General features: G+C 75.2%; 36 protein-coding genes (1 of these 36 only partly in view). 17 read left to right on the forward strand and 19 right to left on the reverse strand.

What is annotated here, in order from left to right; translation table 11 throughout:
* From K353_RS14855 to K353_RS34360, 6 genes are all read left to right on the forward strand, one after another.
* On the forward strand, window positions 1-398 hold the 3' end of the coding sequence (locus K353_RS14855; protein ID WP_158585412.1) for a CU044_5270 family protein. The gene continues 640 nt to the left of window position 1, outside the view; only the last 398 of its 1,038 coding nucleotides appear in the window; its start codon lies off the left edge, out of view; the stop codon is at window positions 396-398.
* Between the two features lie 369 nt (window positions 399-767).
* Entirely contained in the window at window positions 768-1,559 is a 792-nt protein-coding gene (locus K353_RS14865) for a PIG-L deacetylase family protein (RefSeq protein ID WP_111554069.1), read from the forward strand.
* Between the two features lie 199 nt (window positions 1,560-1,758).
* A complete protein-coding gene (locus K353_RS14870) occupies window positions 1,759-2,886 on the forward strand; it encodes a hypothetical protein (RefSeq protein ID WP_111554070.1) in 1,128 nt (375 codons plus the stop codon).
* Window positions 2,887-3,176: 290 nt separating this feature from the next.
* Entirely contained in the window at window positions 3,177-3,470 is a 294-nt protein-coding gene (locus K353_RS14875) for a hypothetical protein (RefSeq protein WP_111554071.1), read from the forward strand.
* Window positions 3,467-3,940, forward strand: a complete 474-nt coding sequence (locus tag K353_RS14880) for an SsgA family sporulation/cell division regulator (protein ID WP_233533588.1) — start codon at window positions 3,467-3,469, stop codon at window positions 3,938-3,940. Before K353_RS14875 ends, K353_RS14880 begins: the two co-directional genes overlap by 4 nt.
* Window positions 3,941-4,166: 226 nt before the next feature.
* Complete coding sequence (locus K353_RS34360) at window positions 4,167-5,498, forward strand: hypothetical protein (protein ID WP_111554072.1); 1,332 nt, start codon at window positions 4,167-4,169, stop codon at window positions 5,496-5,498.
* Window positions 5,499-5,919: 421 nt separating this feature from the next.
* Here K353_RS34360 and K353_RS14890 read toward each other — a convergent pair whose 3' ends face one another.
* The 3 genes from K353_RS14890 to K353_RS14900 all read right to left on the reverse strand — a co-directional run bounded on the left by K353_RS14890 (window position 5,920) and on the right by K353_RS14900 (window position 9,361).
* On the reverse strand, window positions 5,920-6,411 hold the full coding sequence (locus K353_RS14890; RefSeq protein WP_100839806.1) for a thioesterase family protein: 492 nt from the start codon (window positions 6,409-6,411) through the stop codon (window positions 5,920-5,922).
* A 3-nt stretch (window positions 6,412-6,414) separates the two neighbouring features.
* Window positions 6,415-6,672 carry a hypothetical protein gene (locus K353_RS14895; RefSeq protein WP_146616469.1) on the reverse strand — a complete coding sequence of 86 codons (258 nt, stop codon included), beginning with the start codon at window positions 6,670-6,672 and terminating at the stop codon, window positions 6,415-6,417.
* 313 nt (window positions 6,673-6,985) lie between these two features.
* Window positions 6,986-9,361, reverse strand: a complete 2,376-nt coding sequence (locus tag K353_RS14900; RefSeq protein ID WP_111554074.1) for a hypothetical protein — start codon at window positions 9,359-9,361, stop codon at window positions 6,986-6,988.
* Between the two features lie 251 nt (window positions 9,362-9,612).
* Between K353_RS14900 and K353_RS14905 the strand changes: the two genes are divergently transcribed.
* The gene (locus K353_RS14905) at window positions 9,613-10,674 is read left to right on the forward strand and encodes a sigma-70 family RNA polymerase sigma factor (protein WP_111554075.1); all 1,062 of its coding nucleotides are present in this window, start codon (window positions 9,613-9,615) and stop codon (window positions 10,672-10,674) included.
* Window positions 10,675-10,706: 32 nt separating this feature from the next.
* Here K353_RS14905 and K353_RS14910 read toward each other — a convergent pair whose 3' ends face one another.
* Entirely contained in the window at window positions 10,707-11,729 is a 1,023-nt protein-coding gene (locus K353_RS14910) for an LLM class F420-dependent oxidoreductase (RefSeq protein ID WP_111554076.1), read from the reverse strand.
* 340 nt (window positions 11,730-12,069) lie between these two features.
* Here K353_RS14910 and K353_RS14915 point away from each other — a divergent pair, with 340 nt between their 5' ends.
* Entirely contained in the window at window positions 12,070-12,921 is an 852-nt protein-coding gene (locus tag K353_RS14915; protein WP_111554077.1) for a helix-turn-helix domain-containing protein, read from the forward strand.
* A 95-nt stretch (window positions 12,922-13,016) separates the two neighbouring features.
* Window positions 13,017-14,273, forward strand: coding sequence for an aromatic acid exporter family protein (locus K353_RS14920; protein WP_111554078.1), 1,257 nt, complete (start codon window positions 13,017-13,019; stop codon window positions 14,271-14,273).
* A gap of 63 nt (window positions 14,274-14,336) precedes the next feature.
* On the opposite strand, the gene htpG is transcribed toward K353_RS14920, so the two are convergent.
* From htpG to K353_RS14950, 5 genes are all read right to left on the reverse strand, one after another.
* Window positions 14,337-16,178 (reverse strand): molecular chaperone HtpG, encoded by a 1,842-nt coding sequence (gene htpG / locus K353_RS14925; protein WP_111554079.1) that lies wholly within the window; start codon window positions 16,176-16,178, stop codon window positions 14,337-14,339.
* Between the two features lie 176 nt (window positions 16,179-16,354).
* The gene (locus K353_RS14930; protein WP_111554080.1) at window positions 16,355-17,101 is read right to left on the reverse strand and encodes a ribonuclease H; all 747 of its coding nucleotides are present in this window, start codon (window positions 17,099-17,101) and stop codon (window positions 16,355-16,357) included.
* 78 nt (window positions 17,102-17,179) lie between these two features.
* Entirely contained in the window at window positions 17,180-17,887 is a 708-nt protein-coding gene (locus K353_RS14940) for a siderophore-interacting protein (RefSeq protein ID WP_111554081.1), read from the reverse strand.
* Between the two features lie 167 nt (window positions 17,888-18,054).
* The gene (locus K353_RS14945; protein ID WP_111554082.1) at window positions 18,055-19,665 is read right to left on the reverse strand and encodes an MFS transporter; all 1,611 of its coding nucleotides are present in this window, start codon (window positions 19,663-19,665) and stop codon (window positions 18,055-18,057) included.
* A gap of 29 nt (window positions 19,666-19,694) precedes the next feature.
* Window positions 19,695-20,591, reverse strand: a complete 897-nt coding sequence (locus tag K353_RS14950) for an SDR family oxidoreductase (RefSeq protein WP_111554083.1) — start codon at window positions 20,589-20,591, stop codon at window positions 19,695-19,697.
* A gap of 228 nt (window positions 20,592-20,819) precedes the next feature.
* On the opposite strand from K353_RS14950, the gene K353_RS14955 reads away from it, so the two are divergent.
* On the forward strand, window positions 20,820-21,398 hold the full coding sequence (locus K353_RS14955; RefSeq protein WP_111554084.1) for a TetR/AcrR family transcriptional regulator: 579 nt from the start codon (window positions 20,820-20,822) through the stop codon (window positions 21,396-21,398).
* A 149-nt stretch (window positions 21,399-21,547) separates the two neighbouring features.
* Here the strand turns inward: K353_RS14955 and K353_RS14960 are convergent, their stop codons facing one another.
* A complete protein-coding gene (locus K353_RS14960; protein WP_111554085.1) occupies window positions 21,548-22,981 on the reverse strand; it encodes an MFS transporter in 1,434 nt (477 codons plus the stop codon).
* A 146-nt stretch (window positions 22,982-23,127) separates the two neighbouring features.
* Here K353_RS14960 and K353_RS14965 point away from each other — a divergent pair, with 146 nt between their 5' ends.
* Window positions 23,128-24,063 (forward strand): helix-turn-helix domain-containing protein, encoded by a 936-nt coding sequence (locus K353_RS14965; RefSeq protein WP_111554086.1) that lies wholly within the window; start codon window positions 23,128-23,130, stop codon window positions 24,061-24,063.
* Here K353_RS14965 and K353_RS14970 read toward each other — a convergent pair.
* Both K353_RS14970 and K353_RS14975 read right to left on the reverse strand, forming a co-directional pair.
* Window positions 23,957-24,367 carry a cold-shock protein gene (locus K353_RS14970; protein WP_111554087.1) on the reverse strand — a complete coding sequence of 137 codons (411 nt, stop codon included), beginning with the start codon at window positions 24,365-24,367 and terminating at the stop codon, window positions 23,957-23,959. The two genes, K353_RS14965 and K353_RS14970, sit on opposite strands and share 107 nt — an antisense overlap.
* Window positions 24,368-24,495: 128 nt before the next feature.
* Complete coding sequence (locus tag K353_RS14975; RefSeq protein WP_111554088.1) at window positions 24,496-25,116, reverse strand: dihydrofolate reductase family protein; 621 nt, start codon at window positions 25,114-25,116, stop codon at window positions 24,496-24,498.
* Between the two features lie 256 nt (window positions 25,117-25,372).
* Here K353_RS14975 and K353_RS14980 point away from each other — a divergent pair, with 256 nt between their 5' ends.
* The 3 genes from K353_RS14980 to pntB all read left to right on the forward strand — a co-directional run bounded on the left by K353_RS14980 (window position 25,373) and on the right by pntB (window position 29,400).
* Complete coding sequence (locus K353_RS14980) at window positions 25,373-26,212, forward strand: siderophore-interacting protein (RefSeq protein ID WP_111554089.1); 840 nt, start codon at window positions 25,373-25,375, stop codon at window positions 26,210-26,212.
* Between the two features lie 185 nt (window positions 26,213-26,397).
* On the forward strand, window positions 26,398-27,954 hold the full coding sequence (locus tag K353_RS14985) for a Re/Si-specific NAD(P)(+) transhydrogenase subunit alpha (protein WP_111554090.1): 1,557 nt from the start codon (window positions 26,398-26,400) through the stop codon (window positions 27,952-27,954).
* A 6-nt stretch (window positions 27,955-27,960) separates the two neighbouring features.
* Complete coding sequence (gene pntB, locus K353_RS14990) at window positions 27,961-29,400, forward strand: Re/Si-specific NAD(P)(+) transhydrogenase subunit beta (protein WP_111554091.1); 1,440 nt, start codon at window positions 27,961-27,963, stop codon at window positions 29,398-29,400.
* A gap of 84 nt (window positions 29,401-29,484) precedes the next feature.
* Here pntB and K353_RS14995 read toward each other — a convergent pair whose 3' ends face one another.
* The 7 genes from K353_RS14995 to K353_RS15025 all read right to left on the reverse strand — a co-directional run bounded on the left by K353_RS14995 (window position 29,485) and on the right by K353_RS15025 (window position 39,655).
* The gene (locus K353_RS14995; protein ID WP_100839827.1) at window positions 29,485-30,156 is read right to left on the reverse strand and encodes a response regulator transcription factor; all 672 of its coding nucleotides are present in this window, start codon (window positions 30,154-30,156) and stop codon (window positions 29,485-29,487) included.
* Window positions 30,157-30,218: 62 nt separating this feature from the next.
* Entirely contained in the window at window positions 30,219-31,478 is a 1,260-nt protein-coding gene (locus K353_RS15000) for a sensor histidine kinase (RefSeq protein WP_111554092.1), read from the reverse strand.
* A 67-nt stretch (window positions 31,479-31,545) separates the two neighbouring features.
* Window positions 31,546-33,747 carry an MMPL family transporter gene (locus K353_RS15005; RefSeq protein WP_111554093.1) on the reverse strand — a complete coding sequence of 734 codons (2,202 nt, stop codon included), beginning with the start codon at window positions 33,745-33,747 and terminating at the stop codon, window positions 31,546-31,548.
* 376 nt (window positions 33,748-34,123) lie between these two features.
* Window positions 34,124-36,604, reverse strand: a complete 2,481-nt coding sequence (locus tag K353_RS15010) for a glycoside hydrolase family 3 N-terminal domain-containing protein (RefSeq protein WP_233533590.1) — start codon at window positions 36,602-36,604, stop codon at window positions 34,124-34,126.
* A complete protein-coding gene (locus K353_RS15015; RefSeq protein ID WP_111554094.1) occupies window positions 36,601-37,419 on the reverse strand; it encodes a carbohydrate ABC transporter permease in 819 nt (272 codons plus the stop codon). The genes K353_RS15010 and K353_RS15015 overlap by 4 nt, the downstream gene beginning before the upstream one ends.
* Window positions 37,419-38,354, reverse strand: coding sequence for a carbohydrate ABC transporter permease (locus tag K353_RS15020; protein WP_111554095.1), 936 nt, complete (start codon window positions 38,352-38,354; stop codon window positions 37,419-37,421). Before K353_RS15020 ends, K353_RS15015 begins: the two co-directional genes overlap by 1 nt.
* A gap of 11 nt (window positions 38,355-38,365) precedes the next feature.
* On the reverse strand, window positions 38,366-39,655 hold the full coding sequence (locus K353_RS15025) for an ABC transporter substrate-binding protein (RefSeq protein ID WP_111554096.1): 1,290 nt from the start codon (window positions 39,653-39,655) through the stop codon (window positions 38,366-38,368).
* Between the two features lie 154 nt (window positions 39,656-39,809).
* On the opposite strand from K353_RS15025, the gene K353_RS15030 reads away from it, so the two are divergent.
* The 3 genes from K353_RS15030 to K353_RS15040 form a co-directional block, all read left to right on the forward strand.
* Window positions 39,810-40,841 (forward strand): LacI family DNA-binding transcriptional regulator, encoded by a 1,032-nt coding sequence (locus K353_RS15030; RefSeq protein WP_111554097.1) that lies wholly within the window; start codon window positions 39,810-39,812, stop codon window positions 40,839-40,841.
* Between the two features lie 215 nt (window positions 40,842-41,056).
* A complete protein-coding gene (locus K353_RS15035) occupies window positions 41,057-42,358 on the forward strand; it encodes an FAD-binding protein (RefSeq protein WP_111554098.1) in 1,302 nt (433 codons plus the stop codon).
* A 611-nt stretch (window positions 42,359-42,969) separates the two neighbouring features.
* Window positions 42,970-43,870 (forward strand): polysaccharide deacetylase family protein (locus K353_RS15040; protein WP_111554099.1); only part of this gene is annotated, 901 nt, incomplete at its 3' end.

The raw sequence follows: 43,870 nt of genomic DNA on the forward strand, positions 1-43,870 counted from the left end.
CGCAGGCACTCCTGGAGCAGATCCGCGCCCAGAACCCCAAGGGCGGCGGCGGCGACCCGGACGGCGCCGCGTTCCGGGTCATCTCCAACCTCGTCTCCACCCAACTGCTCACCCCCCGGGTCGCCGCCACCTTCTGCCGAGCCGCCGCCGCCGTCCCGGGCGCCACCTTCGACCTCGACGCCGTCGACCTGACCGGGCGGCACGGCATCGGCGTGATCCGCGCGGACGCGACCGACCGGATGGAGCTGATCTTCGACCCGAACAGCTGCGAGTACCTCGGCAGCCGCACCGTCCTCCTCGTCACCCTGGAAGGCGGCGACCCCGCCGGCACCACCTTCGACACCGCCGTACTGCGCCGCGCGGTCACCGACAAGGCGGGCGAGGTGCCCGCTCCCTGACCACCCGCCAGCCCCCTGCCTCAGCCCTGCTGGCCGGCGCCCTGGCCGGCCTCCACCGCGCGACCCTGCGCGAACTGCGCCGCCGCGTCCTGGCCGGCGACCCGCCCGCCGACGTCGCCGCCGACCTCGCCACGGCCGCCACCCGCGCCTTCGCCCCGCTCTGCCCCTGCCCCGCCGCCCCGACCCCCTGAACACCTCCCGCACCGCACTCGGCGGGCCCCGATCGGATCGGGCGTTCGCCCCCGCTCACCCGTCGGTGCGTCTCCGCGCCCTTTCCCCCGCCTCCGCCGGCCCGCCCCGGTTAGCGTGACGGCGGGTGCGCACGGCGGGTGCGCGCGGTGGCGCGGAGCGGGAGAGGTGGGTGGCGGGATGGAACTGCCGGACGTCCTGGGGGTGTTCGCGCACCCGGACGACGAGTCGCTGTCGGCGGGCGGGCTGCTGGCCCGGCACGCGGCGGCGGGGGCGCGGACCGGGGTGGTGACCGCGACCTGGGCGGAGGGCACCCACCGGGTGCCGGAACTGGCCGGGGCGCTGGCCGAGTTGGGCGCGGGTGCGCCGCGGCTGCTGGGGTACGCGGACGCGAAGGTGCCGGAGTCGGCCCCGGGCGCGGACCGGCTGGTGGACGTGCCGGTGGAACCGGCGGTACGGCAACTGGTCGCGCAGCTGCGCGGGTTCCGGCCGGGCTGGGTGGTGACGCACGACGCGTACGGGGGGATGACCGGGCACCCGGACCACCGGCAGACCCACCGGCTGACACTGCTCGCCGTCCAGGCCGCCGCGCTGCCCGCCCTGTACCCGGAGCTCGGCGACCCCTGGCGGGTGCGGCGCCTGCTGCTCGCCACCCATCCGGACGGCGCGTCGCGCGAGTTGGCCCCGCTGCTGCTGCGCCCCGGCCGGACGGCGTACACCGTGCCGGACGCGGAGGTGACGGCGCTGGACGTCTCCCCCTGGCTGGACCGCAAGCTCGCGGCGGTGTTCGCGCACCGCTCGGAGGTGGAGCGCGGCGCCCTGCCGGGACGGCTGGCCGCCGCGACCTCGGCGGATCGGACCCGGATGGCGGGCACCGAGTGGTACCAGCACCACCCACTGCCGGGCACACCCCCGGCGCCCGGGGGCTTGACGCGGCAGTCCCGGGAGACGGGAGCGGGCAAAACCGACTGACGCGTCGCACGTGACACCGCGCGCGCCCTGACGACCGGTGCTCCCGCCCTGCTGGGCCACCGCGCCCTCGGCGGCTCCGTCCCGCCGGTCACCGCCGTCGTCGGCGCGGACGGGGGCCTCGACTGGTCGGTGGCGGGGTGAGCCCGCCGACGGGCAGCCGGGGCGGGGGGCCGGGCGGGGGTGGGCGATCATTCTCGGTATGACCCCCGTCCTGGTGTTCGGCCTCGCCGCGATGATCATGCTGTGGACGCGGTGGCGGACCGGCGGACCCCGGCCGGGCCGGGCGGCGGAGCGGGCGGGGGCCGTCCCGGCGGGGTTCGATCCGGCCGCGTACGGGCTGGTGCCCTCGGCGGAGTTGGACCCGGGGCGGGCCGGGCCCCCGATGCGGCTGCTGCGCCGCAAGGAGCTGGGTGCGCTGGCGGACTCCTGCCTGGCGGGCGGCTGGCGGGCCGCCGAGGCGTACGTGGCGGCGGCGGGGGCGGACTGGGACGAGCGCTGGTCCCGGCTGGACTTCCTGACCCGGGTGGCAGCCGAGCGCGACGCCTGGCTGACCGCCTGGGAGGAGGCGGGGACGGCGCCGTGCGCCGCCGCGACGGTCCGGGCCCGGCTGCTGGTGCAGCGGGCCTGGGAGGTGCGCGGCAGCGGCTTCCAGGCGCAGGTCGCGCCGGAGCGGCTGGCCGCGTTCCGGACGCAGCTGCCCGCCGCGTACGCACTCGCGCGGCGGGCGGCCGAGTCGGACGGGCGCGACCCGGGCCCGTGGGTGGTGATGATCACGGCGGCGCGCGGGTTGCGGCTGCCGCGGCGGGAGTTCCGGGCGCTGTGGGGGGAGGTGGTCGCGCGGGCCCCGCACCACGTCGGCGGGCACTGGCAGGCGATGCAGTACTGGTGCGCCAAGTGGCACGGCAGCGACGCGCTGATGCTGCGGTTCGCGGTGCGCGCGGTGCGCTCCGCCCCGGCCGGGTCGCCGCTGCCCGGGCTGTACCTCCAGGCGCTCACCGAGCTGGAGTCGCGGCACGGCCCGCGCGGGCTGCCCGGCGGTCGCCGGCACCGGGAGCTGCTGCCCCGGGTGGCGGCGGCGCTGGACGGCACCCCCGCGTCGAACGACCAGGTGCCGCTGCTGCGGCACCTGCTGGCGCACTTCGCCCTGACGTCCCGGCAGCCCGCGCTGGCGCTGGAGCAGTTCCGGCGGATCGGCCCGTGGTGCGGCGCCCACCCGTGGTCGGCCGGGCCCGACCCGGTCCGGGCCTTCGACCGGGCCCGCGCGCTGGCCGCGTCCCTGGCCGCCGCGGACGGGACGGGCGGCGACCGGACGGCCGCGCACGCCTGACCCGGCCCCGGGTCCCCTTCCCTCCCCCTTCCGCCGCCCCGCCCACCGCCGGGACGAGTCGCCCGTCGTCGGGACGAGTCGGACGGGCGTCCGGGGCGGCCGGTTCACCACGACGGGGGCACCGTGGCGGGGCCGTGGCGGTGGGACGGCACCCGTCCGGTGCGAGGGGTGACGAGTGCCGTGACCGCCCCCGGGTTCGGTCGTTATCCCCGAACGTGAGTGCCGACCCATGGGCCCCTATGGGTGTCCGAGACGAAACGATTCAGCAATCTCCCATCTACGCACGGTTGGTGACCCTCTGGCACCAGTCCGGCCGCACCGTGCCCGGCCGCCGGGACCACGAGTGGTCCCGGCTGGTCGCCCTGCCCCGGTTCTCCGCCCACCCGGCCCCCGAACGGGAACGCCTCTCGCCGCACCCCCCGCCCGATCCGGCCCCCGCCGCCCCGCCACCCGCCCCGCCCGTCGCGTCCCCCACCGCCCCGCGCACCGCCCCGCCCGCCGCATCCCCCACCGCTCCGTCCGTCGCCCCGCCCGTCGCGTCCCCCACCACCCCGTCCGTCGTCCGTCCGAGGGAGGCCCGGTGACCCACCAGAACACCCCGCGCGCGTGGCTCCGGCGCAACGGCGGGCCGGACTGCGTGCTGCTGCTGGACGTGACGGTGTCGCCGTGCCCGGGGCTGCGGGTCTCGGTGCCCGCCCGGCTGCGCTACCACCGGGCCGACCCGTACGCCGTGCACCTGGACTGCCACGTGGACCTGGAGGAGCCGATCACCTGGCTGTTCGCCCGCGAGCTGCTGGTGGAGGGCCTGGAGGGGTGGGCCGGGATCGGCGACGTGACGATCCGGCGGTCGAGCGCGGACGGGGACCTGCTGGCGATCGCGCTGAGCACGCCGGGGCAGACCGCGGTGCTGCACACCCCGGCCGGGCCGGTCCGCGAGTTCCTGGAGCGGACCCACCGGGTGGTGCCGGCCGGCACCGAGCACCTGCTGCTGGACGCCGGGGGGCTGCTGCGCCGGATTCTGGCCGAGGCCGTGGGACCGGAGAAATACGAATAGCACCGGGCCGATCATATTTCTGTCGGGTCATCACATTCCCGGCCGTCGATAATCCGTTCACCGCAGCGCCGATCACTCCTTCGTCACCGAACGGGTATGGCCGCCGCGGTACCGGTTTCCGCCCCGGCCGCAGAACGGCCGGTATTCGCCGGAAATCGGTATTCGCGGTCGGCGCCGCCCGTTATTCTGAGGCCAGCCCCGAGGTGGTCCGCACGAGGAGTCGTCGATGTCACACACCCGCGGTCCGAACGTCGCGCTGCGCGGCTGCATGGCGGAGGCCGGGTGGAACGGCCCCGCGCTGGCGGCCGCGTTGCAGAAGGTGGCCCGGGAGAGCGGCTTCAGCGTGGGCTACGACCGGACGACGGTGGCGCACTGGCTGTCCGGCACCCAGCCCCGCCCGCCCGGGCCGCAGTTGCTGGAGGAGGCGTTCGCCCGGCGGCTGGGCCGCCCGGTCTCCCGGAGCGAGCTCGGCCTCCAGCCGACCGAGCAGAGCGCCGCCGAGGAGCCGGAGACCGATCCGACGGACGCCCTGACGGGGCTGCGCCTGCTGCATTCCTGGCCGAATTCCGGCGAACCGCAGGACGAGGCGTTCCAGCCCCCGCTGTTCCAGGTCCGGATGCTGCCCTCCCCCCGCTCCCCGGTGAGACCCGCCCCGGCCGCGGAATCCGCACCCCGGCCGCCGCTGGTCCCGGCCGGACGGCGGCCCGGCCCGGAGCGGGTCGGGGCCCGGCAGGTGGAGGCGGTGCGGGAGATGACGGCGTTCGGCGCCCGGCACTACGACGGGTACGGCGGGGCGATCGCCCGGAGCCTGCTGCTGGGCTACCTGCGGGACCACGTGCTGCCCTGGGCGAAGTCCCCCGCCGGGGGCGCGCGGCACCGCGAACTGCTGGTCGCCGCCTCCCAGCTGGTCCGCCTGGTCGGGCGGACGTACACCGACGACAACCGGCACGGCGAGGCCCAGCGGCACTACCGGCTGGCGTACCAGCTGGCCGCCGAGGCGCAGGACGGGCAGGCCCGGGCGATGGCGCTGCGCGACCAGAGCACCCAGGCCGGGGCGCTCGGGCACCAGGCGTACGCGGCCCGGCTGGCGGACGCGGCGGCCGAGCACCTGCCGCCGGACGCGGCACCGGGCGTGCGGGCCTTCGTGCTGGCCCAGCAGGCGGTGGCGGCGGCCCGGCTGCGCCAGGCGGCGGAGGCGCTCAGGCACCTGGAGGGGGCGCAGCAGTGGGCCGGGCGGGCGACCGCGGAGGGCGGGCCGCACCGGTACCCGGAGCCCGCCCTGCTCTACCAGGCCGCGCAGGTGCACCGCTCGCTGCGGGCCACCGACCTGTCGCTGTCGTACCTGCGGGCCTCGCTGCGGGCCCGGCCGGCCGGCGAGCACCGGACGATCGGGGTGTCGCTGCTGCAGCTGGCGCACCTGGAGCTGGACGCGGGGAACATCCACCAGGCCCGGCGGGCGTACACGAGCTTCCGGGAGCGGCAGGACGCGCTGCGCTCCCCGGCGACGACGCTGCAACTGTCGCGCCTGGAGAGCCGGTTCGCCCGGCTGGGCGGGTAGCCGGGTCCCCCGGACCTCCGCCCGCCCCGGGGATAGGCGGAGGTCCGGGGGCGGGCGGAGGTCCGGGGCGGGCGAGCCCGGGGCAGGCGGAGGTCCGGCCCGGCCGGGGGGTGAGCCGGGCGGGCCGGTTGCTTGGCGGGCCGGGGTGACGGGTGGTCAATGGGGTTATGAACGATCCCTCGTACTACCCGCTGGTCTCACCCGTCCCCCCGTGGCCGCCCTCCCCGGAGGCGCCGTCGGCACCGTCCCCGGAGCCCGCACCGGCCCCCGGAGTCCCCGGAGTCCCCGGGGCGCCCGGGACTCCGGCGGTGGACGGCGGCGTACCGGCGGAGCGGGGCCGGCCCCGGGGCCGGGGCGGGGTGCCCGGGCCGGGGCCGGCGGTGCTCCTGCCGGGGGCGGGGAGGGTGTTCCCGTGCCGCGCTCAGGAGGCCCGTTCACCGAGGACGGGGACCCTGATCCGGCCGGGGGATCGCACGGGGACGCGGCCGACGGGGGCGACGGGGGCGACCGGTCCGGCCGGGCGGACCCGGTAGCGGTTGAGGTGGTGGCGTTCGGCCTCGCGCAGCGGTCGGCTGCGCCGGGTCGCGGCGTCGGTCGGCACGGTGACCGTCCGGGCCTGGAACACCAGCTGTCCGCGTCGGCGGGCCTCGCAGGTGGTGCTGATCGAGGACCGGCCGAGGCGCTCCACCCAGATCTGCACGGGCAGCGGGGTGGGGCAGTGGTAGAGCGGGGAGCGGTAGTCGATCTCGTGACGGGCGATCATGAACCCGTCCTCGAACAGGTCCTGTCCCTCGGTGTCGTCGTACAGCAGGCAGTAGACGGCCTCCTGGACGTACTGGAGCACCTTGAGGTTGTTGACGTGGCCGAAGGCGTCCATGTCGCCCCAGCGGGTGCGGCACATGTAGGTGTACAACGGTCAGCCGTCCGTTCGGTGTTCGCTGCGGAAGCCCAGGCTGCGGCGCAGGTAGCCGTAGGCGTACGGGGAGCGGTGCAGGGCGGTGTCGTGGCCCTGCTCGTAGACCTCGGCCGCGGTGTCCAGGACGGCCCGGCCGAGGGCCCGCTCGGTGCGGCGGCAGAGCTTCTCCAGTTCGGCCAGCCGCTGGGCGGCGGGCAGCCCGGCGAGGGCGGCGCACTCCTTCTCCACGTGGTCGGCCCCGTCTCGGTGGTCAGACATCGATTCCTCGTTTCCGGTCGGGCTTGGTCCGCGACGCGCGGTGCGTGTTCTCTGGGGGTCCAGCAGGGGATTCATCCGTTGAGGGGGAGGGAGCAGCGGCCTCGTTGACGCTGAATGCCCTTCCTGTGATCAAACTCGATCAGGAACCAACCGGAAACGGCGAATTACGCGGTCTTCGGTTGAAGATCGCGTCGATTTCGACAGCTTTCAACATCGGCCGCCGATCACCGCCCGGACGGCGGTCACGGCCCGTACAGCGGTCACGGCCCGGACGGCGGTCACGGCCCGTACAGCAGCACCCGGACGGCGGCGCTCAGCCGACCAGGGTGAGCGCGAGCACCGAGCCGGGCAGCGCGGCGACCACCAGCCCGTCGCGGGTGACCGCGAGGGTGCGGACGGCCGCGCCGAGCCGGAGGTCGGCGCCGCGGTGGCGCTCGCCCCAGCGGCGCAGCCGCAGCAGGCCGTCGGACCAGGCGGCGGCCAGCAGCAGCCCGGCGGGAGTGGCGGCGAGGCCGACGGCGGTGACCGGCCACGGGCGCCGGTCGACCGGGGCGGGCAGCAGCGGGCGGCCGGGCATCCAGGTCCGGACCCGGCCGTCCTCGCCGCCGCTGGCGACCAGGGTGCCGCCGTCGACCGCGGCCGCGGCCAGGGCGGTGACCGGGCCCTCGTGCAGCGGGTGTTCGGGCCGGTGGGCGGCACCGGTGGCGGTCTCGGTGCAGGTGGCCAGCCCGTCCGGACCGCCGAACACCAGCACGCCCTCGTGTCCGGCGACGGCGGTGCACGCCGCCGGAACGACCACCGGGACGGCCGGTGCGCCAGCCGGTGCGCCGACCGGGAGGGCCGGTGCGCCGCGGACGGTGAGCGGGCGCAGCGTGCCGGAGGCGTTCAGCAGCAGGGCGCCGCCGAACGGGGTGGCGGCCAGGGCGCGCGGGTGGGGTTCGACCAGCGGTTCGGGCGGGCCCAGCGGCCGGCCGGTGGCGGGATCGGCCAGGTGCAGTCCGGCGCCGTCGGCGAGCAGCAGTCCGGCGAGCGGGCCGGTGCCGAGGGCGGCGGCGCACGGGCCGGCGGCGGGGGCGTGCTGCCAGACGGCGCGCCAGCGGGTGTCGGCCTGCCGGGCGAGGTCGGCGCAGTGCGCGGCGGCGGCGTCGTGGCGGCCGGTGAGGTGGGCGTGCAGGACGGCGGCGCGGTCGGCGGGGCGGGCGGTGGCGGCCCGGTCGGGGGCGGCCCGGCGCCAGGCTTCGGCGAGCGGGGTGGGTGGCAGTCCGGCGTCCTCGGCGCGTTGGAACGCGGCGGTGACGGTGGCGGGTTCGGCGTGCAGCAGCAGGTCGACCTCGGCGAGCACCGGGCTGCCGGGGTCGCCCGCGGAGGCGTGCCGGACCAGCAGGGCGAGGCGTTCGGGGTCGCTGGCGGCGAGGTCGGGGCCGCCGTCGGCGCGGACCGGGATGCCGCCGGCCACCGCCCACATCATCGCGGCGTGGTCGACCGGCGGGCCGTCGGCGGTGACCAGGTCGGCGAGGGCGGTGGGGCGCAGCCGCCAGCGGTCGGCGATCGGGGGCGGCGGCAGCAGGTCCGCGGCGGCGGCGACGGTGGCCGGGTCGGCGCCGGGGAGGGTGGCCCACAGGGCGGTGCCGAGCGGGCCGTCGGCGGCGGCCAGGGCGGTGAGGGCGGCGCGTTCGGGGGCGGGGACGGCCCGCCACCAGGCGGCGGCGAGCGCGGCGGCCCGGTCGGCGGGCGGCAGCGCGGGGTCGGGGGTGGCGCCGGGGGTGCGGGCGGCGAGTTGGGCGAGGCCGGGGCTGGGGTGGGTGGCGGCCGGGTCGACGGGGTGGCCGGCCAGGCCCGCGCACCAGGCGGCGTACGGGGCGGGGTCGGTCCACTGCGGCTGGTCGAGGTCGAGGACGGCGCCGGTGGGGGCGGCGTCGGCGAGCGCGTCGGCGGCGGGGCCGGGGGCGGCCTCGACGATCAGCAGCAGCCAGGGGACGGACAGCAGCGGGACGAGGAGTTCGCGGGCCAGCCGTTCGGGCGTGCCGGGCAGCCGGGGGCCGCCGGCCCGGTCGAGGTCGGTGACCACGACGGTGCGCGGGGTGCCGTCCTGGAGCGCTTCGAGCAGGTCGGCGGGTTCGCCGGCGGTGAGGCCGAGCAGGTCGGCGAGCCGGGCGGTGGCCGAACGGACCGTCAGCCCCTCGGCGTCCAGCAGGGCGTGGACGCGGCGGCCGGGGCGCGGGTGGTCGGGCGGGCAGGCGGCGGCGAGCCAGGTCAGCAGGTGGGTGCGGCCGCTGCCGGAGGAGCCGGTGATCCGGCACAGCCGGGGCGCGCGGCCGTCCTCCAGCCAGGACAGCAGGGCGCGCCCGGCGGGGCGGCGCCCGGCCCCGAGCGGGGGCAGGCCGGGCGCGGGGGCGTCGGCGGGCGCGGCCGGGGGCGGGGGCAGCGGGCGGCCGTGGCGCGGGTTGGGGCGGTAGGTGCTGCCGCTGGCACCGGGGTCGCTGGCACCGGGGTCGCTGGCACCGGGGCCGCTGCCGGGCGGGGTGCTGCCGGGCGGGGTGCTGCCGCGGACGGCGTGCACGGGTATCCGTCCGGCGGGGTCGAGGCCGTCGTCCAGCAGGTACTGCCAGACCGCCGGCCCGCCCCGCTCCGGGGTGCCGTCCTCCGCCCGGTCCGCGAGTCGGACGCCGGTGCGGTTGTCGCTGTCCACTGGTGCCAGTCCCCCGTGCTCGTTCCCCGTCGGCCGCTCCCCTCGGCGGGCGCCCGGGCGGAGCCGGATGTTCCCCGGTTCGTCGCGGCACCGTCACTTCCGGCCGCGCTCAGCGTACTTGAGCCGCGCGCACGGCCGTTCGAACCCGGAACACCGCTGTGATCCGGGCCACATTTGCGGGTTTCGCGTGACATCCGGCGGGCCGGTCGGGCTCGCTGTTCCGGACACGATCGAGAGGAAGGCCGACCGGGATGAGCGGGAGCGACGGGGGCGGGCCGGACGGGGCGGACCCGGCGGCGACAGCGACGACGACAGCGGCAGCGACAGAGTGGGCGACGCACCAGTACGCGGAGCACCGGGAGTTGCTGTTCTCCCTGGTCTACGACCTGCTCGGTAGCATCGCCGACACCGAGGACGTCCTCCAGGACACCTGGCTGGCCTGGGCCGCCCGAACGACCCGGACCACCGGAACCACCGGCCCGGCCGCCGCGCCGGTCGAGCACCCGAAGGCGTACCTGGTGCGGATCGCGGTGAACCGGGCGCTGGCCCAGCAGGCCGCGGTCAGCCGACGGCGCGAGACGTACGTCGGCCCGTGGCTGCCGGAACCGCTCATCGGCCCGCCGACCGGATCACCAACCGGATCACCGGCCGAGTCGCTGACCGGATCACTGATCGGATCACGGGCCGGATCGCCGGCCGGGGCGGACGGCGCGGCCGGGGACGCGGCGCGGGCCGCCGAACGGGCCGAGGAGGTGTCGCTGGCCCTGCTGGTGGTACTGGAGACGCTCTCACCGCTGGAACGCGCGGCGTTCGTCCTGCACGAGGTGTTCGGGTACAACGGCCCGGAGGTCGCCGCGATCCTGGGCCGCAGCCAGGCCGCGGTACGCCAGTTGGTCAAGCGGGCCCGCGCACACGTCCGCTCCCGCCGCCCCCGCTACGAACCCGAACCCGGCCTGCGCCGCCAGGTCACCGAACGCTTCCTGGCCGCCGCCCTCGGCGGCGACCTGGCCGCCCTCCTCCGACTCCTCGCCCCCGACGTCACCCTCGTCGGCGACGGCGGCGGCAAGGCCCCCGGCGGCCGTCGCCCCCTCACCGGCCGCACCAAGGTCGCCCGCCTGCTCACCGCCCTGGCCCCCAAGTCCGGCCCCGGCCTCTCCCTCACCTGGCGCGACGTCAACGGCGCCCCCGCCGCCCTCTTCTCCGCCGCCGGCCGCCCCTTCGCCGTCCTGGTCCTCGACCTGCTCCCGGACAGCGACCTGATCTCCGGCATCCACGCGATCTCCAACCCCGACAAACTCCGCCTCCTCCCCTGACCCGCCCGGGCCCGGCGGCCCGGCGGGGGTGGTCAGCGGGCGGCGGGGCCGAGGCGGGCGAGGGTGTCGAGGAGGTGGGGGTGGTGGGCGGGTGTCTCGGGGGGCGGGGAGACGTAGAGCTGGAGGGCGGTGACGCCGGGCTGTCGGTAGCGGAGGATCTGTTCGTGGCACTGCTCCGGGGAGCCGTGCAGGAAGAGGGCGTCGACCAGTTCGTCGGGCAGGGCGCGTTGGGCGCCCGCGTGGTCGCCGTCGGCCCAGCGGCGGTGCGTCTCGGCGAGCAGGTCGCCGTTGCCGAGCCACTGGTGGAATTTGCGGTAGGGCTCGCGGTTGAGGATCCACGCGAGGAAGGGCCGGGCGGTGCGGCGCGCGTACGCGGTGTCCTCGGTGGGGCAGACGAACACCTTGACCACGAGTTCCTTGCCGGGCGGCTGCGGGCCGACGGCGTCCAGCACCCTGGGCAGGTCGCGGGCGCGCAGCAGGTTGGTGATGGCGCCGTCGCCCTCGGCGAAGGCGAGCCGGAGCATGCCGGGGCGCAGCGCGCCGAGGATGACCTTGACGGGGGCGGCGGGCGGATGGGGCAGGCGGTAGCCGGCGATGGAGAAGGTGTCGAAGTCGCCGGCGACGTGCTCGCCGCGCAGGGCGGCGGTGAGGAAGCGCAGTACGTCGCGGGTGCGCTTGAAGGGCTCGTCGAACGGGATGCCGTTGATGTCGGTGACGTGCGCGGGCACCGAGGCACCGATGCCCAGCAGGACGCGTCCGGGGGCGAGTTGGGCGAGGGTGGCGGCGGTCTGGGCGAGCACGGCGGGCCCGCGGGTGTGGACCGGGACGACGCCGGTGGCGATCCGCAGGCGCGGGGACCAGGCGGCGGTGGCGGCCAGCGGGGTGAAGGCGTCGGTGCCGCCGCCCTCCGCGCTCCAGACGTCGCCGTAGCCGAGGTCGGGGAGCCGTTCGACCAGGAAGCGGTGCCGGTCGACGGTCAGGCCGGGCAGCGGCAGGGTGACGCCCCAGGCGGGCTGGTGGGCGGTGGCGGTGGCGGTGGTCGCGGTGGCGGTCACGGGGCGGGTCCTCCGGTTCGGACGGCGGCGCCATCGGGCGACGAGGGCGCTGACGGCGCTGAGGCGGCGAGGGCCGTCGGGGCTGTTCGGACGAGGCTCGCGGACGGCGGGCGGGGCAGCCAGCCAGGCGTTCGTACTGGTACCGGTGGTCATAGGACCGGCGGGACGCGAGGAGTCCGTTGCGGGAGCGGGAGTGGGAGCGGAACCGGCCCCCGGCCCGGCCTAGCCTGGGACCGCCGTATCGACGTACCGACCTACTGGTGTACCGACGTACTGACATGTCGACGCACCGGGCGGGCCACCGCACCGGAGAACCGTCCCGCGACGAGGAGCGAGCACCGTGTCCACCCCCGCCACCGGCCAGGAACTCGGTGCGTTCCTGCGCGCCCACCGCGAGCTGCTGCAACCCGCCGACGTCGGCCTGGCCGCCACCGCCAGGCGGCGCACCCCGGGGTTGCGCCGCGAGGAGGTCGCCTCGCTGTCCGGCGTCGGGCTCGCCTGGTACACCTGGCTCGAACAGGGCCGGGTCAGTGCCTCCCGGCAGGTGCTGGAGGCGGTGGGGCGGGCGCTGCGGCTGGACGCGGCGGGTCTGCGGCACGCGATGCGGTTGGCCGGCCATCACGAGCCGGTCCCCGTCGACACCGACCGCACCGCCGCCGGGCGGCTCGCCGCCACGGTCCGCCCGGTGCTCGACTCCTGGCCCGCCAGCCCCGCCGTCCTGGTCGACCGGCACTTCGACCTGCTGGCCTGGAACGCGGCCTGGGCCGCGCTGTGGGGCGCCCCCGAGGCCGTCCCGGCCGACCGCCGCAACCTGATGTGGCTGATGGCCGTCGACCGGCGCCTGCGTAGCGTCCTGCCCGACTGGGAGCCGCTGGCCATGAACGTCTTCCGGCACTTCCGCGCCCAGGCTAGCCCGGCCCTCGCCGACCCGCGCACCGACCAGGTCTACCGCCGCCTGGAGGCCGACGCCCCCGAGCTGCGCCACTGGTGGGGCTGCCACTCGGTCGCCGAACTCACCGCCCGCACCGTCCTGGTGGAGCCCCCCGGCGTCGGCCCCGTCCGCCTCACCCTCAGCTCCTTCCACCCCGTCGACGACCCGTCCGCGCTGGTCCTGCTGTTCACCCCGGCCACCGCCGCCGACACCGTCCGGATGACCGGCCTGGCCGCCCGCCCGCCGGGTCCGGGGGCCTGAGCACCGGCCGTCCCACCGGCCCCACCGTCCCCATCAGCCCCTTTTGCGCGGGTCGCGGCGGTGTGTGTGGACACCAGAGGGATAGAAGGGACTCCATGCGCTTTGTTCCGGAGTCGGTGGCCGCGGTGGTGCGCCGTGGTGCCAGGGATGCGTTCGTCGTGCAGACGGTGCGGGCCACCGTCGCGGCGACGCTGTCGTACGTGGTGGCGACCTGGCTGAGCAGGGAACCGGTACCGCTGACCGCGCCGCTGACGGCGCTGCTGGTGGTGCAGGTGACGGTCTACTCGACGCTGACCACCAGCATCCGGCGGGTCAACTCGGTGGTGGTCGGGGTGCTGATCGCGATCGGGTTCTCGGCCGTGGTGGGGCTGTCCTGGTGGAGCCTGGGGCTGATCATCATGGCCTCGCTGGTGGTCGGACGGTTCGTCCGGGTCGACGAGTTCGTCCAGGAGGTCGCGATCAGCGCGATGCTGATCCTGGGCGTCTCACAGGTCACCACGCAGGCGTGGGACCGGGTGCTGGAGACGGTGATCGGCGCGACCGTCGGCCTGGTGTTCAACCTGGTGATAGCGCCACCGGTCTGGGTCGACAAGGCCGGCGAGTCGATCGAGGACCTGGCCCGCCGGGCCCGGCACCTGCTGCTCGGCCTGGCCGAGGAGTTGGACCGCCCCGTCCCGGTCGAGCGGGCCGCCGAACGGCTGCACGAGGCCCGGCAGCTGGACCAGGCGATCGCCGAGGTGGACGGGGCGCTGCGGCAGGCCGAGGACAGCCTGCGGCTGAACCCGCGGATCAGCGAGGGCCTGCTGTCCCGGCTGGTGCTGCGCACCGGGCTGGACACGCTGGAGATCTGCGTGGTCGTCATCCGGGTGATCGCCCGTTCGCTGACCGACCTGGCCAAGCGCCGCGACCCGGGCGAACGGCTCTTCCCGGCGGACGTCGCGGTGGCCCTGGAGGAGCTGTTCGAACACGTCGGCGGGGCGCTGGTGAGCTTCGCGGTGCTGGTCACCACCCAGGTCAGCCGCAACGCCGAGGAGGCCGAGCAGCGGCTGGCCGCCGAACTCGCCGCCGCCTGGTCCGTCCGGGAGAACGTCGCCCAACTGCTGCTGCGCCGCGTCCGGGAGAGCCCCGAGGCGTGGCAGCTGCACGGCTCCCTGCTCGCCGAGGTCGACCGCATCCTGGACGAACTCGACCTCGAGCACCGCGGCCGCCGCCTGATGGAGGAACTCGACCGCGCCTCCGTCGCCAACCGCGACCGCTTCTCCCGCTTCGCGGGCCTGCGCCGCCTCGCCCGCGGCGAGCGCTTCCGCCCCCGCCGCCCCCGCCGCCGGCGCCGCCAGGAGGAGACCGCCTGAACGGCGTCGGCACCGGCGGAGACGGCACCGGCGAGGACATCGCGGTGCGGCGCGCCGCGGCGGTCAGACCGTCCGGGTGAGGCGGTCGGCGAGGAGCTTGGCGAACCGGGCGGGGTCGGCGAGGTCGCCGCCCTCGGCCAGCAGGGCGGTGCCGTAGAGGAGTTCGGCGGTCTCGGGGAGGGCCGGGTCCTCGGGGCGCTCCTCGTGGGCGGTGCGCAGGGCGGTGACCAGGGGGTGGTCGGGGTTGAGTTCGAGGATGCGGCGGGCGGGCGGGACGTCCTGGCCCATGGCCCGGTACATCTTCTCCAGGGTGGGGGTGAGCCCGTCGGCGTCGCTGACCAGGCAGGCGGGCGAGTTGGTGAGGCGGGTGGTGAGGCGGACGTCCTTGACGTCGGCGAGCGTCTCGCCGAGCCAGCCGAGCAGCGGCGCGTACGAGCCGGTGCGCTCCTCGGGGACGTCCTCGGCGGGGAGGTCGACGGCGCCGCGGGCGACCGAGCTGAACTCCTTGCCCTCGTAGTCGGGGACGCCCTCGATCCAGATCTCGTCCACCGGGTCGGTGAGCAGCAGGACCTCGTAGCCCTGGGCCCGGAACGCCTCCAGGTGCGGGGAGTTCTCGACCTGGGCGCGGCTCTCGCCGGTCATGTAGTAGATCCGGTCCTGGCCGTCCTTCATCCGGGCCAGGTAGTCGGCGAGCGTGGTGGGCTCCTCGCCTGCGGTGCTCGGGAAGGAGGCGACGTCGAGGATGGCCTTGCGGTCCTCGGCCGGGTCGAGCAGGCCCTCCTTGACGGCGGGGCCGAACTCGCGCCAGAACGTGCGGTACTTGTCGGCGTCGGCCGTCATCATCTCCTTGACGGTGGCCATCACCTTCTTGGCCAGCCGGCGGCGGATCAGCTGGATGTGCCGGTCCTGCTGGAGGATCTCGCGGGAGATGTTGAGCGAGAGGTCGGCGGCGTCCACCACGCCCTTGACGAAGCGCAGGTGGTCGGGGAGCAGCTCGCGGCTGTCCTCCATGATGAACACCCGCTTCACGTACAGCTGGACGCCGTGGCGGCCGTCGCGCTGGAACAGGTCGTGCGGGCGGCGGGCCGGGATGAACAGCAGGGCCTCGTACTCGAAGGTGCCCTCGGCCCGCATCCGGATCGTCTCCAGCGGGTCGGTCCAGTCGTGGGCGACGTGCCGGTAGAACTCCCGGTACTCCTCGTCCGCGACCTCGGCGCGCGGCCGGGCCCAGAGCGCCTTCATCGAGTTGAGGGTCTGCTCGGTGCCGTCCGGTCCGGTGGTGCGGATCGGGAAGGCGATGAAGTCGGAGTAGCGCTTGACGATCCGCCGGACGGTCGACGGTTCGGTGTAGTCGTGCAGGCCGTCCTCGCCGTCCTCGGGGCGCAGGTGGACGGTGACCGAGGTGCCCTCGGGGGCGTCCTCGACGGTCTCGACGGTGTAGGTGCCCTCGCCGGCCGACTCCCAGCGGGTGCCGGTGGGCTCGCCGGCCTTGCGGGTCAGCAGGGTGACCCGGTCGGCGACCATGAAGGTGGAGTAGAAGCCGACGCCGAACTGGCCGATCAGCTCGGCCGGTTCCTTGCTCTCGCGCAGGCGGCGCAGGGTCTCGGCGGTGCCGGAGCGGGCGATGGTGCCGATCAGTGCGACGACCTCGTCGCGGGTCATGCCGATGCCGTTGTCGCGGACGGTCAGGGTGCGGGCGTCCGGGTCGGTGTCGACGGCGATGTGCAGGTCGTCGGCGCGCAGCCGCTCCTCGGTGAGGCCGGCCAGGCGCCGCTTGTCCAGGGCGTCCGACGCGTTGGAGATCAGCTCGCGCAGGAAGACGTCCTTGTTCGAGTAGATCGAGTGGACCATCAGCTGCAGCAGTTGCCGCGCCTCGGCCTGGAACTCCAGCGTCTCGGTGCTCATGGGGTCCTTTTCGCTCGGGTGACAGTGCGGGTACGGGAGCACGCGCTCCGTGGCAATCTGACACACCGGCGGCGACGCGGACAAACGCCGTTGACAGACCGGGCCGGACCGGGCGCGGCCGGGCAGGGCAGGAGGCACCCGGCCCGGTCCGGCCCGGCCCGGGTCGGGGCCTCCGGTCAGACGTGGGCGGCGGCGCACTCCGGGTGGCCCCAGCTGCCGCCGACCTTGGTGATCTTCTCGCCCTTGCCGTAGGGGCGCCCGCACGGGCACCGGCCGGGGAACTTCGCGGCCAGCGTCCGGCCGCCGCCGCCACCGCCGGAAGTGCGCCGGGCCGCACCGCCGTTCGAGGCCGCGGACGTCGAGCCGGATGAAGCGGACGAAGCCGACGAAGCCGACGGGGCGGCGCGGCGGGCGCGCGGGGCGGGGGCGGTCACCGGGTCGGGCACCGGCAGGTCGGCGGCGGTGCCGGCGGCGGCCTGCTGGGTGCGGGCGGCGTCGCTGGCGGCCTTGTCGGCGACGGCGTTCAGCGGGTCGCCGTCCACCTGGTGGGCGGGCACGTAGACGAAGGCGACGTCCCGGCCGGTGAGCAGCGCGTCGATCCGCTGGATCAGCTCCTGGTTGGCGACGGGCTTGCCCGCGGCGGTCTTCCAGCCGTTGCGCTTCCAGCCGTGCAGCCACTTGGTGACCGCGTCCCGGGTGTAGGTGCTGTCCAGCCGGACCTCCAGCGGCAGCGCCGGGTCGGTGGCCTCCAGCAGGCGTTGCAGGGCGGTCAACTCCCCGACGTTGTTGGTGTTGCGGCCCAGCGGACCGGCCTCCCAGCGCTGCGGGGCGCCGTTCCCGTCGGCGACCACGAAGGCCCACCCGGCGGGCCCGGGGTTGCCCTTGGCCGCTCCGTCGCAGGCGGCGATGACTCGTTCAACCATCCCCCGATCATGCCAGCCCCCGCCCACGGGCCCGTCCACGTCCCCGCCCGCGGCCACGGCCCCGGCCCCGGCCGTCCGCTACTCCAGGCCGGTGCGGCCGGGCGCCCAGAAGGGCTTGGTGAGGACATCGCGCCGGTCCCAGCCCCGCTCGCGCACCAGGTGGTCGCGGACGAGCTGGATGGTCCCGGCCTCGCCCGCCAGGTAGGCGGTGCCGGGCGCGGCCGGCAGGTCGAGCGCCGCGACCGCCGCGACGAGTTCGGCCGAGCGGGCCGCGGACCGCCCGTTGCGCCGGACCCACCGGACGCCCGGGATGGGCAGCTGGTCGTCCTCGGTGTCGACCTCGACCACGGCGTGCGTCTCGGCCTCCGGCCCCAGCGCGGCCAGCATCGGGCCGAACGCGGCGGAGGCGGTCTCCTCCCCGGCGAACAGGTGGTACGAGGAGGGGCGGGTGACGAACTTGCCCTCCGGCTTGCCGAGGTGCACCCGGTCGCCGGGCCGCGCGGTGCGGCCCCACGCGGCGCCGGGGCCCCCGCCGTGGTCGAGCACCCGCAGTTCGAGCCGCTCGCCGCGGTGGGCCCAGACCGAGTAGGTGCGCAGGGTGCCGACCAGCCGGTCGACCAGCGGGTTGGCCGCGCCGACCTGGACGCGCACCTGCTGCCCGGGCAGGGCGGTCAGGTCCGCGAGCCGCGGCCCTTCGAGGGTGAGGGCGCGCCAGCGCCTGCCCAGCGGCTCGTTGGCGGCGACGGTGGCGGGGAGCAGGAAGGCGTCGAGCAGGCGGCGTGGCATGGAGGTCCTTCTCCGGGCGGACGTACGGGCGGGCAAGCGCTCAAGGATGCAGGAACGCAAGAGTGCAGGCGTGCAAGAGCACAGACGTGCAGACGTGCAGACGTGCAAGGGTGCAGGCACGCAAGAGTGCAGGCGTACAGGCGTACAGGCGGGCCATCGTACGGGCGTCAGGGCGCGGCGGTGTCCGCGCCCGCAGGCTTGCGGGCGGCCCGCCGGGCGGCGAGGACGACGACGGCTCCGGCGGCCAGGGTGACCGCGCCCGCGACGTGCAGGGCGCTGCCCGCTCCGGCGACGAACGCGTCGACCACGGCGGTCCGTTCGGCCGGTGCCGCGGCCAGGGCGGCGGGGACGGAGTGCTGTCCGTGCGCGGCGGCGGGCAGGGCCGCGGTGAACGCGGCGGTGAGGACGGTGCCGACGACGGCGACGCCGAGGGCGCTGCCCAGTTCGCGGGTGGCGGACTGGAGCCCGCCCGCGACGCCCGCCCGGTGCGGGGGCAGCGCCGAGGTCAGTTCGACGGTCAGGACCGGCATCGCGAGGGCGAAGCCGACGCCGACCACCACCAGCCATAGCGCGTAGACGGGGTAGGGGGCGTGCGCGGCCGAGGCCAGCCCGAACAGGCCGCCGCCGATGCACGGGAAGGCGATCAGCAGGGTGGCCGCGAAGCCGATCCGCTTCGCCAGCGCGGGCACGAACCGGGCCACCACCACGATCGGCAGCGCGACCGGCAGCACCCCGAACCCGGTCTGCACCAGGGAGAAGCCGCGGCCGTACTGGAGCAGCGAGGCGTTCAGGTAGAACAGGCCGAAGCTGCCGAAGAACATCACGAACATGCCCAGGCTCGCCGCGCTCAGCATCGGGATCCGGAACAGCCGCGGGTCGAGCAGCGGGTGCGCGGTGCGCAGCCCGGCCAGCACCCAGGCCGCCCAGAGCAGGGCGCTGACCGCGAAGGCGCCGACCACCAGCGGGCTCCCCCAGCCGGAGCCGGGGCCCTCGATGATGCCGACCAGCAGGGCGACGGTGGCGAGCACGAGCAGGACGGTGCCGGCCGGGTCGAGCGAGCGGGGGCTGCGCCCGCTGCGGCGGACGGCGAGCGCGACGCCAAGGGCGCAGGCCAGGGCGAGCGGGACGACGGCCCAGAACAGCAGCCGCCAGGAGCCGGACGACAGCAGCGCGCCGCCGCCGAGGTTGCCGACCAGTCCGCCCAGTCCGGTGACCGCGCCCCACAGCGCCAGGGCGTGGCCGCGCCGCTGCGGGCGGGTGGCGTGCACCAGCACGCCGACGCTGTTGGGCAGGACGAGCGCGGCCCCGACCCCGCTGACCACCCGGCCCGCGAGCATGACGCCGATGTTCGGCGCCAACGCGGTGAGCGCGGCCCCGGCGGCGAAGGTGAGCAGCCCGGCGAGCAGGGTGCCCTTGCGGCCGAACCGGTCGCCCGCCGCGCCGCCGGGGATGACCAGGCAGGCGAAGACCAGGACGTAGGCGTCGACGATCCACAGCAGTTGCGCGGAGCTGGGGTGCAGCGGCCCGGCGGCGAGCATCGGCACGGCCAGGTTGATCGCCGCCACCAGGCCGACCACCAGCACGCTGCAGACCGAGACGCAGGCCAGCACGAGCGTCTCGGCGCGCCGCACGCCCGCGGGGGCGGCCGGTTCGGGGGCGGAGGGTGTCACGGGGGCGGTCGGCGCGGGGACGGGCGCCGTGGTGCCGGGGGCGGCGGCGCGGCCGGGGGGTGTCGCGGTGCCGGGGGCGGCGGCGCGGCCGGGGGGTGTCGCGGTCATGGGCTTCTCGTTCACGGGAGCGGGCCTGGTCAGTCGGTGGTGTAGGCGCCGGCGAGGATGTCGCCGAGCAGCGTCGGGCCGGTGGGCTGCCAGGAGAGCAGCTCGCGGGTCAGTTCGCTGGAGCCGGTCAGGGTCTGTCCGAAGAAGTGGCCGACGACGCCGAAGTGCTCCGCGGCGTCCGCGGGGTCGACGGCGACCACGGGCAGGTCGAGGGCCGTGCCGAGCGCCGCGGCGATCGCCTTGGTGGTGACGGCCTGTTCGGCGACGGCGTGCAGGCGGGTGCCGGCCGGGGCGTGTTCCAGGCCGAGGCGGATGAGCCGGGCCGCGTCGGTGACGTGGACGGCGGACCACTCGCTGGTGCCGTCCCCGAGGTAGCCGCTGACGCCGTGCTTGCGGGCGGCGGCGGTGAGCCAGTTGACGAAGCCCCAGTCGCCGCGTCCGTGCACGCTCGGGGCGAAGCGGACCGCGATCGGGCGGATGCCGCGCGCGGCGGCCTCCAGGGTGAGGTTCTCCGAGCCGCCGCGGTCGGCGCCGGGGCCGACCTCGGGCGAGGGGTCGGTCTCCAGCGCCGGGCGGCCGGTGACGAGGCCGGAGAGGCCGTTGGCGATCACGAACGGCTTCCCGGAGCCTTCGAGGCCGTCCAGGATCGCCTCCACGGCGGCCCGCTCGGCGCGGTCGGTGCCCGCCGGGTCGGACCAGTCGTGCTTGTTGGCCAGGTGCACCACCGCGTCGGCGGCGCTCGCGCCGGCCCGGAAGGAGTCGGGGTGGTCGAGGTCGCCCCGGTGGACCTGGGCGCCCTTGGCCGCCAGCGCGGCCGCGGCCCGGTCGGAGCGGGCGAGCCCGAGGACCTGGTGGCCGGCGGCGAGCAGTTCGTCCACGGTGGCCGAGCCGATCCAGCCGGTGGAACCCGTCACGAAGACGCGCATCGCGCGGTCTCCTCTCTGCCCTGTCGGGCACAGTGCCGGCGTCGCCGACAATTACTGTTCACGATGCACCGAAACTAACAGATCCGGTGCACAGTGTCCATTAATAGGCGGACGCCGCGGCGGCCCCGACCCCCAACCGGGCTGCCGGGTAGGGCTTTTGCCATATTTGTGGACATTCTGTCCCGTCACATACGATGGCCGGACCAGAGGTCCGGGAGAGGAGGCGACATGGTCGGCGAACAGGGCAAGGTCGGTCGTCCGCGCAGCGAGCAGGCCCGGGCGGCCGTCCTGCACGCCGTCGACGACCTGGTGGTCGAGCTGGGCTACGGCGCGGTCACCCTCAAGGGCATCGCCGAACGCGCGGGCGTCTCCCGCCAGACCGTCTACCGCTGGTGGTCGACCAAGGCCGAGATCCTGCTGGAGGCCAGCGCGATCGACGCCCGCCAGGAACTGGACGTCCCCCCGCACGAGGACCCCGCCGCCGACCTCGCCGCCTACCTCGGGGCCCTGGTCGCCTTCCTGACCACCTCCGACGCGGGCGCCGCCTACCGGGCCCTGGTCGGCGAGGCCCAGCACGACACGGCCGTCCGCGACCTGCTGCGCGGCACCGACCCGATCGGTGCCAGCGCGGCGGCCGTCATCGACCGCGCCCTGCCCGGCGACGCCCTGGCCGTCCCGATGCCGCAGGCCACCGCGCTGCTGGTCGGGCCGGTCTTCTTCTGGATCCTCAGCGGCCGCGAGCCGGACGCCCTGGACGCGGGCGCGCTGGCCGCCGACTTCCTCCGGCTGGCCGCCGCCCGCCGCTGAGCCCCGGGGCCGGTGACGGCCGAGCCCCCGTCCGGTCGGGACGGGGGCGGGACGGGAGCCGGCGCCGGGGCGGGCCGGTCGGCGTCAGCCCTCGCGGGGCCGCGTCAGTCGTCGCGTCGCAGGGCCGCGTCAGTCCTCGCAGGGCCGCGTCAGCCCTCGCGGGGCCGGAGGAAGGCGGTGGCCAGGACGCCGACCAGGACCAGGGCGGCGTTCACCAGGACGGCGAGGACGATGCCGTCCAGGACGGCCGGGACGGACGGGTCGTCGCCGGCTCGGGCGGCGACGACCGCGCTCATCACCGGGGCGCCCAGGGTGATGCCGATCTGCTGGGTCATGGTGGCCAGCCCGGTGGCCAGGCCCTGCTCGTGGTCGGGCAGGCCGGAGGTGGCGGTGACCATGAAGCCGACGATGACGAACATGTTGCCGACGCCGCCGACGAAGGTCGCCGCCAGCAGCAGCCACAGCGAGGACTGGCCCTGGCCGAGCAGCAGCAGGGCGGCGGTGGCCGCGGCCTGCACCAGGCCGCCGACCACCAGGGTGGCGCGGGTGCCCGCGGCGGCGATCAGGCGGGCGGCGGTGGCGCCGCCGAGCACGGTGCCCAGGCCCAGGACGCCGAAGGACAGGCCCGCCGCGAGCGCGGAGAAGTCCAGCACCTCCTGGAGGTAGAGGGTCAGCAGGAAGACCAGCGAGGTCTCGGTGAGGAAGGCGATCAGCCCGGCCAGGTTGCCCCAGACCACGCTGCGGCGGCGCAGGACCGCCACCGGCACCAGCGGCGCCGGGGCGCGCCGTTCGACGGCATGGAAGACCAGCAGCAGGGCGGCGCCCAGGGCGAGCGCGCCCAGCGCGAGCGGGTCGCCCCAGCCGGCCAGCCCGGCCCGGGTCAGGCCGTACACCAGGGCGAGCAGGCCGAGGGTGACCGAGAGCGCGCCGGGCAGGTCGAGCCTCGGGCGGGCGTCCGGGCGGCTCTCCCGGATCACGCCGGGCGCGATCAGCAGCACCCCGAGCGCCACCGGCACGTTGACGAAGAACGCCCAGCGCCAGGACAGCAGGTCGGTGAGCACCCCGCCGAGGACCGCTCCGGCGGTGAACCCGGCCGACATCAGCGCGCCGTTGAGGCCCAGCGCCCGGTCGCGCAGCGGCCCCTCCGGGAAGGAGGTGGTGAGCAGCGCCAGCCCGGCCGGGGTGACCGCCGCGGTGGCCAGGCCCTGGGCGACCCGGGCGGCGATCAGCACCGCCGGTCCGATGGCCAGGCCGCCCACCAGCGAGGACGCCCCGAGCAGGGCCAGTCCGAGCAGGAACAGCCGCCGTCGGCCGAACAGGTCGGCGACCCGGCCGAACAGCAGGGTGAACCCGGCGGCGGAGAGCGCGAACGCCGTCCCGATCCACTGGAGGTCGCCCAGCGGGAAGCCGAGCCCGGCGCCGATCGCCGGGAGGGCCACGTTCAGGATCGAGAAGTCCACCGCCAGCATGAACTGGGCGACCAGCAGGACGACCAGGACGACGCGCTGACGGCTCGTCAATCTTCCTGTTTCGCTTGCCTGTTGCGGTGGTTCGACTGTTCCGGTCGCTGCGGCCGTCGCCATGGCGGGCCTCCCTCTCGTCGGGTTCGGCGTGACAGGAAGGAGCCTGCACCGGACCGGACGGCCCACCCAGGGCCCTGCGGAAGGTAGCACTCGCGGGGATACCCTGCGGCGGCCACCGGAGCGCCCGGCCCGGGCAGACTGGGGGCATGGAGACATCGACCGCCCTCGGGGATTTCCTGCGCAACCGGCGCGCCCGCCTGCGCCCCGAGGACGCGGGGCTGACCCCCTACCCCAACCGGCGCCGGGTGCCCGGGCTGCGCCGCGAGGAACTCGCCATGCTCGCCGGGGTCAGCGTCACCTACTACACCCGGCTCGAACAGGGCCACAGCGCCAACGCCTCCGACGGCGTCCTGGACGCGCTCGCCCGCGCCCTGCGGCTGACCGGCGACGAACGCGCCCACCTGTACGACCTGGCCCGCCCCGCCCGGGCCGGGCGCACCCCGCAGGACCGGCCCGCCAAGGTCCGGCCCGCCACCAGGCACCTGATCGACGCGATGCCGCAGGTGCCCGCCGTCGTCCTGGACCGGGGCAACGACGTGCTGGCCTGGAACGCCCTCGGCCACGCCCTGCTGGCCGGCCACCTCGACCCGACCGGTCCCGACCGGCCCGCCGACCGCCCCAACCTCACCCGGCTGCTGTTCCTCGACCCGCACACCCGGGAACTGCACGCCCGCTGGGAGGAGGACGCGAAGGTCGCCGTGGCGGCGCTCCGGCTCGCCGTCGGCCGCCACCCGCAGGACCGGCGGCTGGCCCACCTGGTCGGCCAACTCGCCATCCAGAGCCCGGAGTTCGCCGCGCTGTGGGCCCGCCACCCGGTCCGCGACTGCGCGGTGGGCAGCAAGTCCTTCCGGCACCCGCTGGTCGGCCCGATGGAGCTGCACTTCGAGAGCCTGCCGCTCTCCGACGGGACCACCCACCGCGTCCTGCTCTACGGCGCCGCCCCCGACAGCCCGTCCGCCGCCGCCCTCGCCCTGCTCAGCCGATCCAGCCGTGGCTCTTGGCCAGCTGGAGCATCGCCGAGCGGACCTGGAGGATCTGGGTGCCCGTCAGCGACGGGGCGTACTCCAGCAGGGCCTCGGTGACGTCGTCCAGGTAGTCGTCGGAGGCGAGCTGCTCGTCGTCGTCCACGGGCGCGCGCAGCACGCGTTCGGCGACCGGCGCGCCGGGGGCCTTCAGCTCGGCGCCGGGGGCGAGCTGGACGGCGGACGCCTTCGGGCCGCGGTCGCCCTCCTCGACCTCGAAGACCACCGCCAGGCCCGTCCGGATGTACGACTCGGGGATCAGCAGGTCGTTGACGTGCAGGAAGACGTCCTCCCCGCCCTGATCCGGAGCGATGAACCCGTAGCCCCGCGAACCGTCGAACCGCACCACACGACCGGCAACCATGCCAACCCCCAAGACACCTTTTGGGCCCCGTGCCCGAAACCTGGGCCCGAGAATAGCCCCGGGACGGCGGCGAGGCGAACCCGCCGTTCGAAAACCGCCGGGTGCCGGCCGCCGTCCGCCGCCCGGGCTCAGTCCTCCCGGGGCGCGCTCATGTCGCCGGTGGCGGGGACGCCCTCGGCCAGCCCGTAGCGCAGCAGCACGGTGCCGCGGGGGCCGGCGGCGGGCGGTTCCAGCAGGGTGACGTTGGTGGGGACGGCTCCCCCGGCGAAGACCTGCTTGCCGGTGCCGAGGACGACCGGGTGCACCCACAGGTCCAGGCGGTCGTACAGCTTCTCCCGGAGCAGGGTCTGCACCAGGTCCAGGCTGCCGACCACCGTCACCTGCTGGTGCCGCTCGCGCAGGCCGCGCACCGCGGCGGGCAGGTCCGGCCCGAGCAGTTCGGACCCGGCCCAGGTCAGCTCGGGCTCGCCGCGGGAGGCGACGTACTTGGGGATGCTGTTGAAGAGGTCGGCGAAGGGGTTGTCCCCGGCCTTCGGCCAGTAGGCGGCGAAGATGTCGTAGGTGCGGCGGCCGAGCAGCAGGGCGTCCGTGCCCGCGTAGGCGGCGTCGACCTGCGCGCCGGAGACGTCGTCCACCAGCGGGGCCTGCCAGCCGCCGAAGGGGAAGTCGACCGGGTCCTCGTCGGGCCCGCCGGGCGCCTGGCCGACGAGGTCGAGGGTGGTGAACAGCTCGATGTGGATGAAGCCCATGACGTGCTCCCCTGGGGGTCGGTCGGTGGTCCGGTCACGAGTACGGACGGGGCGGGGCGGGCGGACTCATCGGTCCGGCGGCCACCGGTCCGCACACCTCGATGATCCGGCCCCGGGGCCGGTCCGCGCAGCCCCGGGCGGCCGGGGGCGGCGGGCCCGTGGCGCAGACTGGTCCCGCACCACGCCACACCGCACCACGCCACACCGCCCCGGCCAGCCGGCCAGCCGAGCGGTCCATCCACCGAGGAGCCCTCCCATGGCAGAGCGTCCGCCCCGCAAGCCCCGCACGCCGCACACCGCGCAGGTCGTCCGCACCGAGCGGCTCACCCCCCACATGCAGCGGGTGGTGCTCGGCGGCGACGGGCTGGCCGCGTTCGACGCGGGCACGTACACCGACCACTACGTGAAGGTGCTGTTCGACGCGCCGGGGGCGGCCTACCCGGAGCCGTACGACCTGGAGCGGATCCGGGCCGAGTTCCCGCGCGAGCAGTGGCCGACCACCCGGACGTACACCGTGCGCGCCTGGGACGCCGGGCGGCGCGAGCTGACCCTGGACTTCGTGGTGCACGGCGACCAGGGCCTGGCCGGGCCGTGGGCGGTGCGGGCCCGGCCCGGCGACACCGTGCGGCTGCTCGGCCCCGGCGGCGGCTACGCGCCCGACCCGGCCGCCGACTGGCACCTGCTGGCGGGCGACGAGAGCGCGCTGCCCGCGATCGCCGCCGCCCTGGAGGCGCTGCCCGCCGACGCGGTGGTGCACGCCTTCGTCGAGGTCTCCGGGCCCGGGGACGAGCAGCCGGTCGACACCGCCGCGAAGGTGGTCTGGCTGCACCGCGGGGACCGGCCGGTCGGCGAGGCGCTGGTCGGGGCGGTCCGCGCGCTGGAGTTCCCGGCGGGCCGGGTGCAGGCGTTCGTGCACGGCGAGGCCGGGTTCGTGAAGGAGCTGCGGGCGCTGCTGCGGGTGGAGCTCGGCGTGCCGCGCGAGGACCTGTCGGTCTCCGGGTACTGGCGCCTGGGCCACGACGAGGACGGCTGGCAGGCGTCCAAGCGGGAGTGGAACGCCGTCGTCGAGGCCGAGCAGGAGGCCCCCGCGTCCTGAGCGCCGGCCGTCCCCCGGGGGCGGGGTGTAGTCCGGTCGGTGGGAGTTGTGGTGACACATTTCACCGTTCGCCCGGTTCTGCCGGAGGGGGTCGGGAGTCTAGGTTCCTGCGACCAGGGGGAAGTACTCCCCTTCGAGCGCGGAACACGTCCGGCACCACCTCCTCCGACGAGAGAGAACGAGCGATGTCTGGAAACGACTCCTCCGCACGCCCGCCCCAACGGGTCGGCGTGGTCGCCGAGTCCGTGCCCGGGGAGACCCGGGTCGCGGCGACCCCGGCCACGGTGCGCGGACTGCTGGGCCTGGGGTACGAGGTGGTCGTCGAGTCGGGGGCCGGCGCGGCCTCCGGGTTCGACGACGCGGCGTACGCGGCGGCGGGCGCCACCGTCGGGGACGCCTGGGCGGCCGAGGTGGTGCTGAAGGTGAACGCGCCGTCGGAGGCCGAGGTCGGGCGGCTGCGCGAAGGGGCCGTGCTGGTGGGGCTGTTGGCCCCGGCGCAGCGGCCGGAGCTGCTGGCGGCGCTGGCGGCGCGCGGGGTGACGGCGCTGTCGCTGGACGCGGTGCCGCGGATCTCCCGGGCGCAGTCGATGGACGTGCTCAGCTCGATGGCCAACATCGCCGGGTACCGGGCGGTGATCGAGGCCGCGCACGCCTTCGGCCGGTTCTTCACCGGGCAGGTCACCGCGGCGGGCAAGGTGCCGCCGGCGAAGGTGCTGGTGGCGGGCGCGGGCGTGGCCGGGCTGGCCGCGATCGGGGCCGCGTCCAGCCTCGGGGCGATCGTCCGGGCCACCGACCCGCGCCCCGAGGTCGCGGACCAGGTGCGGTCGTTGGGCGGCGAGTACCTGGCGGTGGAGGCGGTCCAGGAGGCGAGCGCCGACGGGTACGCGAAGGCCACCTCGGCGGACTACGACCGGGCCGCGGCCGCGCTGTACCGGGCGCAGGCCGCGGACGTGGACATCGTGGTCACCACGGCGCTGATCCCCGGCCGGCCCGCGCCCCGGCTGCTGACCGCCGAGGACGTGGCGGCGATGAAGCCCGGCAGCGTGGTGGTCGACATGGCCGCCGCGCAGGGCGGCAACGTGGCGGGCACGGTGCCGGGGCGGACGGTGGTCACCGACAACGGGGTGACCCTGATCGGCTACACCGACCTGGCGTCCCGGCTGCCCGCGCAGGCCTCGCAGCTGTTCGGCACCAACCTGGTCAACCTGCTGAAGCTGCTCACCCCGGGCCGGGACGGGCGGCTGGCGATCGACTTCGAGGACGTGGTGCAGCGCGCGGTGACGGTCGTCCGGGAGGGCGAGACCACCTGGCCGCCCCCGCCGGTCGCGGTCTCGGCCGCGCCCGCCGCGCCGCCCGCCGCTCCCCCGGCCGCCGTCGGGGCGGGGGCCGCCCGGGTCACGCCCGCCGTGCGGTTCGGCCTGATCGGTCTCGGGATGCTCGCGCTGTTCCTGCTGATCGCCTTCGCCCCGGCGCAACTGGCGGAGAACTTCACGGTGTTCGCGCTGGCCGTGGTGATCGGCTACTACGTGATCGGGAAGGTCCACCACGCCCTGCACACGCCGCTGATGTCGGTGACCAACGCGATCTCCGGGATCGTGGTGATCGGCGCGCTGCTGCAGATCGGGCACGAGAGCGCCCTGGTGACCGTGCTGTCCGCGGTGGCGATCCTGCTGACCAGCGTGAACGTCTTCGGCGGTTTCGCCGTCACCCGCCGCATGCTGAGCATGTTCTCGAAAGGCTGAGCCGAGATGACGTCCCTCACCGCCGCGCACGCCGCGGACCTGGTCGCCGCCCTGCTGTTCATCCTGAGCCTGGCCGGGCTCTCCCAGCACCGCACCTCGCGGGCCGGGGTGGTCTACGGCATCGCCGGCATGGCCCTGGCGCTGGTCGCCACCGTCGTGGTCGCCTCCCGCAGCATCAGTGCGGGCGCGGTCGCGCTGATCCTGGTCGCGATGGCGCTGGGCGCCGCGATCGGCCTGTGGCGGGCCCGCCGGGTCGAGATGACCCAGATGCCGGAGCTGATCGCCGTCCTGCACAGCTTCGTCGGCCTGGCCGCCGTGCTGGTGGGCTGGAACAGCTACCTGGAGGTGGAGCGGCACGGCGCCGCGCAGACCGCGGTGGCCGCCGACCTGCTGACGATCCACCACGCCGAGGTGTTCATCGGCATCTTCATCGGCGCGGTCACCTTCACCGGCTCGATCGTCGCCTACCTGAAGCTCTCCGCGAAGATCGCCTCCCGCCCGCTGGTGCTGCCCGGCAAGAACGCCCTCAACCTGGGCGCGCTGGGCGCGTTCCTCGCCCTGACCGTCTGGTTCACCGCCTCCCCCGGCCTCGGCCTGATGGTCGCCGTGACGGTGCTGGCCCTGCTGCTGGGCTGGCACCTGGTGGCCTCGATCGGCGGCGGCGACATGCCGGTCGTGGTCTCGATGCTCAACAGCTACTCGGGCTGGGCGGCCGCCGCCGCGGGCTTCCTGCTCGACAACGACCTGCTGATCGTCACCGGCGCGCTGGTCGGCTCCTCCGGCGCCTACCTCTCGTACATCATGTGCCGGGCGATGAACCGCTCCTTCCTGTCCGTCATCGCGGGCGGCTTCGGCATCGAGGCCCCCTCCGGCGGCGACGCCGAGCAGGGCGAGCACCAGGAGATCCGGGCCCGGGAGGCCGCCGAGCTGCTGGCCGCCGCCAAGTCCGTGATCATCACCCCCGGCTACGGCATGGCCGTCGCCCAGGCCCAGCACCCCGTCGCCGACCTCACCCGCCGGCTGCGCGAGCGGGGCGTCGAAGTCCGCTTCGGCGTCCACCCGGTGGCCGGCCGGCTGCCCGGCCACATGAACGTGCTGCTCGCCGAGGCCAAGGTCCCCTACGACATCGTGCTGGAGATGGACGAGATCAACGAGGACTTCGCGGACACCTCGGTCGTCCTGGTGATCGGCGCCAACGACACCGTCAACCCCGCCGCCCTCGACGACCCCGCCAGCCCGATCGCCGGCATGCCCGTCCTCAAGGTCTGGGAGGCCGACCGGGTCGTCGTCTTCAAGCGCTCGATGGCCTCCGGCTACGCGGGCGTCCAGAACCCGCTGTTCTTCCGCGACAACACCGCCATGCTCTTCGGCGACGCCAGGCAGAGCGTCGAGCAGATCCTCCAGGCCCTGGACACCACCGACCCGGCCCTCACCGCCCAGCACTGAGACCGCGCCCGCTGACCGCGTCCCGCCGGTCGCGCCTCGCCGGTCGCGTCCCCGCTGACCGCGTCCCGCCGGTCGCGCCCCCGCTCACGCTCCGCCCGGGCGGACCAGGCCGGTCTCGTAGGCGATGACGACCAGTTGGGCGCGGTCGCGGGCGCCGAGCTTGGTCATCGCGCGGTTGACGTGGGTCTTGGCGGTGAGCGGGGTGACGAACAGCCGCTCGGCGATGTCGTCGTTGGACAGGCCGGCCGCGACCAGGGCGACCACCTCCTGCTCGCGGGCGGTGAGCACGTCCAGCCGGGGCAGTGCGGCGCGCCGCCCCGGGTCGGGCTGGGCGAGGAAGCGGCCGATCAGGGCCTTGGTGGCGGCCGGGGAGAGCAGGGCGTCCCCGGCCGCGACGACCCGGATGGCGTCCAGCAGCTCCTCCGGGTCGATGCCCTTGCCGAGGAAGCCGCTGGCCCCGGCGCGCAGCGCCTCGGCGACGTACTCGTCGCTCTCGAAGGTGGTCAGGACCAGCACCTTGACGCCCGCCAGGTCCTCGTCGGCGGTGATCAGCCTGGTCGCGGCGAGGCCGTCCAGGTCGGGCATCCGGATGTCCATCAGGACCAGGTCGGCGCGCAGGGTGCGGGCCAGCGCGACGGCCTCCCGGCCGGTGCCGGCCTCGCCGACCACCTCCAGGTCGGGGGCGGAGTCGATCAGCAGGCGGAAGGTGCCGCGCAGCAGGGCCTGGTCGTCGGCGAGCAGGACGCGGACGGTCATGGTCGGCGGCTCCTTCCGGTGGTCTTCGGTGCGGTTCGCGGGGTCCGCGGGGTCCGCGCGGCTCACGGTCGGCCGGCCTTCTTGCGGGCGGGGCCGGCGGGCAGCGGCAGTTCGGCGTGGACCCGGAAGCCCCGGCCGGGGCGCGGTCCGGCGCTGAGGGTGCCGCCGACGGCGCGGGCGCGCTCGTACATGCCGATCATGCCGTGGCCGGTGCCGGTGCCGTCGGGCGCCCCGCCGCCGTCGGCCCGGCCGTCGTCCTCGACGGTGAGCCGCAGCGTGTCGGGGCCGAAGTCGAGGCGGACGCGCGCGGTGGTGGGCCCGGCGTGCTTGTGGGTGTTGGTGAGCGCTTCCTGGATGATCCGGTAGGCCGTCAGGTCGAGGATCGGCGGCAGGTCGAGGATCGGCGGCAGGCCCGCGGAGGCGCCGTCGCGTCCGGGGGCGCCGTCGCGTTCCAGGGTGACGTCCAGGCCGGAGTGCCGGAAGGCGTCCAGCAGGTCGTCGAGCCCGGCCAGGCCGGGGGCGGGTTCGCGCGGTGCGGCCGGCTCGCCGCTGTGGCGCAGCAGGCCGACGGTGGCGCGCAGTTCGTCGAGGGCGGCGCGGCTGGTGTCGCGGATGCGTTCCAGGGCCTGGTAGGCGTGGTCGGGGTCGGTGCGCATCAGGTGGTGGGCGACGCCGGCCTGGGCGTTGACCAGGGTGATGTGGTGGGCGACCACGTCGTGCAGTTCGCGGGCGATCCGCATCCGTTCCTCGGTGACCCGGCGGCGGGCCTCCTCCTCGCGGGTGCGTTCGGCGCGTTCGGCGCGCTCGACGGCGGAGGCGAGCAGTTCGCGGCGGCTGCGGACGGCGTCGCCGCTGGCCACCGAGAGGAACGGCCAGGCGATCAGGCCGAGGTTCTGCGGGATCTCCTCCAGGCCGGGGCGGACGATCAGCGCGGTGAGGGTGAGCGCGGCGGCGGCGCAGCAGCCGGTGCGCCAGGCGGTGGGCCGGTCGGTGCGGGTGGCGACGGCGTACAGGGCGACGCCGACGGCGAACATCGAGATCCCGAGGGCCTCCGGGCGCGGGCCGGGCGAGAACGGGATCAGCACCAGTTCGACCACGCCGATCAGCACCGTCGCGGCGGCCACCGGCACCGGCCACCGGCTGCGGGCCAGCAGCGGCAGGCAGGACAGCAGCAGGAACAGCAGGTAGCCGGTGATCGAGGCGTCGCGGTGGTACGCGGTGGCGGCGGTGATCGGCGTGGCGAGCACGAAGCAGGCCAGCGCCACCGCCGCGTCGGTGCGCCCCGGCCGCCCGCCGCACCACCGTCTGACCGTCTGCGTCATTCGCACTCCTTCACCGTACGCAGCGGGGCCCGGCCGGTGGCACTGACCGGCCGGGCCCCGCGGGGTGTCAACGCCCGGCGTCGGCCGGTTCGGGCTGCCGGACGGCGGCGGGGGCGGGGGCCGGGTCGGGCTCGCCCTCTACCGAGACGTGCGGCAGCAGGCGGTCGAGCCAGCCGGGCAGCCACCAGTTGGCGGCGCCGAAGCGGTGCATGAGCGCCGGGACGAGGACCATCCGCAGCACCAGCACGTCGAGCAGGACGGCCAGGGCCAGGCCGAGCCCGAACTCGGCGATCATGCGCTGCCCGCCGAACAGGAAGGCGGCGAACACGCAGGCCATGATGACGGCGGCGGCGGTGATGACCTGGCCGGTCTCGCCGTGGCCGACCCGGACGGCGCGGTGGTTGTCCCGGGTGTGGGTCCACTCCTCGTGCATCCGGCTGATCAGGAAGACCTGGTAGTCCATCGAGAGACCGAACAGGATCGCGATGATCATCACGGGGGCGAACGCCTCGACCGGCCCGGCCGCGCCGGCCCCGAGCGCCTCGGAGCCCCAGCCCCACTGGAAGACCGCGACGATCGCGCCGAACGCCACGCCCATGGTCAGCAGGTTCATCACCACGCCGATCAGCGGCACCAGCAGGCTGCGGAAGGCCACCATCATCAGCAGGCAGCCCAGGCCGACGATGATCGCGATGAACAGCGGCAGCTTGGAGATCAGCACGTCCGCGAAGTCCGCGGCGGTCGCGGTCGCGCCGCCGACGTACACCCGCAGGCCGGTGCCGGCCTCGGCGCCGGGGACGGTGTGCTCGCGCAGCTCGGTGATCAGCGCGGAGGTCTGCGCGGACTGCGGGGAGGTGGTGGGCACCACCTGGACGATGCCGACCTGCTGGCCCTCGCGCATCGGCACGGCCGCGACCCGGGCGACGCCGTCCAGGCCCTTCAGGTCGGCCACCAGCCCGTCCAGGGCGGCCCGGTCCGCCGCGCCGGGGGCCTCGGCGACCAGCAGCAGCGGGCCGTTCGAGCCGGGGCCGAAGCCGTCGGCCATCAGGTCGTACGCCTGCCGGGTGGTGGTGGACTTCGGGTTGTTGCCCGCGTCCGAGCTGCCCAGGCGCAGCGACAGCACCGGCAGCGACACGGCGAGCATCAGCACCAGGGCGACCAGCGCCTTGCCGGTCGGCCGGGCCTGCACCCGGGCGGCCCAGCGCGGCCAGAAGCCGGTGGCGTGCGCCTCGCCGGGGCCGTGCTCGGCCAGGCGGCGGCGCTGGGCGCGGCTGAGCACCCGGTGGCCGAGCAGGCCGAGCAGGGCGGGCAGCAGGGTGATCGCGGCCAGCACGGTGAGCGCGACGGTGAGGGCGGCCGAGACCGCCATGCCGTTGAGGAAGCCCATGCCGAGGATCAGCATGCCGAGCAGGGCGATCACCACGGTCAGTCCGGCGAACAGCACCGCGCGGCCGGAGGTGTTCAGCGCCTTGGCGGACGCCTCCCCCACCTCCAGTCCGGCCATCAGGCCCTTGCGGTGCCGGTTGACGATGAACAGGGCGTAGTCGATGCCGACGCCGAGACCGACCAGGACGCCCAGGGTGGGGGCGACCGAGGCGATGCCCATGCCGTGACTGAGCAGGCCGGTGCCGATCACGCCGGTGCCGACGCCGGCCACGGCGGTGAGGATCGGCAGCGCGGCGGCCCACAGCGAACGGAACACCAGCGCCATCACGATCAGCGCGGCGACGATGCCGATGATCTCGCTGGTGCCGCCCATCTCGGTCTCGGCGTTCTGCACGGCCTGCCCGCCGAGCTGGACGTCCAGGCCGTCGGCGCGGGCCTGCTCCGCCAGGTCGACGACGTGCTCGACATCCGCCTTGGGGACGTCGTGGGCGGCGCCGCTGAAGGTCACCTGCGCGTAGGCGGTGGTGCCGTCGGCGCTGACCTGCGCCGCGCCCTGCTCGGCGTACGGGCTGCCGACCGAGGCGACGGAGGGGCTGTGGGCGATGGCGTCCAGGACCCCGGTCATCCGCTCCTGGACGGCCGGGTCGCGCACCGTCCCGTTCGCGGTGTGCCACACCACGGTGTCGGTGTCGCCGGCCGCGGCGGGCATCTGCGCCCTGAGCAGGTCCATCGCCCGGCTGGACTCGGTGGCCGGCATCGCCATGCTGTCGCTGTACTTCGTCCCGACGGCGCCGGAGACGGCCCCGAGCCCCACCAGCAGGCCCAGCCACAGCAGCACGGTGACGAGCCGGTGCCGATGGCACCAGCGGGCGAGAACGGACATGCGCGCTCCAGAATTCGGCCTTCTCCCGGTCTCCTCCACCCTGCGGCCCCGAGCCGCCCCCTGTCGTCCCCCGCCCGCAGACACCCGCCGTACCACGCCCGCGGTACCCGGACGCCCCCGCTACCGCGCCTGCGGACGGACCGGACGGGCCCTCGCCGCGCGCCGGGCCGGTCACCGGCTGCCGCTGCCACTGCCGCTGCCACCCGGCTGCGAGGCCGACGACACCGCGTAGCGAGGCCGACCCACCCCTGCCCCCGGGGCACCCGCCGGAGCCCGGGCGGCCCCGGGGCCCGGGCGCGCAGCAGCCCCGCGCCGGCCGCCGGCCGTCCCCTCGCGGGAGCGGTTCGGCGGCCGGCGCGGGGCTGCGGTCGGGCCGTCAGGTGGTGCGGAAGTGGGCGTGGAGGCGGCGGGTGTGGTCGAGGACGCGGGGCGGGCCCTCCAGGTGGACGGTGGTGGTGAGGCGGGGGGCGGTGCTGGAGGCGGCGAGGCGGAGTTCCAGGGCGCCGGGCTCGACCACGCGGTGGCCGTCGCGGCCGGTGAAGGAGGCGAGGTCGGCGGGGACGGTGATCTCGACCCGGGTGCGTTCGCCCGCGTCGAGGGTGATCCGGCGGTAGCCGATCAGTCGTTGGACGGGCTGGACCACGCTGGCGACGGGGTCGTGCAGGTAGAGCTGGACGGTCTCGCTGCCGGCCCGGCCGCCGGTGTTGCGCAGGGTGAAGGAGAGGGTGAACTCGCCGTCGGTGGGGGCGAGTTCGCACTCCACTTCGAGGCCGCTCCAGTCGAACGCGGTGTAGCCGATGCCGTGCCCGAAGCCGAACGCCGGAGTGGGGTCGGTGCTGGAGACCTCGCTGGGTCCGGCCAGTCGGGCGGCCAGGTAGGTGGAGGGCTGGACGCCGGGCCGGGCCGGGATGCTGACGGGGAGCCGGCCCGAGGGGTTGGTGCGTCCGCTGAGTACGGCGGCGACCGCCTCGGTCCCGGCCTCGCCGGGGAAGAAGGTCTGCACCAGGGCCGCCGCCTCGGTGACGGCGCGGCCCAGCGCGTAGGGCCGGCCGGCCAGCAGCACCGGCACCACCGGGGTCCCGGTGTCCAGCAGGGCGTCCAGCAACTGCCGCTGCACGCCGGGCAGTTCGAGGAGTTCCACGTCGCAGCCCTCGCCGCTGGTGCCGCGTCCGAACAGGCCGGCCCGGTCGCCGAGCGCGACGATCACCACGTCGGCCCGGCGGGCCGCGTCGAGGGCCTCGGCGAAGCCGGAGGTGTCGGTGCCGTCGATGTCCGCCCCGGGCACCGTCCGGATCTCGCTGTCGGGGAACTCGGCCGCCAACGCCTCGCACAGCGTGGGCAGTTCGATGCCGATCGGGGTGTCCGGGTGCTGGCTGCCGACGTGCACGGGGAAGGCGTAGCAGCCGAGCACCGCGGTCGGGGTGTCGGCGTTGGGGCCGACCAGGGCGATCCGGCGGGGGGCGCGCAGCGGCAGGGTGCCGTCGTTGCTGAGCAGCACCACGGCCCGTTCGGCGATCTCCCGGGCCAGTTCCCGGTTCTCGGGGCGGTCCAGGTCGACGGTGCCGCGCAGGGCGCGCGGGTCGTCCAGCGGGCGGCCGGCCAGCGCGGCGGGGACGGCGTCCCAGTCCGCGTCGAGCAGGCCGAGCTGGGCCTTCTGCACCAGGACCCGGCGCAGCGCCCGGTCGACCAGCGCGACGGGGACGGTGCCGTCCTCGACGGCCCGCAGCAGCGGTTCGCCGAAGGTCTTGACGGTGGGGAGTTCGACGTCGACGCCGCTGCCCAGGGCGAGCGCGGCGGCCTCGGCCCAGTCGCCGGCGACGCCGTGCAGCAGCTTGAGGAAGGCGATGCCGAAGTAGTCGGCGACCACCGTCCCGTCGAAGCCCCAGGTGTCGCGGAGCAGTCCGGTGAGTAGGGCCTCGTCGGCGGCCGAGGGGATGCCGTCGGTGTCGGTGTAGGCGTGCATGACGGAGCGCGGGCGGCCCTCGCGGACGGCCATCTCGAAGGGCGGCAGGATGACGTCGGCGCGTTCCCGGGGGCCCATGCCGACGGGGGCGAGGTTGCGTCCGGCGCGGGAGGCGGAGTAGCCGGCGAAGTGCTTGAGGGTGGCGACGACGCCCGCGGACTCCAGGCCCTGCACGTAGGCGGTGGCCACCGTGCCGACCAGGTACGGGTCTTCGCCGATGGTCTCCTCGACCCGGCCCCAGCGGGCGTCGCGGACCACGTCGAGGACGGGGGCCAGCCCCTGGTGGACGCCGACGGCGCGCAGGTCGCGGCCGATCGCCGCCGCCATCCGCCGGATCAGCCCGGGGTCGAAGGTGGCGCCCCAGGAGAGCGGCACCGGGTAGGCGGTGGCGCCCCAGGCGGCGAAGCCGGCCAGGCACTCCTCGTGGGCCAGGGCGGGGATGCCGAACCGGTTGGCGGCGGCGATCCGCTGCTGGCTGCGGGCCAGCGAGAGCGCGCCGAGCGCCGGGTCGACCGGGACGGTGCCGAACGGGCGGGTCAGCTGGCCCAGTCCGTGCGGGAGCAGGTCGTCGAGGTCGGGCGGCTCCTCCATGTCGTGCTGGTGCGGGGCGACGTCGCCGCCCTCGTCGGAGGCGCCGACCCAGACGCCGACCAGCTGGGCCAGTTTCTCCGGCAGGGTCAGCTCGGCGATCAGGGCGTCCGCGCGCTCCTCGGGGCCCAGCGCGCGGTCGCGCCAGCGGGGGGCCGGGGCCGCCGGGGCGGCGGGGTCTGCGGTCGCGGCGGGCGGGGCGGGGGCTCCGGCGGGCGGGGTGGGGGCTCCGGCGGGCGGGGTGGAGGGTTCGGCGGGCGGGACGGGGGCTTCGGCGGGAACGGCCAGGTTCATCTTGTCGGTCACTTTCCTCCGACGCCCATGAGGCCCTGGACCAAGGCACGCCGGGCGAACAGGTAGACGATGAAGATCGGGAGCATCGACAGCACGACGGCGCTGAGCAGGCCGGGCACGTCGACGCCGTGCTCGGTCTGGAAGTCGTACAGGCCGAGGGTGATGACCTTGCTGCTCTCCGACTGGGTGAGGATCAGCGGGAACAGGAAGCCGTTCCACGCCTGGAGCGCCGAGAAGACCACGACGGAGGACAGGCCGCCCCTGGACAGCGGCACCACCAGCTGCCAGAACACCCGCCAGGGGCTGGCGCCGTCCATGGCCATCGCCTCGTACAGCTCGCCGGTGATGTCCCGCATCGCGCCGGTGAGCACCAGCGTGCACACCGGCAGGCAGAACGCGGCGGTCGGCAGGATCACGCCGATCAGGTGGTCGTACAGGCCGGCCTTGCTGATGACGTAGAACATCGGCACGATCACGGCCTGCGCGGGGATCGCCAGGCCCAGCAGGAAGATCCGGAAGACCGTGCCGATGGTCCTGCCCCGGGCCCGGACGATCGCGTAGGCCAGCGGGGGCACGACGAGCAGCACGATCGCGACCACGCTCGCGGTGACGACGACGGTGTTGAGGAAGTCCCGCCCGAAGCCGTTGGAGAAGTCGTCGACGTAGTTCTGCAGGGTCAGCTGCGAGGGGAAGGTGAGCGGGCCCTGGGTGGAGTAGTTGGAGCGGGTCCGGAAGGTCGAGATCAGCAGGACGTACAGCGGGAAGCCGACCAGGACCAGCCAGACCAGCGAGCCCAGCCCGGCGAGGTGGTTGGGACGCCTGCGCATCACAGTCCCTCCGTGGTGCCGCGCATCTTGTCGTAGCCGGAGAACCGGACGACCGCGAGCGAGATCAGGGTGGCGACCACCACCAGGACCAGGGCGATGGCCGAGCCGGAGCCGAAGTCGAAGCTCTTGAAAGCCTGTTGGTACATGTAGTAGGCGCTGTTCGTGGTGTCGGTGCCGGGGCCGCCCTGGGTGAGGATGAGGACGGTGTCGAAGGTGGTGAGGCCGCCGACCAGCATCAGGATCACCGAGGTGATCATGGTGTTGCGCAGCTGCGGCAGGGTGATGTGGACGAACTGCCGGAGCTTTCCGGCGCCGTCGATCGCGGCGGCCTGGTAGAGCACCCGCGGGATCGCCCGGGCGCCGCCCTGGTAGAGCAGGGCGTGCAGGGGCGTCCACTGCCACGTGCCGACGAAGGTGAGCACCGCGATGGCGCCGCTCCGGCTGCCCATCAGGTTGCCGTCGCCGAACAGCGGGGTCAGTTGCGAGGGGACGCCGAAGTTGGGGTCGAGGATGGCCCGCCAGACCACCGAGACCGCGGTCGCGGACAGCAGCAGCGGGACGAAGAAGACCGCGGACAGCACGGCCCGGTTGCGCTGGGGGCCGGCCGCCCAGACGCCCAGCAGGACGCCGGCCGGGGTCTGCACGAGCACGCCGGCCGCGGTCAGCACCAGGGTCAGCCAGACGCTCCGGGTCATCACCGGGTCGTGCAGCAGCCCGGTCCAGTTGTCCAGGCCGTTGAAGCGGGGCGCGCCGACGCCGTCCCAGCTGGTGAAGGAGAGCACCGCGACCAGCACCAGCGGCAGGAGGGCGAACAGCAGGAAGAAGACGGTCGCGGGGACCGCCCAGACCAGGCCCGGGCGGGCCACCCCGACGCCGGTCCGCCGCCCGGCCCGCGGGCGGCGGCCGGACCCGGACGCGAAGGAGGGAGCACTCATCGGCATTCGTCTCAGGAGGCGGGCAGGGCCTGCATGGCCTTGATGAAGCCGTCCACGTCGAGCTTGCCGTCGAAGAACTGCTGGACGGCGGTGTGGATCGGCGTGGTGGCGGCCGGCGGGTACGCCTGGTCCCAGGAGAGCTGGAACGACGGGGCGGCCTTGACCAGCTCGTACTGGTACTTCGAGTACTCCGGGCTGGCGGCGGTGTCGAGGAACCGCTCGGTGTTGGTGGTGGTCGGCAGGTTGCCGATCGCCAGCTGGGCCTTCACGAACTCGTCGGAGTACATGAGCTTGAGGAAGGCGGCGGCGGTCTCGGGGTGGTTGCTCTTCTTCAGCACCGAGTAGAAGTTGTTGGTGTTGCCGACCACGTCCGCCGGGTCGCCCTTGCCGCCCGCCACGGACGGGAAGGCGCTGTAGCCGAGGTCTTTCGCGGCGAAGTCGGGGTTGGCGTCCTGCTGGGTGGCGTACGCCCAGGAGCCCATCAGCTCGAACGCCGCCTTGCCCTTGGCCAGCAGGGCCGGGGAGCCGCCGTCGGTGAACTTGACCGAGTCGAAGTTCGAGCCGAACGCGCCCGCGTCGACCAGCTGCTTGAGCATGCCCAGCGCCTTCCTGGCATCTTCGCTCTCCCAGGCGGCCTTGTCGCCGGACAGTGCCCGCTGGAACAGCTCGGGGCCGGCCACCCGGTCGAAGACGTACTCGTACCACATCAGGGTCGGCCACTGGTCGCCGCCGCCGAGGGCGAACGGGGTGACGCCCTTGCCCTTGAGCACCTGGACGGCGTTCAGCAGGTCGTCCCAGGTCTTCGGGACGCTCAGGCCCGCGTCGGCCAGCACCTTCTTGTTGTCGAACAGCAGCACCGGCTGGGTGCCGCGCATCGGGATGCCGTACGACTTGCCGTCGATCACGGCGGTGTCGAACACCGAGGAGAGGAAGTTGCCCTTCAGGCCCGGGTCCGCGGCGATCATGTCGTCCAGCGGGAGCAGCAGGTCCGCCTTGACGTAGGGCTGGATGCTGCCGCCGCCCCAGTTGAAGAAGACGTCCGGCGCCTGGGCGGTGTTGATGATGGTGTTGAGCTTGGCCTGGTAGTCGGCGCCGGGGATGGTGTCCAGCACCACCTTGACCTTCGAGGTCTTGTTGAAGGTGTCGACCATCTGCTTCTCGACCTTGTTGCTGGCGTCGCCGTAGACCAGCACGTGGATCGTGTTCGAGCCGCCGCCGGTGGAGGCGCCGCTGCCGCAGGCCGTCACCCCCACCGTCGCCAGGGACAGCCCGAGTGCCACAGCGAACGCGCGTCTCTTCATCAGGAGTCTCCTAAAGTTTCGAGGCCATTCTCGAAATCAGTGCCTGGCCGGGACGCTAAGTTGCGGGCATGTTGCGGGTCAACCCCTCGTACCGAGGGTTACTGAAGCGTGATCCGGGGGCCGTCCCACGCTGCCCGTGCCCTATGCTGCGGGCATGGAAAAGGGCGATGAACTGGGACGGGCCACCCTCGCGGACATCGCGCGAGAGGCCGAAGTCTCCGTTTCGACGGTTTCGAAGGTCCTGAACGGACGTACCGACGTCTCGGCGTCCACCCGCGGCCGGGTCGAACGGGTCCTGCGCGAGCACGACTACCGGCGCGCCGCCCGCAACGGCGGCGAGGCCCCGCTGATCGAGATCGTCTTCCACGAGCTCGACAGCCTCTGGGCGATGGAACTCCTGCGCGGCGTCGAGACGGTGGCCGACGAGCACGGGGCGGCCGTGGTGGTCGCCCACAGCGGCTCCCGGCACGCGCCGGGGCCCGGCTGGATCGACGCGGTGCTGCGCCGGCGGCCGCTCGGCGTGGTGCTGGTCCTCTCCGGCCTCCCGCCCGAACTCAAGCGCCAACTACGGGCCCGCTCCATCCCGTTCGTCATCATCGACCCGGCCGGCAACCCCGACCCGGACGTGCCCTCGGTCGGCTCGGCGAACTGGGCCGGCGGCCTCGCCGCCACCCGGCACCTGATCGAGCTCGGCCACCGGCGGATCGGCATCGTCACCGGCCCCGAGGACACCCTCTGCTCACTGGCCCGGCTCGACGGCTACCGCTCGGCGATGTCGATGGCCGGGCTGGAGACCGACCCCGCGCTGATCGCCTTCGGCGACTTCCACGCCGAGGGCGGACTCGCCTGCGCCAAGCGGCTGTTGGAGCTGCCCGACCGCCCCACCGCGATCTTCGCGGGCAGCGACCTACAGGCGCTCGGCGTCATGGAGGCCGCCCGGGTCCACGGGCTGCGCGTCCCCGAGGACCTGTCCGTGGTCGGCTACGACGACCTGGACATCGCCCAGTGGACCAGCCCCGCGCTGACCACCGTCCGCCAGCCGCTGCGCGAGATGGCCGAGCAGGCCACCCGGCTGATCCTCGCCCTGCGCAGCGGCGAGGCCCCGGCCGCCCCCACCCGGCTCGAACTCTCCACCACCCTGGTGGTGCGCTCCAGTACCGTGGCACCCGGCCCCGCCGGGGGCTGACGGGGCCGACCGGGCCGCGACCGGGACCTGCACCTGGACCTGGACCCGGACCCGGACCGCCCAGTATCGGGTTTCGAAACTTTCGAGGTCCGGCCGGTCTTGCCCCCGTCGGCCTGGGCGGACTAATTTGTTTTCCGCCATTACGAATCGGGGTGCCGGACGGGAGGTCGTCCGCCCGCTCCGGCGACCCGCCCCCGACCCCTGGGTGTGACCCGATGACGACCACCGGCTCCTCCGACACCGGCCCCCGGTCCGCCGGTCCACTGCCCGACGGAACACCGCCCGCCGACCCGCTGACCAACTGGGCGGGCAACCTCACCTTCGGCGCCCGCGCCGTCCACCGCCCGCGCGACCTGGACGAGTTGCGGGAGCTGGTCCGGCGCGGCGACCGGGTCCGGGCCCTGGGCAGCGGCCACTCCTTCAGCCCGGTCGCCGACACCGAGGGCGACCTGGTCCGGCTGGACGGCCTGCCCACCCGGATCGAGATCGCCCCCGACCGCCGCAGCGTCACCGTCTCCGCCGCCACCCGCTACGCGGAACTCGCCCCCGTCCTGCACGCGGCGGGCCTGGCCCTGGAGAACCTGGCCTCGCTGCCGCACATCTCCGTCGCCGGGGCCACCGCGACCGGCACCCACGGCTCGGGCGACACCCGCCGCTCGCTCGCCGCCGCCGTCCGCTCGCTGGAGGTCGTCGGCGCCGACGGCGAACTGCGCACCACCACCCACCCCGGCGCGGTGGTGCACCTGGGCGCGCTCGGCATCGTCACCGCGCTCACCCTCGACACGGTGCCCGCCTTCGACGTCCGGCAGTACGTCCACACCGGTCTCGCCCTCGCCGACTACACCGCCCACCTGGACGAGATCCACGCCGCCGGCTACAGCGTCAGCCTGTTCACCGACTGGGGCTCGGACACCGGCCGGGTCTGGGTCAAGCAGCTCGACGACGGCGCCCCGCCCACCGCCGTCCCCGGCGCGCGACCCGCCGACCGCCCCGAGCACCCGGTACCCGGCCTGCCCACCGACGCCTGCACCCCGCAGCTCGGCGTCCCCGGCCCCTGGCACCGGCGACTGCCGCACTTCCGCCCCGAGTTCACCCCCAGCAGTGGCGCGGAACTCCAGTCCGAGTACCTGCTGCCGCGCGCCGCAGCCCGCGCCGCCGTCGCCGAACTGCGCACGCTGGGGCCGCATTTGGCTCCGGCACTGCACATCTCCGAGGTGCGCACGGTGGCCGCCGACGAACTCTGGCTGAGCCCCTCCCACGGACGCGACTCGGTCGCCTTCCACTTCACCTGGAAGCCCGACCCCGCCGCCGTCGCCCCGGCCCTCGCCGCGGTCGAACGCGCCCTGCTCCCGCTCGGCGGGCGCCCGCACTGGGGGAAGATCACGCACGCGCCGCGGGCCACCGCCGGCGCCGCCTACGAGCGGCTGGGCGACTTCCTGGCGCTGCGCCGGGAACTCGACCCGGACGGCAAGTTCGCCAACCGCTTCACCGAGCAGCTGGCCGGAACCGCCGACTGACCCTGCGGCCGCCGCCGCTCCCCCACCCCCGCGCTCCGCTTCTCCCCCCGCGTCGGCCGCCCCGGCCGCCGCCCCCACTCCGTCGGCCGGGCGGCACCCCGCTTCGCCCGCCCGGCCGACGGTGCCCGTCCCCACTGCTCCGCCGCTACCGCCCGTACCCGGCCACCGGCCCAGGCGCGGGCGGTGCGCGGCACGCACCGGGGACGGGCCGATCGGCCGTCGGCCCGCAACGGCGCGGAACCCGCCGACGGCCGATCCAGGCTGCCCGGGCGCCCCCGGACCCCGCCGCTGCCGCTGCCGCTGCTGCTGCCCGCTGTCACCCGCCGGCCGCCCGAAAGACGATCGGCGCGGATCGGACCCACCCGAACGCGCATTTCCCGCCGTTCCGGACCGGCGCGTGTCCCGATTCCGGCCGAAACATCTGCCGCTTCCGGCCGTCATTGCCGCCGCCCACCGAATAGCAGCCGAAAGTTTCCACCGGCTCATTGACACGTGAACTGCCCGGGTCAAAACTCTTCGCAGTCGGCCGTCGCCGACCTTCCAGCCGAGCCGGGTCGCCGGTTCCATCCGCCTCCCGGGCTCCCCAGCGAACCACGAGGAGTCGCACCCCCATGCGCAGCACCAGTCTCTCGCCGCGCCCGCTGATCGCGGGCCTCGCCGTCGCCGCCACCGTGGCGGCCGGCCTGACGGCCGCCACCGTCGATCCCGCTCCGGCCCGGGCCGCCGCCTGTACCGGCTACGTCGGGCTGACCTTCGACGACGGCCCGTCCAACGACCACACCCCGGCCCTGCTGAACGCCCTCAAGCAGAACGGGCTGCGGGCCACCCTGTTCAACGAGGGCCAGTTCGCCGCCGCCTACCCGGCCCAGGTGAAGGCCGAGTCGGCGGCCGGGATGTGGATCGGCAACCACAGCTACACCCATCCCCACCTGACCCAGCAGAGCCAGGCCCAGATCGACTCCGAGGTCGGCGACACCCAGTCGGCCATCGCCGGCGCGGGCGGCGGCACGCCGAAGCTGTTCCGCCCGCCGTACGGCGAGACCAGCGCGACCCTGAAGTCGGTCGAGGCCAAGTACGGCCTGACCGAGGTGATCTGGGACGTCGACTCGCAGGACTGGAACGGCGCCGGCACCGCCGCGATCGTGCAGGCCGTCGGCCGGCTCGGCAACGGCCAGGTCATCCTGATGCACGAGTGGCCCGCCAACACCCTGGCCGCGATCCCGCAGATCGCCCAGAACTTGGCCTCCCGCGGGCTGTGCGCCGGCATGATCTCCCCGCAGACCGGCCGCGCCGTCGCCCCCACCGACAACGGCGGCGGCAGCACGGGCGGCAGCACCGGCGGGGGCACGGGCGGTGGCACCGGCGGCGGGAGCTGCACCGCCACCCTCTCCGCCGGCACCTCCTGGAGCGACCGCTACAACCTCAACGTCACCGTCACCGGCTCCAGCACCTGGAAGGTCACCGTCAAGGTGCCCACCCCCGAGAAGGTCAGCTCCACCTGGAACGCCACCA

It is taken from the genome of Kitasatospora sp. SolWspMP-SS2h, from assembly GCF_003259315.1.
Lineage (GTDB): Bacteria > Actinomycetota > Actinomycetes > Streptomycetales > Streptomycetaceae > Kitasatospora > Kitasatospora fiedleri.

Bases quoted from the DNA above. Each gene is read 5' to 3' on its own strand.
- K353_RS14865 (WP_111554069.1), top strand. From the start codon at position 768: ATGGAACTGCCGGACGTCCTGGGGGTGTTCGCGCACCCGGACGACGAG.
- K353_RS14870 (WP_111554070.1), top strand. From the start codon at position 1,759: ATGACCCCCGTCCTGGTGTTCGGCCTCGCCGCGATGATCATGCTGTGG.
- K353_RS34360 (WP_111554072.1), top strand. From the start codon at position 4,167: ATGTCACACACCCGCGGTCCGAACGTCGCGCTGCGCGGCTGCATGGCG.
- K353_RS14895 (WP_146616469.1), bottom strand. From the start codon at position 6,672: ATGTCTGACCACCGAGACGGGGCCGACCACGTGGAGAAGGAGTGCGCC.
- K353_RS14905 (WP_111554075.1), top strand. From the start codon at position 9,613: ATGAGCGGGAGCGACGGGGGCGGGCCGGACGGGGCGGACCCGGCGGCG.
- K353_RS14920 (WP_111554078.1), top strand. From the start codon at position 13,017: ATGCGCTTTGTTCCGGAGTCGGTGGCCGCGGTGGTGCGCCGTGGTGCC.
- htpG (WP_111554079.1), bottom strand. From the start codon at position 16,178: ATGAGCACCGAGACGCTGGAGTTCCAGGCCGAGGCGCGGCAACTGCTG.
- K353_RS14930 (WP_111554080.1), bottom strand. From the start codon at position 17,101: ATGGTTGAACGAGTCATCGCCGCCTGCGACGGAGCGGCCAAGGGCAAC.
- K353_RS14940 (WP_111554081.1), bottom strand. From the start codon at position 17,887: ATGCCACGCCGCCTGCTCGACGCCTTCCTGCTCCCCGCCACCGTCGCC.
- K353_RS14945 (WP_111554082.1), bottom strand. From the start codon at position 19,665: ATGACCGCGACACCCCCCGGCCGCGCCGCCGCCCCCGGCACCGCGACA.
- K353_RS14950 (WP_111554083.1), bottom strand. From the start codon at position 20,591: ATGCGCGTCTTCGTGACGGGTTCCACCGGCTGGATCGGCTCGGCCACC.
- K353_RS14955 (WP_111554084.1), top strand. From the start codon at position 20,820: ATGGTCGGCGAACAGGGCAAGGTCGGTCGTCCGCGCAGCGAGCAGGCC.
- K353_RS14960 (WP_111554085.1), bottom strand. From the start codon at position 22,981: ATGGCGACGGCCGCAGCGACCGGAACAGTCGAACCACCGCAACAGGCA.
- K353_RS14965 (WP_111554086.1), top strand. From the start codon at position 23,128: ATGGAGACATCGACCGCCCTCGGGGATTTCCTGCGCAACCGGCGCGCC.
- K353_RS14970 (WP_111554087.1), bottom strand. From the start codon at position 24,367: ATGGTTGCCGGTCGTGTGGTGCGGTTCGACGGTTCGCGGGGCTACGGG.
- K353_RS14975 (WP_111554088.1), bottom strand. From the start codon at position 25,116: ATGGGCTTCATCCACATCGAGCTGTTCACCACCCTCGACCTCGTCGGC.
- K353_RS14980 (WP_111554089.1), top strand. From the start codon at position 25,373: ATGGCAGAGCGTCCGCCCCGCAAGCCCCGCACGCCGCACACCGCGCAG.
- K353_RS14985 (WP_111554090.1), top strand. From the start codon at position 26,398: ATGTCTGGAAACGACTCCTCCGCACGCCCGCCCCAACGGGTCGGCGTG.
- pntB (WP_111554091.1), top strand. From the start codon at position 27,961: ATGACGTCCCTCACCGCCGCGCACGCCGCGGACCTGGTCGCCGCCCTG.
- K353_RS14995 (WP_100839827.1), bottom strand. From the start codon at position 30,156: ATGACCGTCCGCGTCCTGCTCGCCGACGACCAGGCCCTGCTGCGCGGC.
- K353_RS15000 (WP_111554092.1), bottom strand. From the start codon at position 31,478: ATGACGCAGACGGTCAGACGGTGGTGCGGCGGGCGGCCGGGGCGCACC.
- K353_RS15005 (WP_111554093.1), bottom strand. From the start codon at position 33,747: ATGTCCGTTCTCGCCCGCTGGTGCCATCGGCACCGGCTCGTCACCGTG.
- K353_RS15015 (WP_111554094.1), bottom strand. From the start codon at position 37,419: ATGCGCAGGCGTCCCAACCACCTCGCCGGGCTGGGCTCGCTGGTCTGG.
- K353_RS15020 (WP_111554095.1), bottom strand. From the start codon at position 38,354: ATGAGTGCTCCCTCCTTCGCGTCCGGGTCCGGCCGCCGCCCGCGGGCC.
- K353_RS15025 (WP_111554096.1), bottom strand. From the start codon at position 39,655: ATGAAGAGACGCGCGTTCGCTGTGGCACTCGGGCTGTCCCTGGCGACG.
- K353_RS15030 (WP_111554097.1), top strand. From the start codon at position 39,810: ATGGAAAAGGGCGATGAACTGGGACGGGCCACCCTCGCGGACATCGCG.
- K353_RS15035 (WP_111554098.1), top strand. From the start codon at position 41,057: ATGACGACCACCGGCTCCTCCGACACCGGCCCCCGGTCCGCCGGTCCA.